The 57,671-nt window shown below is 36.9% G+C and carries 51 protein-coding genes (2 of these 51 running past the window's edge); 26 read left to right on the forward strand and 25 right to left on the reverse strand.

Features of this window, described 5'->3' with window-relative positions:
- Both ACPF63_RS14430 and ACPF63_RS14435 read right to left on the reverse strand, forming a co-directional pair.
- A protein-coding gene (locus ACPF63_RS14430; protein WP_426480385.1) for a T9SS type A sorting domain-containing protein crosses the window boundary here: on the reverse strand, window positions 1–1,350 show its 5' portion. The gene continues 255 nt to the left of window position 1, outside the view; 1,350 of the gene's 1,605 nt are visible here — the first part of the coding sequence; the start codon lies at window positions 1,348–1,350; the stop codon falls past the left edge of the window.
- Window positions 1,351–2,154: 804 nt separating this feature from the next.
- On the reverse strand, window positions 2,155–3,159 hold the full coding sequence (locus ACPF63_RS14435) for a glycosyltransferase (RefSeq protein WP_426480386.1): 1,005 nt from the start codon (window positions 3,157–3,159) through the stop codon (window positions 2,155–2,157).
- 207 nt (window positions 3,160–3,366) lie between these two features.
- On the opposite strand from ACPF63_RS14435, the gene ACPF63_RS14440 reads away from it, so the two are divergent.
- Window positions 3,367–4,380: an SDR family NAD(P)-dependent oxidoreductase gene (locus tag ACPF63_RS14440; protein ID WP_426480387.1), complete on the forward strand. Its 1,014-nt coding sequence runs from the start codon at window positions 3,367–3,369 to the stop codon at window positions 4,378–4,380.
- A 39-nt stretch (window positions 4,381–4,419) separates the two neighbouring features.
- Window positions 4,420–5,226: a helix-turn-helix domain-containing protein gene (locus ACPF63_RS14445; protein WP_426480388.1), complete on the forward strand. Its 807-nt coding sequence runs from the start codon at window positions 4,420–4,422 to the stop codon at window positions 5,224–5,226.
- A 70-nt stretch (window positions 5,227–5,296) separates the two neighbouring features.
- Here ACPF63_RS14445 and ACPF63_RS14450 read toward each other — a convergent pair whose 3' ends face one another.
- Genes ACPF63_RS14450 through ACPF63_RS14460 form a run of 3 tightly spaced genes read right to left on the reverse strand, consistent with a single transcriptional unit; the run spans window position 5,297 to window position 7,139 of the window.
- Window positions 5,297–5,464: a hypothetical protein gene (locus tag ACPF63_RS14450; RefSeq protein WP_426480389.1), complete on the reverse strand. Its 168-nt coding sequence runs from the start codon at window positions 5,462–5,464 to the stop codon at window positions 5,297–5,299.
- Window positions 5,465–5,508: 44 nt separating this feature from the next.
- Window positions 5,509–5,943: a branched-chain amino acid ABC transporter substrate-binding protein gene (locus ACPF63_RS14455; protein ID WP_426480390.1), complete on the reverse strand. Its 435-nt coding sequence runs from the start codon at window positions 5,941–5,943 to the stop codon at window positions 5,509–5,511.
- 29 nt (window positions 5,944–5,972) lie between these two features.
- The gene (locus ACPF63_RS14460; protein ID WP_426480391.1) at window positions 5,973–7,139 is read right to left on the reverse strand and encodes a THUMP domain-containing class I SAM-dependent RNA methyltransferase; all 1,167 of its coding nucleotides are present in this window, start codon (window positions 7,137–7,139) and stop codon (window positions 5,973–5,975) included.
- Window positions 7,140–7,276: 137 nt separating this feature from the next.
- Here ACPF63_RS14460 and ACPF63_RS14465 point away from each other — a divergent pair, with 137 nt between their 5' ends.
- Together ACPF63_RS14465 and ACPF63_RS14470 are read left to right on the forward strand one after the other, a co-directional pair.
- Entirely contained in the window at window positions 7,277–8,002 is a 726-nt protein-coding gene (locus ACPF63_RS14465; RefSeq protein ID WP_426480392.1) for a class I SAM-dependent DNA methyltransferase, read from the forward strand.
- A gap of 2 nt (window positions 8,003–8,004) precedes the next feature.
- Complete coding sequence (locus ACPF63_RS14470) at window positions 8,005–8,730, forward strand: ZIP family metal transporter (protein ID WP_426483223.1); 726 nt, start codon at window positions 8,005–8,007, stop codon at window positions 8,728–8,730.
- 58 nt (window positions 8,731–8,788) lie between these two features.
- Here ACPF63_RS14470 and ACPF63_RS14475 read toward each other — a convergent pair whose 3' ends face one another.
- Window positions 8,789–10,174: an OmpP1/FadL family transporter gene (locus ACPF63_RS14475; protein WP_426480393.1), complete on the reverse strand. Its 1,386-nt coding sequence runs from the start codon at window positions 10,172–10,174 to the stop codon at window positions 8,789–8,791.
- 53 nt (window positions 10,175–10,227) lie between these two features.
- Entirely contained in the window at window positions 10,228–11,331 is a 1,104-nt protein-coding gene (locus ACPF63_RS14480; protein WP_426480394.1) for a prolyl-tRNA synthetase, read from the reverse strand.
- A 144-nt stretch (window positions 11,332–11,475) separates the two neighbouring features.
- Between ACPF63_RS14480 and proS the strand changes: the two genes are divergently transcribed.
- The 6 genes from proS to ACPF63_RS14510 all read left to right on the forward strand — a co-directional run bounded on the left by proS (window position 11,476) and on the right by ACPF63_RS14510 (window position 18,590).
- Complete coding sequence (proS, locus tag ACPF63_RS14485; RefSeq protein WP_426480395.1) at window positions 11,476–12,951, forward strand: proline--tRNA ligase; 1,476 nt, start codon at window positions 11,476–11,478, stop codon at window positions 12,949–12,951.
- Window positions 12,952–13,069: 118 nt separating this feature from the next.
- A complete protein-coding gene (locus ACPF63_RS14490) occupies window positions 13,070–14,398 on the forward strand; it encodes a DUF937 domain-containing protein (RefSeq protein ID WP_426480396.1) in 1,329 nt (442 codons plus the stop codon).
- Window positions 14,399–14,511: 113 nt separating this feature from the next.
- Window positions 14,512–15,846 (forward strand): Nramp family divalent metal transporter, encoded by a 1,335-nt coding sequence (locus ACPF63_RS14495; RefSeq protein ID WP_180565463.1) that lies wholly within the window; start codon window positions 14,512–14,514, stop codon window positions 15,844–15,846.
- Window positions 15,847–16,051: 205 nt separating this feature from the next.
- Window positions 16,052–16,591 carry a nucleotide exchange factor GrpE gene (locus ACPF63_RS14500; RefSeq protein WP_394349733.1) on the forward strand — a complete coding sequence of 180 codons (540 nt, stop codon included), beginning with the start codon at window positions 16,052–16,054 and terminating at the stop codon, window positions 16,589–16,591.
- A gap of 101 nt (window positions 16,592–16,692) precedes the next feature.
- Window positions 16,693–17,811, forward strand: a complete 1,119-nt coding sequence (gene dnaJ / locus ACPF63_RS14505; protein ID WP_077415369.1) for a molecular chaperone DnaJ — start codon at window positions 16,693–16,695, stop codon at window positions 17,809–17,811.
- Between the two features lie 98 nt (window positions 17,812–17,909).
- Complete coding sequence (locus ACPF63_RS14510; protein ID WP_426480397.1) at window positions 17,910–18,590, forward strand: DUF4304 domain-containing protein; 681 nt, start codon at window positions 17,910–17,912, stop codon at window positions 18,588–18,590.
- A 297-nt stretch (window positions 18,591–18,887) separates the two neighbouring features.
- Here the strand turns inward: ACPF63_RS14510 and ACPF63_RS14515 are convergent, their stop codons facing one another.
- Window positions 18,888–19,772 (reverse strand): DUF808 family protein, encoded by an 885-nt coding sequence (locus ACPF63_RS14515; protein ID WP_180565460.1) that lies wholly within the window; start codon window positions 19,770–19,772, stop codon window positions 18,888–18,890.
- 155 nt (window positions 19,773–19,927) lie between these two features.
- On the opposite strand from ACPF63_RS14515, the gene ACPF63_RS14520 reads away from it, so the two are divergent.
- The 3 genes from ACPF63_RS14520 (at window position 19,928) to ACPF63_RS14530 (ending at window position 22,841) form a co-directional block, all read left to right on the forward strand.
- Entirely contained in the window at window positions 19,928–20,404 is a 477-nt protein-coding gene (locus tag ACPF63_RS14520; RefSeq protein WP_426480398.1) for a tetratricopeptide repeat protein, read from the forward strand.
- Between the two features lie 125 nt (window positions 20,405–20,529).
- Window positions 20,530–21,921, forward strand: a complete 1,392-nt coding sequence (locus tag ACPF63_RS14525; protein WP_426480399.1) for a serine hydrolase — start codon at window positions 20,530–20,532, stop codon at window positions 21,919–21,921.
- A gap of 50 nt (window positions 21,922–21,971) precedes the next feature.
- Window positions 21,972–22,841: an alpha/beta hydrolase gene (locus ACPF63_RS14530; protein WP_426480400.1), complete on the forward strand. Its 870-nt coding sequence runs from the start codon at window positions 21,972–21,974 to the stop codon at window positions 22,839–22,841.
- A gap of 299 nt (window positions 22,842–23,140) precedes the next feature.
- On the opposite strand, the gene ACPF63_RS14535 is transcribed toward ACPF63_RS14530, so the two are convergent.
- The 4 genes from ACPF63_RS14535 to ACPF63_RS14550 form a co-directional block, all read right to left on the reverse strand.
- Window positions 23,141–23,839: a DedA family protein gene (locus ACPF63_RS14535; protein ID WP_077415379.1), complete on the reverse strand. Its 699-nt coding sequence runs from the start codon at window positions 23,837–23,839 to the stop codon at window positions 23,141–23,143.
- A gap of 86 nt (window positions 23,840–23,925) precedes the next feature.
- Window positions 23,926–25,038 (reverse strand): peptide chain release factor 2, encoded by a 1,113-nt coding sequence (prfB, locus tag ACPF63_RS14540; RefSeq protein ID WP_426480401.1) that lies wholly within the window; start codon window positions 25,036–25,038, stop codon window positions 23,926–23,928.
- A gap of 112 nt (window positions 25,039–25,150) precedes the next feature.
- Entirely contained in the window at window positions 25,151–26,257 is a 1,107-nt protein-coding gene (locus ACPF63_RS14545) for an NAD(P)/FAD-dependent oxidoreductase (protein WP_426480402.1), read from the reverse strand.
- A 91-nt stretch (window positions 26,258–26,348) separates the two neighbouring features.
- A complete protein-coding gene (locus ACPF63_RS14550; RefSeq protein ID WP_077415383.1) occupies window positions 26,349–27,704 on the reverse strand; it encodes an ATP-binding protein in 1,356 nt (451 codons plus the stop codon).
- Between the two features lie 116 nt (window positions 27,705–27,820).
- On the opposite strand from ACPF63_RS14550, the gene ACPF63_RS14555 reads away from it, so the two are divergent.
- Complete coding sequence (locus tag ACPF63_RS14555) at window positions 27,821–28,723, forward strand: ABC transporter ATP-binding protein (protein ID WP_426480403.1); 903 nt, start codon at window positions 27,821–27,823, stop codon at window positions 28,721–28,723.
- Window positions 28,724–28,725: 2 nt separating this feature from the next.
- Window positions 28,726–29,571 carry an ABC transporter permease gene (locus tag ACPF63_RS14560; RefSeq protein WP_426480404.1) on the forward strand — a complete coding sequence of 282 codons (846 nt, stop codon included), beginning with the start codon at window positions 28,726–28,728 and terminating at the stop codon, window positions 29,569–29,571.
- Between the two features lie 218 nt (window positions 29,572–29,789).
- On the opposite strand, the gene msrB is transcribed toward ACPF63_RS14560, so the two are convergent.
- The 5 genes from msrB to ACPF63_RS14585 all read right to left on the reverse strand — a co-directional run bounded on the left by msrB (window position 29,790) and on the right by ACPF63_RS14585 (window position 33,277).
- Window positions 29,790–30,887 (reverse strand): peptide-methionine (R)-S-oxide reductase MsrB, encoded by a 1,098-nt coding sequence (gene msrB / locus ACPF63_RS14565; RefSeq protein ID WP_426480405.1) that lies wholly within the window; start codon window positions 30,885–30,887, stop codon window positions 29,790–29,792.
- Window positions 30,888–30,904: 17 nt separating this feature from the next.
- Entirely contained in the window at window positions 30,905–31,348 is a 444-nt protein-coding gene (locus tag ACPF63_RS14570; protein WP_180565454.1) for a DUF417 family protein, read from the reverse strand.
- A 79-nt stretch (window positions 31,349–31,427) separates the two neighbouring features.
- Window positions 31,428–31,697, reverse strand: a complete 270-nt coding sequence (locus tag ACPF63_RS14575; RefSeq protein WP_426480406.1) for a hypothetical protein — start codon at window positions 31,695–31,697, stop codon at window positions 31,428–31,430.
- A 6-nt stretch (window positions 31,698–31,703) separates the two neighbouring features.
- A complete protein-coding gene (locus ACPF63_RS14580) occupies window positions 31,704–32,258 on the reverse strand; it encodes a sigma-70 family RNA polymerase sigma factor (protein WP_426480407.1) in 555 nt (184 codons plus the stop codon).
- Between the two features lie 104 nt (window positions 32,259–32,362).
- Window positions 32,363–33,277 carry a DUF2268 domain-containing putative Zn-dependent protease gene (locus ACPF63_RS14585; RefSeq protein WP_426480408.1) on the reverse strand — a complete coding sequence of 305 codons (915 nt, stop codon included), beginning with the start codon at window positions 33,275–33,277 and terminating at the stop codon, window positions 32,363–32,365.
- Window positions 33,278–33,522: 245 nt separating this feature from the next.
- On the opposite strand from ACPF63_RS14585, the gene alaS reads away from it, so the two are divergent.
- The 6 genes from alaS (at window position 33,523) to ACPF63_RS14615 (ending at window position 44,334) form a co-directional block, all read left to right on the forward strand.
- Window positions 33,523–36,126 (forward strand): alanine--tRNA ligase, encoded by a 2,604-nt coding sequence (alaS, locus tag ACPF63_RS14590; protein ID WP_426480409.1) that lies wholly within the window; start codon window positions 33,523–33,525, stop codon window positions 36,124–36,126.
- Window positions 36,127–36,545: 419 nt separating this feature from the next.
- Entirely contained in the window at window positions 36,546–38,024 is a 1,479-nt protein-coding gene (locus tag ACPF63_RS14595; RefSeq protein WP_426480410.1) for a hypothetical protein, read from the forward strand.
- Window positions 38,025–38,089: 65 nt separating this feature from the next.
- A complete protein-coding gene (locus ACPF63_RS14600; RefSeq protein WP_426480411.1) occupies window positions 38,090–39,919 on the forward strand; it encodes a cytochrome-c peroxidase in 1,830 nt (609 codons plus the stop codon).
- A gap of 297 nt (window positions 39,920–40,216) precedes the next feature.
- The gene (locus tag ACPF63_RS14605) at window positions 40,217–42,544 is read left to right on the forward strand and encodes a DUF5686 family protein (protein ID WP_426480412.1); all 2,328 of its coding nucleotides are present in this window, start codon (window positions 40,217–40,219) and stop codon (window positions 42,542–42,544) included.
- A gap of 75 nt (window positions 42,545–42,619) precedes the next feature.
- Entirely contained in the window at window positions 42,620–42,856 is a 237-nt protein-coding gene (locus tag ACPF63_RS14610; protein WP_077415407.1) for a hypothetical protein, read from the forward strand.
- Window positions 42,857–42,864: 8 nt separating this feature from the next.
- Window positions 42,865–44,334 carry a M20/M25/M40 family metallo-hydrolase gene (locus ACPF63_RS14615; RefSeq protein WP_426480413.1) on the forward strand — a complete coding sequence of 490 codons (1,470 nt, stop codon included), beginning with the start codon at window positions 42,865–42,867 and terminating at the stop codon, window positions 44,332–44,334.
- Between the two features lie 231 nt (window positions 44,335–44,565).
- Here ACPF63_RS14615 and ilvA read toward each other — a convergent pair whose 3' ends face one another.
- From ilvA to folP, 7 genes are all read right to left on the reverse strand, one after another.
- Window positions 44,566–45,828, reverse strand: a complete 1,263-nt coding sequence (gene ilvA, locus ACPF63_RS14620; RefSeq protein WP_426483224.1) for a threonine ammonia-lyase — start codon at window positions 45,826–45,828, stop codon at window positions 44,566–44,568.
- Window positions 45,829–45,839: 11 nt separating this feature from the next.
- Window positions 45,840–46,886, reverse strand: coding sequence for a ketol-acid reductoisomerase (gene ilvC / locus ACPF63_RS14625; protein WP_426480414.1), 1,047 nt, complete (start codon window positions 46,884–46,886; stop codon window positions 45,840–45,842).
- A 45-nt stretch (window positions 46,887–46,931) separates the two neighbouring features.
- Window positions 46,932–47,213, reverse strand: coding sequence for a hypothetical protein (locus tag ACPF63_RS14630; protein ID WP_052184688.1), 282 nt, complete (start codon window positions 47,211–47,213; stop codon window positions 46,932–46,934).
- An 11-nt stretch (window positions 47,214–47,224) separates the two neighbouring features.
- Window positions 47,225–48,949 carry a biosynthetic-type acetolactate synthase large subunit gene (gene ilvB / locus ACPF63_RS14635; protein WP_426480415.1) on the reverse strand — a complete coding sequence of 575 codons (1,725 nt, stop codon included), beginning with the start codon at window positions 48,947–48,949 and terminating at the stop codon, window positions 47,225–47,227.
- A gap of 6 nt (window positions 48,950–48,955) precedes the next feature.
- Complete coding sequence (ilvD, locus tag ACPF63_RS14640) at window positions 48,956–50,638, reverse strand: dihydroxy-acid dehydratase (protein ID WP_426480416.1); 1,683 nt, start codon at window positions 50,636–50,638, stop codon at window positions 48,956–48,958.
- A gap of 180 nt (window positions 50,639–50,818) precedes the next feature.
- Window positions 50,819–51,691 carry a branched-chain-amino-acid transaminase gene (ilvE, locus tag ACPF63_RS14645; RefSeq protein WP_426480417.1) on the reverse strand — a complete coding sequence of 291 codons (873 nt, stop codon included), beginning with the start codon at window positions 51,689–51,691 and terminating at the stop codon, window positions 50,819–50,821.
- A gap of 369 nt (window positions 51,692–52,060) precedes the next feature.
- Window positions 52,061–52,831, reverse strand: coding sequence for a dihydropteroate synthase (gene folP, locus ACPF63_RS14650; protein ID WP_175627229.1), 771 nt, complete (start codon window positions 52,829–52,831; stop codon window positions 52,061–52,063).
- 302 nt (window positions 52,832–53,133) lie between these two features.
- On the opposite strand from folP, the gene ACPF63_RS14655 reads away from it, so the two are divergent.
- Genes ACPF63_RS14655 through tpiA form a run of 5 tightly spaced genes read left to right on the forward strand, consistent with a single transcriptional unit; the run spans window position 53,134 to window position 56,658 of the window.
- Window positions 53,134–53,700, forward strand: a complete 567-nt coding sequence (locus ACPF63_RS14655; RefSeq protein WP_219072377.1) for a DUF1599 domain-containing protein — start codon at window positions 53,134–53,136, stop codon at window positions 53,698–53,700.
- Window position 53,701: 1 nt separating this feature from the next.
- Window positions 53,702–54,811, forward strand: coding sequence for a BT_3928 family protein (locus ACPF63_RS14660; RefSeq protein ID WP_426480418.1), 1,110 nt, complete (start codon window positions 53,702–53,704; stop codon window positions 54,809–54,811).
- Between the two features lie 14 nt (window positions 54,812–54,825).
- Entirely contained in the window at window positions 54,826–55,506 is a 681-nt protein-coding gene (locus tag ACPF63_RS14665; RefSeq protein WP_426480419.1) for a DUF6058 family natural product biosynthesis protein, read from the forward strand.
- Window positions 55,507–55,509: 3 nt separating this feature from the next.
- Entirely contained in the window at window positions 55,510–55,857 is a 348-nt protein-coding gene (locus tag ACPF63_RS14670; protein ID WP_077415425.1) for a TerB family tellurite resistance protein, read from the forward strand.
- 42 nt (window positions 55,858–55,899) lie between these two features.
- Window positions 55,900–56,658, forward strand: coding sequence for a triose-phosphate isomerase (tpiA, locus tag ACPF63_RS14675; RefSeq protein WP_077415427.1), 759 nt, complete (start codon window positions 55,900–55,902; stop codon window positions 56,656–56,658).
- A gap of 96 nt (window positions 56,659–56,754) precedes the next feature.
- On the opposite strand, the gene ACPF63_RS14680 is transcribed toward tpiA, so the two are convergent.
- Window positions 56,755–57,671 carry the 3' portion of an esterase-like activity of phytase family protein gene (locus tag ACPF63_RS14680; RefSeq protein WP_426480420.1) on the reverse strand. It continues 352 nt past the right edge of the window, so the window shows 917 of its 1,269 coding nt (coding positions 353–1,269); the start codon falls outside the window, past its right edge; it ends in the stop codon at window positions 56,755–56,757.

A 57,671-nucleotide genomic window follows, 5' to 3' on the forward strand; every position in this document is an offset into this window, starting at 1 on the left:
AACCTGTTTGTCTCCCAGTTTCACGATCTTCCAGTTTTCTTTACCCAATTCTTCTGCACTTGTTCCTGCCAAAACAATTGAACCGTCTCTGTTGAGTTTCAAATCTGAAAGTCTTTCTTCCTTCTTTCTGGATTCTCCTTTTACATGTTTTCTCCACTGTTCATTGCCATTATGATCAAGATAGAGCATCCAGAAAGTTTCATCATCAGTCTGAATTCTTCCCTCAGCCTGAGTATAGCCCCCTAGTAAAATTCCTTTGGAAGACTTGTCATCTGCTGCATGAAGAACACTCATGCTCATCAAAATATCACGGTTTTTGAAATTAAAGGATTTCTGCCACTGTTCATCACCTCTTTCATTTAAACAAATCAGCCAAAGATCTGTCCCTTCTTCTATTCCTACCGTTCTGTTTCCTGACCTTTCTGATCTGGATTCTCCACCAATGATGAAGCCAGTTGATGTTAATGCCAATGTTCTGATATGATCATCTCCTTTTCCTCCAAAGTTCTTTTCCCATTCTACTTTTCCTGATTTATCAAGCTTGACAATCCAGTAATCACCTTCTCCAAAATTGTCTGTGGATTTTGCGATACGGGATAGGGGGTTCGGGGAGGTTTCGCTTGTCTTTTCTCCAGATCCCGAAACACGGACCTCAGAACTCCTGGAATAAATTCCCAATAAAGCTCCTCCATCCTTCGTTGGAATCATCCTCTCCATTTCATCTAAGCCTTTTCCACCTAAGATTAATTGGGATAACTCTTTTCCATCTTTATCAAGTCTTGTGATCCAGACATCTTTGGAACCGTAACCTTTTGCAGCGTTTTGTACATTGCCTGCAACAAAAAATCCTAAATCTGTAGTTTGGATAACAGTTTTAGCTTCCTCATCGGAAGAGCTTCCTAAGGTTTTTTGCCATAATTCATCACTAAATTCATTGATTCTGATCAGCCAGATATCTGAACCTCCTTTAGAATCCTCTTTTTTATCCAGACCCTTCCCTGAATACGATGTTCCGGCTAATAGAAATCCACCGTCCTGCGTGGTGACGGTAGCTGATAAATAATCATGATTGGAGCCCGAAAAGTATTTTTCCCAGACTTCATTTCCCTGTTGATTCAGTTTTACAAGGTGAAAATCGTAACCGTTATTCTGTTTACTTCCAGCCTCCAGTTTCCCGCTTCCTGACTGTATAGAGCTTCCCGTAATAAGATATTGCTGATCAATGGTTGTGGTAACCTGGCTTAGAAAATCCTGGGTAGAGGATTTGATGTCTTTTTGCCACACCACTTCCTGGGCAGAGATACCCAAGACCGTGCATAAGGTGAATGCACTGATGTAGAATTTTTTCATTCCCGTGTTGTTGTTTTCTGAGTTAGTAATTAGTTTTATTAAAACTGTGCGAATTTAACACTTTTTAAGGCACAAAAATTACTTTCATGTGGTATGCTGTAAATCATACTATTTATTGTTAAATCCTCTTTAAAGTATATTAAGATTTATCTTATTCTGATACAAAATTATCCATACACAACGACAAAACATGTCGCATAAAAAAATTACTGAGTATAATTACATGACTATGACAATTACCAGGTTACGCTTACAGATTATGCCTACACAGTCTATAAAGCAGAAACCGCATCACCTGGGTTTGAGGTAAAACAGAACGAACTGAAACAGCTTTTTGCCAAGAGTCTTAAAACAGATGAAACCCTTCCTAAGGAGAATAAGTAAAATAAGAAAGATCCGGAACATCATTCCGGATCTTTTTATTTCTGCTGAAGAAGTATATAACCTGTCTTTTGTGGTTGGGAAATTCTCCGCCAGGGGTCAGAGCCCTTCAGTATATGTCTTTAATATTGACGATGGGGTTGTCCAACCGGAAATTTGATATAACAGACCTTAACGGAAGGTGAAAAGACCACAAAATAGTATTCCGGAACCTCAAATTATAGGCTCATATCCCATTTTTTGTATTAATGATCAATAAAGTATATTGTTTCAGTAATTAATTGAGTAGCAAATGTTGTATAATCTTTTAGGTTTTGGCTAAAGCCATTGGAAGAGGTTATTACTTGACAAATGGGCTTCCTTCGACTACGCTCAGGATAACAGTCCATTTCTATTGAATTTTCTTTTGCAGACAATACCCTGTTATTTCTTATAATAATGATGCGGAAAAGCCTCCTCCGGTTTCATTCTGAAAACATTCAACAGAATCCAGGATTTCAGGAATCCATAACCGTAAGAAAACATCTGAATATAAGTGGAAATAACCGCCATACCGGCAATACTGATATTTTTAGTCAGTAATAAAGCGTGAAACAACACCAAAAAGGTGTACACTCCATAAAAAGAAAGAATTATCCCTCTATGCATAATAAAATACTCCAGAAAGCCCATTGCATATCCTAACATAAATAAAGTAGGAAATGCAAAAGAAATCTTTACATAATTGGGATGTCTCTGATTAAGGATTGGTCTTGCACAGCCAAACTGATAAACCTGTTTGGAGAATTTTCCAAAATCGACTCTACGCTTGTGATAAACAGCAATATTGTCAAAAAAAGCAGTAGTAAATCCATTTTCCCAAAGCGTCATAGACAGATCCGGATCCTCTCCTATTCTCATTTCTGAAAATCCACCTACCTTTTCAAAAACAGACTTTTTCACTCCCATGTTAAAACTTCTGGGCTGAAATTTAGAAACAGCTTTTTTACTTCCCCTGATTCCTCCGGTAGTAAAAACAGAGGTCATGGAATAGGAAATAGCCTTCTGCATCAGATTGAATCCTTTATGAGCCTTATCTGCACCTCCAAACGCATCACAGGGAATTGTAAGAATATCGTTTTTAATATGTTCAATATAATCTTTTTCAACGATGACATCACTGTCTACAAATACCAGCCATTCATTGGCTGCTCTTGCTGCTCCGTAATTTCTTGTCAATCCAGGTCCTGAATTATCTTTTCTGAAATATTTAATATCCAACCCCTGCTCAAAGTTTTCGATAGTAGGTTTCAGGTCGATCAGAGAACCGTCATCTACAATAATGATCTCAAACTCCTTATCCGTCTGTTGGGTAAGAGAAGTCAGCAGCTCAAAAAGTTCATCTTTTCGGTTGTAAATGGCAACGACAATGGAAATAGTAGGCTTCAAATTGAAAATTTTTCAAAATTACTTATTCGCAGAACAACCTACAAACAGTTTAACAGCTTATTCAGAGAAATTAACGAAGTTCCATTCATCCTTTTTACTGTATAGATTTTACAAATGAAATTCTGAGCCAACAAATTTGACATTTTAAACAAAATAAACACGGGGAATCTACTCTAATTTTGCTATAGAAATTTAAAACAATAAAAAATGGAATCAACTATCAATGCATTGCAACAGCCTGTTCAATCGGGGTTCAATGCGTATTCAACAGCTCAGGAAGTTATTAAAGGAATCGATCTTACCGGAAAAACGGTGATCATTACCGGCGGTTATGCAGGAATTGGTCTTGAAACTACAAAAGCACTTAGCTCAGCCGGAGCTCACATTATTATTCCTGCAAGAGATATTGAAAAGGCCCGAAAAAACCTTTCAGGAATTGAAAATTTTGAACTCGAGGAAATGGACCTGATGAACCCGGCTTCTATTGATGCTTTTGCAGAACGATTTACAGCATCAGGGAGAAGTCTGGATCTGCTTATTAACAATGCTGGAATCATGTGGGTTCCTCTTCGCAGAGACAGCAGAGGTCTTGAATCTCAGCTGGCGACCAATTACCTTGGGCAGTTTCACCTTACTGCAAAATTATGGCCGGCTCTGAAAAAAGCTAACGGCGCAAGGGTGATCAGTGTTTCTTCTTATGGACATCAGATGTCTCCTTTTGATTTTGAAGATCCTAATTTTGAGAAAAGAGACTATGATACCTTATCCGGATATGGACAATCCAAAACAGCCTGTAATTTGTTTGCCATAGAACTTGATGAAAGAGGAAAAGAATTTAATATCAGAGCCTATTCCCTTCATCCCGGTTCCGTATACGGGACTGATCTGGGCAGAGAAGAGCCTGTTGAACTTTTTAAACAACTTGGAACGCATGATGAAAACGGAAATATCAAACCGGAGGTTGAAGCCCGTTTAAAAACGGTTCCACAAGGGGCTGCTACGACAATCTGGTGTGCTGTAAGTCCTCAACTTAACGAAATAGGTGGAGTGTATTGTGAAAACTGTGATATCGCAGAGGTCGACAGAGGACAGATTGAGCACAGGTTTGATGAACCGGCTACCATCCGCGGAGTACAGCCCTATTCTATTGACAAAAAAAATGCAAAAGAATTATGGAAACTGAGTGAAGAAATGTTGGGATTCCGCTTTGATGCCAAATAATTGTTTTTTAAATACATTTGTAATGAAAAACTTCTGACAATGGACTTCCAGATACAATACCTCACACCGGATATCAAGCTTTCCAGCTATGATGATAAGCTGTTCAAAACAGAAACGGTTTTTGAATATCATATGCTGGTCTGGTTTATATCAGGAGAAACAAAAATTATTCAGGCAGATAAAACCTATATTTTCAAAGCGGGAGATCTATTTCTGATCCCAAGAAATCATCTGGCAACAATCATTAATTATCCCAAAGACGGGCTTCCTCATAAAGCAGTAGCCATGCATCTTACCACAGAACGTCTGAAAGATTTTTACAGTTCTGTTGATTTTCAGAGGAAGACCGGATATCGTGAATCCAGCATTCACAGTTTCAGCAGTCACCCTCTTCTGAACAGCTGTCTGTCTTCTCTTATTCCTTATTTTGAAATTGAAGGGCCTTTTCCTGAGAATATCGCTCATTTAAAGATTACTGAAGCCATCAGTATTCTAAGAGAAATTGATCCGGATATAGATCATATACTTGCCGATTTTGATGAACCGGGAAAAGTGGATCTTATTAATTTTATGGAAAAGAATTATATGTTTAATATGCCTTTGGAACGGTTCGGATATCTTACGGGAAGGAGCTTATCTACTTTCAACCGTGATTTCAGAAAGATTTTTCAAACGACACCGCAGCGATGGCTTACTCAAAAGCGTCTTGAACTCGCCTATTATCATTTGTCTGAAAAGAATAAAAAACCTTCTGACATTTTCCTGGAAGTAGGCTTTGAAGATCTGTCGCATTTTTCGCACGCCTTTAAAAAACAGTATGGGTTTGCACCTTCACTGGCACGATAAAATAAAACAGGTTGTACCATATAAGTACAACCTGTTTTTATTATTTAATTAAATTAATAATCTACTGATATTATTTTTCCTGTGAAATATCTGGATCTTTTAACTCTTTCTTTTGAGCTATTACGTTATGATTTAGAGCCTTTCTTTTAGGTTTTGAGCGTGGCGATTTTGATCCGGGACTAAACAGTCCAAACGCATCCAAAACCACATCAAATACATCTAAAAAATTCCAGGACATTTTAATCTCAAAGTTTATTAATTTTTAGTTTATAACCAATTGTGTTATATAAACCAACCAGATCTGAAATAGATATACATGACCACAGAAATAAAGAAAACAATTACCGAACAGCTGAACAGAAGCAGTTTAGAAATATTTTTAAAATAATAAAACTCTATCACATGCAGGATAAAAAATAGTATAAACGAAATTCCAACTCCTATTAAGGAAGTTACCACCAAAGTTTGTGTATAATTTTGCGCAGGTAAAGGATCTTTAAAAACAATAAAAAAAGAAAATGCAGCCAATATGATAAATACTGCACTTACTTTCTCTGTGAAATATTTGTATCTCTTTGAACTCTTTTTTTGTGGCTTCTCATCATAGTTCAGGCTTTTTCTATCAGAAGTTGAACGTGAACCAGAACCAGAACCAGAACCAAATAGTTCCAATACATCTACAATTATATCAAGTCCATCAAGAAAATTCCAAGCCATCAGTTTATTATTTTAAACGATACAAACTGTTACTTATTATCTTCCAGCTTATGTATCTTCTTCGTTCCCTCATACATTTCGTACTGTAAAAATCTCGTTTCCAGTTTTCCGTTGAAAAGTTTAATCTTTCTTGAAGGACGAAGACCAATTTTCTTTACCGCTTCAAGGTCTGAAGAGATCAGCCACGCTAAGGTATTCGGGTAATTGGTTTTAAAGGTATCTCCTATTTTCTTGTAGAAATCATCATCATTGATAGAAATTCTCTCATCATATGGTGGATTGAATACCATTAATAAAGGGAACAATTCTTTCTTAGAATCAAAGAAATCTTGTTTTTTAATCTCGATCACATCTTCCATTTCTGCTGCTTCTACATTCATTCTTGCAGCATTCAGCATTCTTGCGTCGATATCATACCCAACAATTTTTCCATCAAACTGTCTGACTCTGTTAATTCTGAATTCTTTGATTTTCGAAAACAATTCTGCATCATAGTTATTCCAGTTCTGGAAGCCGAATCTCTTTCTGAAGATCTGAGCCGGAAGATCCATCGCAATCATAGCCGCTTCAATCAATAATGTTCCTGAACCGCACATAGGATCAAGGAAATTTCCTTTTCCGTCCCAGCCTGCCAGCTGAAGCATTCCGCTTGCAAGAACCTCATTGATAGGCGCTTCTCCCTGCTCTCTTCTGTACCCTCTCTTAAATAAAGGATCACCGGAAGAGTCCATTGAAATCATCACCAATTCTCTGTCAATATGAAGATGGAATTTGATATCCGGATTTCTCGTTTCCACATTCGGACGTCTTTTGAATTTTTCCTGGAAATAATCCACGATCGCATCCTTCATTTTTAAAGTCACAAACTGAGAATGCTTGAATGTTTCAGAGTTTACTGTAGCATCAATAGAGAAAGACTGATCAACATTCATGAAGTTTTCCCATTCAAATTTGAACAATCTATCGTAGAACTGATGTTGATTAAAAGCTTTGAACTCATGAATCGGAACCAGTATTTTCAATGCTGTTCTCGCAGAGTAATTGATCTTGTAAAGAAAACCAAGATCTCCTTCACAATTTACTGCCCTGTTTTTAATTTCAACATTCCTACCACCCAATTTTTTGATTTCTTCTGCCAGAATCTGCTCCAATCCGAAGAATGTCTTTATCTGTATTTTAATATTTTCTGTATCCATAAGTATGAATTAAAAGATTTAAAGCTTTAATAATTAAAAGATTAGCCATCCAATTCCTTGTCCAATTGAAATTTTCAATCTCTTAATGTTGTAAAATACTTTGCTTTTAACCGCACAAATTTAGTTATTTTTGCATTATGGAATGGTTTGAATCTTGGTTTGATACCCCTTATTATCATTTGCTTTATAGCAACAGAGACTATACTGAAGCTGAAAACTTCATTAAAAAGCTCACGGCGGACCTTCAGTTGCCGCCTCAGTCGAAAATCATAGATCTTGCCTGCGGAAAGGGAAGACACTCTGTTTTTCTTAATAAATTAGGGTATGATGTTTTAGGTCTTGACCTTTCTAGACAAAGCATTGAGTCTGACAAACAGTATGAAAATCAAACCTTGATTTTTGAAGTTCATGATATGAGAAACCCAATTGATGCAGACCCTATGGATGCTGTATTCAATTTATTTACAAGTTTTGGGTATTTTGACAATGAAAATGATGATAAAAAGGTATTTCAGTCTGTTTACAATGCATTGAAGCCCGGAGGATATTTTGTTCTTGATTATCTGAATGAAGCGTATGTAAGAAATACGCTGATCCCTGAAACAACAGTAACACGCGGTGATATTGATTTCAGAATCCTGAAAAAAATCGAAGGCAGACATGTCATCAAAGATATCCGTTTTGAAGCTGACGGTAAGCCGTTTCATTTTTTTGAAAAGGTAAAGCTTCATACATTGGAAGCTATTCACAACTATGCTTCGGAATGTGGTTTTGAAAGAATAAAAATCTGGGGAGACTATCAGCTGAATGAATTTAATAAAGAAAATTCCCCACGTTGTATCAATTTATTTAAGAAAAAATAATGATAACAGTACTTTTACTGATTTTAAGTGTAATAACAGGAGTATTTCTGGGAAAGCACTTTGGTAAAAAAGAAAAACTGGCCAAAAATCTTTTGATATTGAGTGCCGGTTTTTTAATTACGATCTGTCTCAATGAAGTTTTCCCTCAGGTTTATACCTCTGCCGGAAGCAGTAATCTTGGGATATTCGTCATCGGAGGAGTTCTTCTTCAGATGATTCTGGAAGCTCTTACCAAAGGTTTTGAACATGGGCATTTCCATCATCATAGTGAACACAATATTCTTCCTGCTGCTTTAATGGTAGGATTGTTTATTCATGCTTTCATTGAAGGAATTCCTCTTGCCAATGAAGAACACGAGATGTCTCCTTATCTTTGGGGAATTGTGTTTCACAATCTCCCTATTTCATTTATTCTGGGAGCATTTTTATTTAACAGAAAAGGAGAATCAAAAAGTTCTTCATCGTACCCCTCTATTCTCATTGTAGCCTTATTTGCTCTGGCTTCTCCAATGGGAATGTTGCTAGGAAACTATTTCAATCCTGATCTTCAGCCCTATTTTCTGGCTATCGTAGGGGGAATTTTCCTTCACATTTCATCAGTGATCATTTTTGAAAGTAATAAAAATCACAATATTGACTGGGTAAAGATCGGACTGGTTGTTTTAGGAGTTTCACTTGCATTAATGATGCATCTCTTCCACCAACATCCTGCTGCCCATTCTCATTAAAAAATAAAAAAAGCTCCGGAATCCGGAGCTTTTTTATTGTATATAGCTTATGTAAAGCTTAGAACTTCCATCCTACTGTAAGGAAGAAATTATTTCTGTTATTTTTAACCTCACTTGCAGCATATGAATCACTTTCAAAGATGTTACTAGCAGAATAATAAGATGAATCAGAATTTCCGTCCATATATCCTCTCATAAAAGGGTTAGTATACTTAGATGAGATATTCTGATAAGATGCGTCTACATAGAAAGATTTGAAATCATACCCGATACCGAAAGAAAGCGTATTTCTATCGCTTAGCATCATGTTGCTGTATGATTGATCTCCTACGCTTCCGGCATCATTAAATCTACTGATCGTAAGTGCATCAAAAGGACTTGACTGGTAAGCATAACCTCCTCTCAGTCTGAACTGCTGTACTCTGTACTCAGCTCCTACTCTTACTTCAGAAAGGTTTTTGTAATTCTCTTTAAAGAAATCATTTAATGATCTTTCTGCACCGCCGTATACTTTATAATCAGGCTTTGTAAGTCCAAGGGTATAATCTACATTCAAAGAGAAGTTTTTACTTGCTACAAATGCAGCACTCACAGTTGCTTTAAGCGGTGAAGTAAACTTTCTGTTCTCAGCTCCCATATCATCTCCGTAAACAGGATCATTATAGAAATAATAATTTCTGTCTATTGTCCAGAATGTAGGTGTTTCAAGAGACGCTCCTACTCTGAAGTTAGGACTTAGTTTTCCGATCACCCCTAATGAAGCAGAAAAACCTGAAGATCTTTCTGTATAAGGAGTATCCTGCTTACTGAATCCTTCCGTAGAATTATTGGCAATGTTTCGGTAAAATAAAGTATCATATTGATCAACTGAAGCGTTGAAAAAATTGAAACCCGCCCCTAAATATAAATTATGATTATAATTGGCTCCTACCCCAAAGCTCATCTTTGACAGATTACCATATCTTTCATATATATGTCCCGCCAATGCAGCATCCTTGGTTATATCATCTTTATCAAAGGCGTAGACAACATTGTTATTACCCGGTGACTGGATTACATTATCAAGAGACTGATTGGAGAAATTAATACCGATATTAATAAACTTCCATCCGATTTCTGTCATTAGTGGGAAAGCAATGATCCCGCCTGCATTTCCAAGGTCTCCCTTAGTTTTGCTATAGTCTATGGTAGATCCAGCTAAAGAGCTGCTGTTTTTATTGCCTAAAATAGATAAAGTTCCTGAAACCTCTCCTGAAATAGCTACCCCTAAACCTGCCGGGTTGGTAAGCAAAGAGTTTGCATCACCACCTAGCGCACCATTAGATCCAGCCATTGCATTGAACTTAGCCGATCCCACCATAGGAGTACTTGAGTAAACATCCACGGTATTTCTTATCACAGAAACATCCTGAGCCTGTGCATAAAATGCAGCAGAAATACTCATTAATACTAAAGATTTTTTTAACATTATTTTTTAATAGTTTATTCGTTTGAAAATTATCTGAATCCACCTCTTCCGCCGCCGCCGGATCTCATTCCGCCACCGCCGCCAGAAGAACCGCCTCTGAAGCCACCGCCACCAGAGTTGAAGCCGCCGCTAGATCTGAAACCTCCTGAATCATTAGATCTGAAGCCTCCACTATTGTTGTTTCTAGGCTGTGGTTGCTGATAATTATAGTTAGGTCTTGTCTGTGGTGCTGTATTACGGAATCCACCATTGGACTGTGTATTTCTGAAACCGCCATTTGAGTTGGAATTTCTGAAGCCACCATTATCTGTGTTTCTAAATCCTCCATTACTATTTCTGAAACCGCCATTTGAATTAGAATCTCTGAAACCACCATTATTTCCGTTTCTGAAACCGCTATTAGTATTTCTGAAGCCTGAATTAGCCGTATTGGTTCTGTATACTGCGTTTGCTACACCTGTATTCTGGAATCCTCCTCCACTAGCACCGCTTCTTCTATACACTGGTCTGTTGTAGTAGCCACCACCCCAGTAACCGCCTCCGTATCCCCAGTAAGGATTTCCGTAGCCACCCCAGAATGGATCGTAATATCCACCATATCCCCAGTATGGGCTTCCCCATCCGTAAGAGCCTCCCCAGCCCCAGCCGAATGATCCGCCCCAACCCCAGGACATACTAGCACCCCAGCCCCAGCCACGGTTCATACCCCAACCCCAATACGGGCTGTAACCACCATACCATCCCCAAGGAGATCCCCAGGAGTTGTCATAATAGTTGGTTTGAGAACCTGCATAAAGTCCCCAGTCTGAATCTGTAGCGTTGGAGTTCCAATTCGGATTGGTATTGCTCCAGTCATTATATCTGTTTTGCTGTTCTCGGGAATTCGTCTGTGCATTTTGAATAACATTGGAATCCTGATAATAGTCATAGTATTCTCCTACTCTGTTTCCGCTATCATTGATGATAACTCCTTCAGGTAGCGTATCCTTATTGGGGTCGTAATACACCCCATCCGTCTCGCTATACCCTCCCATCTGAGCACCACAAGACACAAGTAATAATCCGCCTGATATAGCCAACACCCCTTTGGATCTTAGCAGACCAAGCAAATTTTTATGTATATTTCTTTTCATGATAACGTAAAAATTTTTAATTTAAATTATATTTGCAATCTGTACCAAAAATGTACCAAAATACTGGTAAAAAAATCTATCAAAAATAGATTTTTATTTTTAGATAACAATAATGTACAAAAGTTAAAAAAATTTAAAAAAATAATGGCAAAATTAACCTCAAGAAGCGAAGATTACAGCAAATGGTATAATGAGCTGGTTGTAAAAGCTGATTTAGCTGAAAACTCAGGCGTGCGTGGATGTATGGTGATCAAACCGTATGGCTATGCGATCTGGGAAAAAATGCGTGATGAAATGGATAGAAAATTCAAAGAAACAGGTCACGTTAACGCATACTTCCCGCTTTTTGTGCCCAAGAGCTTGTTTGAGGCTGAGGAAAAAAATGCAGAAGGTTTTGCAAAAGAATGTGCTGTTGTTACCCACTACAGATTAAAAACCGATCCGGACAATCCATCTAAACTGATTGTGGATCCGGATGCAAAATTGGAAGAAGAACTTATCGTTCGTCCTACTTCGGAAGCAATTATCTGGAATACCTACAAAAACTGGATTCAGTCTTACAGAGACTTACCGATATTGATCAACCAATGGGCGAATGTTGTTCGTTGGGAAATGAGAACACGTCTTTTCTTAAGAACTGCAGAATTCTTATGGCAGGAAGGCCACACCGCTCACGCTACGAAAGATGAAGCTGTTGAAGAAGCAGAAAAGATGAATAAAGTATATGCAGATTTTGCAGAAAACTTTATGGCAATGCCGGTAATTCAAGGGTTGAAAACTCCATCTGAAAGATTTGCAGGAGCTGATGAAACCTATTGTATTGAAGCTTTAATGCAGGATGGAAAAGCTTTACAGGCAGGAACATCTCACTTCTTAGGGCAGAATTTTGCAAAAGCATTTGACGTAAAATTCACTAATAAAGAAGGAAAAATAGAACATGCATGGGCTACATCATGGGGAACATCAACTCGTTTGATGGGAGCTTTGATTATGACGCACTCTGATGATTTCGGATTGGTATTGCCACCTACTCTGGCACCGATTCAGGTAGTGATTGTTCCGATCTTTAAAGGAGAAGAGCAGCTAGAGCAAATCAGTGAAGTAGCTTTGGATATTCAGGCTAAACTGAGAGCTAAAGGTATTTCTGTGAAATTTGATAATGATACTCAGAACAAACCAGGATGGAAATTTGCAGAATATGAATTGAAAGGAGTTCCTGTTAGAATCGCAATGGGACCAAGAGATCTGGAAAATAAATCTGTGGAAATCGCGAGAAGAGATAATCTGACGAAAGAAGTTCGTTCTATTGAAGGTCTGGATTCTTATATCGAAGAGTTATTAAAAACTATTCAGCAGGACCTTTATAATAAAGCATTTGAATTCAGAAAAAATAATATGACGAAAGTTGATACTTACGAAGAGTTCAAAAAAGTTCTGGAAGAGAAAGGAGGTTTCATCTATGCTCACTGGGATGGTACGGCTGAAGAAGAGGAACAGATCAAGGATGAAACAAAGGCAACAATCAGATGTATTCCTTTAGATGATGATATAGAAGAAGGAATTTCATTAATTTCCGGAAAACCTTCTAAGAGACGTGTATTATTCGCAAAAGCTTATTAATAATTTTAATGATTTAGAAAAAAATCGTTAATTTTCAAAGAAATATTCAAAAAAAAGTGACATTTGGACGGATTTTTGTTTAAATTTATCTCAACATTAATCAAAAAAATTTATTATTATGTCTTTAAATGTCATTGATTTAATTAAAGGACAATTAGGTCCCGCTTTAGTTTCACAGGCTGCTTCGCAGTTTGGAGAAAGTGAATCCGGTATTTCTAAAGCAATTGGTGGATTATTACCTGCTGTAGTAGGTGGATTAGCCAATAGTGCAGATAAGCCTGGCGTTGTGGAAGCTATTACACAAGCCTCTTCAAGTGGAATTTTAGGAAATCTATTAGGTGGTTCATCTAGCAACCCTATTATTTCTAACTTGTTGTCTTCAATTTTTGGAGATAAAATAAGCGGATTGGTCAATTCCATTGCCAGTTTTTCAGGAGTAAGCAATACCTCTGCAGGTTCTTTGTTAAACCTGGTGACTGGAGCTACGGTAGGCACGGTTGGAAAATATGCGGCAGACAATAATTTGGGTGCTTCAGGTATTTCCAGCTTGCTGAACGATCAGAAAGGCATTATTTCTTCCTTATTGCCAGCAGGTCTTTCTTTGGCTTCCTTTGGATTAGGAGCTGAAAATTGGTTTGGCCAGGCGAAGGAAACAGTTTCTTCGGTAACTTCTACTGCTAAAGATAACATCGCAGAAGGTGTTGCTACAGCAAGAGAAAATGTTTCTGAAGGAGCAAGAGAAATAAGAGAACAATTTAACGATAATAATAACAATAATCAAGGCGGAGGCTCCATCTGGAAATGGCTGCTTCCGCTTTTACTGTTATTGGCAGCCGGATATTTCTTATGGAAACAGTGCGAGAAAAAACAGACGACTACCACAACTACCAGTACGTCTGACTCAGCAACAACAAGTTCTACTGCAGATACAGCTACAACAGGAACTGCAACACCTGTTCCGGCTACTGCTAAAACCGATGAAAACATTGATCTTAATGGTGTGATGTTAAAAGGTTATAAAGGCGGTATGGAGGATCAGATGATTACTTTCCTGAAATCCGGAGCTTACAAAAATGCAGCTGATGATTCAGCATTGAAAGATAAATGGTACGATTTCGACCATGTTAATTTCAAAATGGGAAGTTCTACTGAACTTGAAGCAGGTTCACAAGGCCAGCTGGATAACCTGGTAGCTATCCTTAAAGCTTTCCCTGATGCAAAAATCAAAATCGGAGGTTATACAGATAAAACCGGAAACGAAGCTTCTAACGTAAAATTATCAAAGGCCAGAGCTGAATTTATCAAGGCCGCTCTAGGCAAAGCAGGAGTTGGAGCTCAGGTAATTGCTGCTGACGGATACGGAAGCCAATTTGCTAAAGTAGACGCTAAAGCTTCTGATGCGGAAAGAGCTGCTGATAGAAAAATGTCTGTAAGATTTGCAAAATAATCTTTAGATTCAATAAAAATTAGATCCCGGGAATGATTTCCCGGGATTTTTTCATGCAGTGATTTTTCTATTTACATTTATTTAATTAAATTTGTTAGTCATTTCTAACATTTATGAATTTCAATATAAAAAACGCCTGGCGAAAAGATAAAACATCTCATTCCTTATCAGAGGTTTATTCATCGATCAAAGTTCCTAAAAATGCAAATTTTTGGAGGAAATATCTTGCCTTTGCAGGACCGGGACTGATGATTGCCGTAGGATATATGGATCCGGGAAACTGGGCTACGGATATCGCCGGAGGAGCTCAGTTTGGATATACCCTGCTATCCGTAATTCTTATTTCCAACATTTTTGCGATGGTTCTACAGCATCTGTCCGTGAAACTCGGAGTTGTTGCTGAAAGAGATCTTGCACAGGCCTGCAGGGATCACTTCAGCCCTACCACCAATTTTATTCTCTGGGTATTTTGTGAAATAGCCATTGCGGCCTGTGATCTCGCCGAGGTCATTGGTTCCGCCATAGCATTAAACCTGTTATTTCATATTCCGCTGACCTGGGGAATTGTCATTACCACAGTGGATGTTTTAATTATTCTCTTACTTCAGGCCAAAGGTTTCCGATGGATTGAAAGTATTGTAGGAGGTCTTATATTCATTATCCTGGCATGTTTTGTCTATGAAATCGTTATTTCTAAGCCTGCTTTCAATGAAATTCTGGGAGGATTGGTTCCTCAAAAAGAAATCATTCAGAATCCCGCAATGCTTTATATTGCCATCGGGATCTTAGGAGCTACAGTAATGCCCCACAACCTGTATCTGCACAGCAGCATTGTACAGACCAGAGATTATACCCGGGATACAGAAGGAAAAAAAGAGGCCATAAAGTTTGCGACCCTGGACAGCACGGTTTCATTGATGCTGGCATTCTTCATTAATGCTGCAATCCTTATTCTGGCAGCAGCCACATTCCATACAACAGGAAACGAACATGTTGCAGATATCCATGATGCCTATAAAATGCTGACCCCTATTCTGGGAGCTTCCATGGCAAGTATTGCGTTTGCTATTGCTTTATTGGCATCCGGACAAAACTCAACATTAACCGGCACTCTTGCAGGGCAGATTGTAATGGAAGGTTTTTTAAATATCAGATTAAAACCGTGGCTAAGAAGGCTAATCACAAGACTTATTGCCGTCATTCCGGCTCTTATTGTTGCTATTCTTTATGGTGAACAGGGAACAACGGAGTTATTGGTTTTAAGCCAGGTAATTCTATCTATGCAGCTGAGTTTTGCTGTTGTCCCTTTGGTTATGTTTACCAATGATAAAGCGAAAATGGGAGAATTTGTCAACAAACCGTTTCTTAAAATCTGCGTTTGGGCCATTTCCATTATTATCATTGTTTTAAACCTGTACCTTTTGTATCAAACGTTTATGGGAGAATAAAAAATACAACGATAGTTTTTAAATTGACTATTGATCATAATTAAAGTGAATGGTCAATAGTCAATTTTTAATTTCACACTACAACAAATTCACAAGCGAAGCGGATTGATTTATTCACTATTCATCATCATGCATTTTTCTGCCTTAATGTCCAGATTTTGGATTTGGCAGGCTCTTTGTCAAACAATCAGTAAATAAATATTGAATTATGGAAAACCAGGATATTAACGAAGAAAGCATCAATAATCAGGAAGAAAACACTATTCAGAATGACGCAACATCTCAGGACAATGTGACAGCAGCACCTTCGCCGGAGGAACTTTTGGCAGAAGAAAAAGACCGTTACATCAGATTGTATGCTGAATTCGAAAACTATAAAAAAAGAACAAGCAAAGAGAAGATGGAATTCTTCCAATATGCTAATCAGGAGATGATGGTTTCAATGTTAGGGGTTTTAGATGATTTTGAAAGAGCATTAAAGGAAATCGCTAAAAACGGAAATCCGGCTGACCTTCAAGGGGTGGAACTGATCTATCAGAAATTCAAAAATAAACTTACCGAAAAAGGCTTACAAACAATGGAAGTAAGAGCTGGTGACAGCTTTAATGTTGATTTCCATGAAGCGATTACTCAGATCCCTGCTCCATCAGAAGATTTGAAAGGAAAAATCGTAGACGTTATTGAAACGGGATATACTTTAGGTGATAAAGTAATCCGTTTTGCAAAAGTAGTAACAGGAAATTAAAATTAATAAATGATAAATGGTGAGTGATAATTGATGAATGTTTCACTTATTAGCTTTACAATATCTTTTATCATTTATCAACAATCAATTATAAAATTGTCATGTCAAAAAGAGATTATTACGAGGTTCTTGAGATCAGCAAATCTGCATCAGCCGACGAAATAAAAAAAGCATACCGTAAAATGGCTATCAAATTTCACCCGGATAAAAATCCTGGTGATAAGGAGGCTGAAGAAAAATTTAAAGAAGCCGCTGAAGCTTACGAGGTTCTAAGCGACGATCAGAAACGTGCAAGATACGACCAGTTCGGTCATGCCGGAGTAGGAGGAAACGGCGGATTTGGAGGCGGAGGCTTCGGAGGCGGAATGAATATGGAAGATATTTTCAGCCAGTTTGGAGATATTTTCGGTGGTGGTTTCGGAGGATTCGGCGGCGGCGGTGGAGGTCGTCAGCAGGTGAAAGGTTCTAATTTAAGGATCAGAATCAAGCTGAACCTTGAGGAAATGGTAAACGGAACTCAGAAAACCATTAAAGTAAAAAAAATGAAGATGGCAGAAGGTGCCACTTCAAAAACATGTCCTACCTGTAACGGTTCCGGTGTTCAGCTTAAAGTAATGAATACCATGTTCGGTCAAATGCAGACTCAAACAACGTGTAGTACTTGCCAGGGAATTGGAAAAGTTGCTGACAAGATTCCTGCAGGAGCCAATGCACAAGGTCTTATCAAAGATGAAGAGGAAATCACGATCAATATCCCTGCAGGGGCGAGAGACGGTATCCAGCTTAATGTAAGAGGAAAAGGAAATGATGCACCATTTGGTGGAATTCCGGGAGACTTATTGGTAATTATTGAAGAGGAAGTAGATCAAATCATCAAAAGAGAAGGCGATAATCTTCACCAGGAACTGTATGTTTCTTTTGCTGAAGCTGCTTTAGGAACTAAAAAAGAAATTCCTACTGTTGGAGGAAAAGTAAAAATTACTGTTGATCCGGGAACTCAATCCGGAAAGATCTTAAGATTGGCTGGAAAAGGACTTCCAAGTATCGACAGCTACGGAAAAGGAGACATGTTTATCCACATCAATGTATGGACGCCACAAAAGCTTACTAAAGAACAGAAAGATTTCTTTGAAAAGCAGATGTCCAGCGGAGAAATGGTTGCAGAACCATCCGGAAAGGAAAAAACTTTTTTTGATAAAGTAAAAGATTTATTCAATTAATATATAAAAGAGACTTTTTTAAGTCTCTTTTTTTATGCTCTTTTATTTTTTTATTTTTGCTCCTCAATTGGATTTATTCAAAATACTATCAGAAACAAATGGATACAAGAACAATATTTTTAAATGCCTGCAATGAAATTGCCACTCAGCTGGATGGTTTCAAAACACTTGAAAAAGGACAAAGGCTTAAAAAAGTTTCCCTTGATAAAGATATCTATTTTGAGATTTATTTTCAGTCCAGTTTTAGGAATGATTCTTCATCCGTTCAGACCCTTCCCCATATTGCTATCTATTCTAAAATTTTAAAGAAATGGCAGATAGAGCAAACTAAAAATGAATATGCTCAGGGATTAATTTTTGGAAATCAGATAGGTTATTTAACTCCGTATAATAATTGGAAACAATGGAATTTAGCAGGGTTATCTTATGAAAAATCAATTATTGAAATTACAGAAAATATAGAAAAATACATCCTCCCAATTTTCAAAATTTTTAATTCTAAGGAAATTGCTGTGGAATTTCTAAAAAACAATGGAACAAAGTTTAATCAATGGTCAGAGAATTCTATTTCTCCTTTAGACTTCCTTTTAAGTTTTTCTGAAAAAGATACTGCTGAAGTTTTTCTAAATAATTTTGTAAACAATTGCCCATATAAAGGAAATATTCTTAAACTTTACGAGAAACTAAAAACAGAAAATGAAATTGATCTCAATTATTCTGAATTTCACGGCGCTGATACAATTAAATTAGCCTATATAAATGGATTGAAAATAAAATAAGCTTACAATAAATTAACCCAATTCAATAAAAATATTCTTATCAACCATTTTTTCAATCATCTGTATGATAAAAAAATAATATTCTGAAAATGATAAGAAAAACAGCAACTCTTATTCTGAAAAGTCTGTTCACCAATACATAACTTAATAAAGAATATGAATCTCCCGGGAATGCACATGACAAAAAATGCGGTATAACTTTAATATGTCAACTGATAAATTTTTCATGTTTATTAATAAAAAATCCTGCACTCTCTCAAGCACAGGATTTTTTGGTTATTTAATTCTAATTCTGTTTTATTTTTTTATTGCCAGAGAGTAAATCCCTTTTCCTAAAGTAAATATGGCAACCGCTGCTAACCCACCAACAAGTCCAAGCGTAAGTTCTTTCAAAACATCTGGCCAGGTTGGAAGTACGCCATGAAAAAATTCAATCCTATGTAGAAAAATTCCACCAGCAACCATTATTAAAGCAATTGTTCCTACGACTCCTAATATTTTAATAACAATAGGTAAAGCCTTCACTAATACATGCCCAAGTCTTCCGAAAAAACCTTTATCATTACTTTTCTTTATTAATTTAAACCCTGCATCATCCATTCTTACGATCAAAGCTACAATTCCATAAACTCCAACCGTCGCAATAAATGCAACCAGACTCGTTACTAAAATCTGCGTAATGAAAGGATGACTTTCTTCCAATACGGTTCCTAAAGCAATAATAACGATCTCGATTGATAAAATAAAATCCGTTGTAATTGCCGATTTTACTTTCTCTTTTTCTATTTCTTCAGAACTCTTTTCATCTTCTACAATTTCCTCTATAACTTCATGACCCTTTTTGTCACGGTGAAAAAGAAATTCTATTACTTTTTCAACGCCTTCAAAAGCCAGATATAATCCTCCAAGGATCAATACATAATTAATAGCCGGAGCATACAACCAATTGAGTAAAAAAACAATAGGCAGAATGATCAGTTTGTTAATAAAAGAACCTTTTGTAATTGCCCATAAAACTGGAAGTTCTCTTGAAGAAAGAAAGCCAGTGGCTTTTTCTGCATTTACAGCAAGGTCATCTCCTAAAATCCCTGCTGTCTTTTGGGTAGCAATCTTACTGGTAACTGCTACATCATCCATCAATGCTGCAATATCATCTAAAATTGCAAAAAAGCCTGATGCCATATTTTAATAATTTTTTAATCTTTGTTAAGTTCAGCAAAAATAAATATTTAATTCCGTTTTTGGATTCATAATCTGACAATAATTTTGAAAATTATAAGAATGATTAAGTAATGCTCGACTTTCAATATTTTATATCTTTGTTTAAAATCTATCCAATGGATGAAAACTGGGAAGCCCAATTACAAAGTATATGGCTAAAACTTGGAACAATAAGCAGTGAAGAGTTTATTCTCCAAATTAAAAATCATGTAGAATTACTAACGGATTTCCAGGCTATTGCTGATTTTGAAAGAGCCTGCGCTTTTGACTCCACCGGACATGAAAAGGAAGCGGAACCTTTATACAGATCTGCATTAGATAAAGGGCTCGACGGTTTACGAAGAAGAAGAGCAAGAATCCAGCTGGCAAGTACTCTAAGAAATAATGGAAAACTGGAAGAAAGTATTCATATTTTAAGGGAAGAAAAAGCTAATTATTCTGATGAACTGAATGATGCCGTAGACTCTTTTTTAGCGCTGTCCCTTTCTTCAGCAGGAGAGCCCAAAGAAGCACTGTCTATAGTATTGAAAGCAATTTCAAAACATTTGCCCAGATACAATAATTCTCTGAGCCGCTATGCTGAAAACTTATAACCCTAGACAATAGCCGAAATAATCTCTGACATTTCTGCGAGATATGATTTCAAACCCCTACAAACACAGAATTATACACTATCAATATTAAGCTTAATTTTAACCGTTTTTAAAACCTGATATCTATGCAACGTCAATTTCATATTTTAGCTTTAGGATGTTTGTTTTATCTGTTCAGTACATTCTGTTCCACTTCAGAAGCCCAGACACAAGCTCATCTAAGCGGTTTTAATCAGGAAAAGAAAAAAGAAGAAATAGACAGCATTATAAAAGCCTATGCTGCAATTAATAAATTTAATGGAACTGCGTTGATCCATTATCAGAATAAAAACATTTTCGAAAGATCTTACGGTTGGCAGGATGCAGAAAAAAAGATACTCAATCAGAAGCAAAGTGTTTATCAGATTGCTTCTTTAACCAAATCTTTCACTGCCTTAATCATTGTAAAACTAAGTGAAGAGGGCAAACTTTTTGTTAAAGATCCTGTTTCAAAGTTCATTCCCGATTATCCAAGAGGAAATGAAATCACCATTGAACATCTCCTTACCCACACCTCGGGAATTTATGAAGTATTGCGAAATAAAGAATATTTCAGCCTGCTTCACACCGGAAAATCTATAGCCAAAAATAAAGAGCTTTCTTTTTTTAAAAATGAGCCCTTGGATTTTGAACCCGGAACCCAATTCTCGTATACCAATTCAGGATATATTCTCCTTGGAATTATTATTGAGAAAATAACAGGGCTTTCTTATGAAGATGCAGTAAGAAAAATCATCTTGAATCCTCTAAAGATGAGTCACACAGGCTTTAATTATTTAGCTTTGAAAAGTCCATATAAAACGGTTCCCTATTCTTATATTTCAAAAACAAGACAGGAAAAAACCGAAGTATGGAATTCCACATTAACCGGTCCTGCAGGGCAGATCTACAGTACCGTTGAAGACCTGTACAATTACTATATGGGATTGAGAGATTATAAAATTGTTTCTAAAGAAGCATTTAAAAAAGCGACAACACCTTTTTTGAGCGGCTATGGCTACGGTTGGTTTATTGATGATCTTTATGGGAAAAAGCTCATTAACCATGGTGGAAATATAGAGGGTTCTACAAGTTATTTTGCTATGCTTCCTGAAGATGATCTATGCATTATTCTTTTGAACAATATCACAAGTAAAAAACTGGAGAAAGCAGGCAACACTATTTTAGCAGCTCTTTTAGAACAGCCTTACACTCTTCCACAACCAAAGAAGGAAGCTGTGTTAAGTGCTGATATAATTAAAAAATACGTTGGTGATTATCAGCTTGCCGATAACAGCGTGATTCATATTCTATACGAAAACGGTCAGCTTTTTATACAAAGCAATAAAGATCCTAAAGTAAAAATGCTGGCTGAAAAAGAGGATCTATTTTTCCTTCAGGATGATGATACCGAAATTTCTTTTATTTTAAAAAAGGGAGAAAAAGATGTTATTACAATTAAAAAAGGACTTTCGTCAAAAACAGCAGAAAAGTTATAATCACGCATTGATTGTGTCATAATCCATAGATTTTTTTTGTAAATTTAAGTATGAAAAAGCTCATTCTCAGGTATCATTTTTTTGTGATGGGATGCTTCGGTTTTCTGCTGCAGTCCTGCAATACAAGGTTCAGAGTCTGGGTAGGCCCGGGAGGCCAGCAGAAAATTTACAATTTGAAATATGGTGAACATAAAAGGCAGAAAATGGATGTCTTTCTTCCCAAAGATTATGCTGAAGATTCTCCTGTAGTTCTTATCATTCATGGCGGGGCCTGGACTTTAGGCAAAAAAGAGCATATGATACAGATTCAGAAAATGCTTTTTGAAAACAGAATTCCGAGTATCAGCATGAATTACAGATTGGTTTCTGAAAAGAAAAAAATCACTTACAAACAGCAGGTTGAAGATATTGGTCTGGTGATTGAAAAATTCAATTCTTTAACAGAAAAAGCAGAACTTCTGCCCAACAATTATATTCTTCTGGGAGAAAGTGCCGGCGGACATTTGGCGCTGCTTTACGGATATCAGCATTCTGATCAGATCAAAAAAATTATTTCTCTAAGCGGACCTACAGATTTCTACAGTTCTGGATATCTTAAATCTTTCTATTCCAAATATACTTCTCCAACTATTCAAAAGGTGGTAGGCAGTAAATTTGACCGGAAAAATGTGTCTGAAGCCTTTAAGGAAGCCAGCCCTATAGCCAATATTACCAATGTTCCTACCTTGTTGTTTCAGGGTAACAATGACTTCCTGGTCAATCAGCATCAGGGAATTGCGATGGACTCAGCTCTTACCCAAATGAATATTCCACACAAGTTTATCTTCATGAAAGGAGCAGGCCATGTACCAAGATTATTCAGTAAAAGAAAAAGAGACAGCATTATCTATCCCAACATTCTGGAATGGATCAAAAAATAATCTCTTTAATGCAAAGAATCTTTAAATACCCAGTACAAAAAATTAATCTTCGAATAGTAGATGTATTTAACAAATACGCTATGAATGCAAAGGAATCTTGAAGCTCATTATTTTATTGTTCGCAAAGACACTTCGTTCAGCGAGGCAGATTACTTAGCTAAGTGAAACACCCTTATGAGCGAAAAGTAGCAGAGCATGATAATAACATTGTGAGCTTTGCGTGTTAAAAAAACATTACTAGATACATAAAAGCCACCTCATTTCTGAGATGGCTTGATATTTTTTGATTGAATTATTTATTATTTAAAGTCCTGGTCCTCGTATTTTTTAGAAAGATCTTCTTTTTTTCCGAAAACAAACTTGAAGATTACCGGAAGTGTTGTTACCAATACAATTACGATGATGATATATTCCAGTTTTTCTTTTAAGTTGATTCCAAACTGTTCCATAAAAAGTTTATCCAGATAATGTCCGGCAAAGATCAAAATAAATGACCATAACACGGCACCAATAACATTATCTCTTAAAAATTCCTTTTTGTCCATCTTTACAATCCCTGCTACAATTGGGGTAAAAGTTCTTACAACAGGTAAGAATCTAGCCATAATAATTGCTAGTGCCCCATGTTTTTCAAAGAAATCATGAGCCTGGTAAAGGTATTTTTTCTTGAAAAGCATTGAATCCGGTCTTTTATATAAAGCAGGTCCTGCCTTCCTTCCAAAATAATATCCTACCTCATTTCCAATAATAGCGGCAAGAGCTACTCCTGAAGCCAATAATGTAGTATCTAAGAAATCACTGCCCGTAGAGCCAAAAGTCTCTTTGATGATTTCAACGGCATAAATCCCTGAAACGAACAAAAGTGAATCTCCTGGCAGGAAAAACCCTACAAAAAGTCCTGTTTCAGCAAATACAATAAACAAAATAAGCCAAAACCCTCCCATTTTAATATAAAACTCCGGGTTTAATAAATCCTTCCAGCTATTGAAATCTTCCATAAATATCGATGAACAACAAAAATAGGTCTAAAATGTCTGAAACAAAAATTAATTATAAGATTTTAACTAAAATTCAGACATGATTTTTATAAGTCGAGGTCATCATCTGAAACGGCAGTCCCATCGGCCATTAGAAATGCTTTTAAGAATGGGGTAAGATTCCCATTCATTACGGCATCCACATCTGAAGTTTCATGACCTGAGCGTACATCTTTCACGAGTTTGTAAGGATGCATTACGTAATTTCGGATCTGGCTTCCCCACTCGATTTTCATTTTGTTGGCTTCTATCTCATTTCTTGCCTTCATACGCTCTTCCAATTCCATCTCATAGAGTCTTGAACGAAGGAGCTGCATGGCTTTTTCTTTATTCTGAAGCTGGGAACGGGATTCTGAGTTTTCAATGATAATTCCGGTTGGTGCGTGACGAAGACGTACAGCGGTTTCTACCTTGTTTACGTTCTGCCCTCCTGCTCCGGAAGACCTCATCGTTTCAAAAGATATATCGGCAGGGTTAATATTAATTTCGATCGTATCATCTACTAAAGGATAAACATATACGGAAACAAAGCTGGTATGACGTTTCGCATTACTGTCAAAAGGCGAAATTCTTACCAAACGGTGTACTCCATTTTCACCTCTTAAGTATCCAAAAGCAAATTCCCCTTCAATTTCCAGGGTAACCGTCTTCACGCCGGCTACATCACCCTCCTGAAAGTTCAGCTCACGGATTTTATATCCTTGTTTTTCTGCCCACATCGTATACATTCTCATCAGCATAGCTGCCCAGTCGCAGCTTTCTGTACCTCCAGCTCCAGCTGTGATCTGAAGAACAGCAGAAAGCTCATCCCCTTCGTTGGAAAGCATATTTTTGAATTCAAGGTCCTCAATTTTTTCAACCAATTGCGGAAATGTCTCATCCAGTTCCTTTTCAGAATCCGGATCTTCCTTAGCAAAATCCACTAAGACCTGTATATCTTCAAATTGTGTCTGAATTTCATCATAACCTTCCACCCATTTTTTCTTGGAACGAAGCTGCTTTAAGAATGCTTCAGCAATTTTCGGGTTGTCCCAAAATTCAGGTGCTGCTGTTTTCTCATCATCATTGGCAATTTCTATCTTCTTTTTTTCAATCTGAAGGTATCTGTGTAAGTCTTCAATCCTGGATTGAACTTCTTTTATCTGGTCGTTGTTAATCACGAATTTTTCTTTTTGCAAAAATAAGGAATTCTTTTAGAGTGGAGCGTTTTGAGTTTAAAGTTCCGGGTTTCAAGTTTTGAGTTCGGATTGGAGATTGGTACACCTCTTTATTTTAAATAATATCAGCCATTATCTCACCAATCTTAGGAGCCAGGGCAACTCCCATTCCTGAAAGTCTTACTGCACAAAACTGTCTTTCTGAAAGCTGTTTTACAATAGGAGTCTTTTCCGAACCCATGGCCATGATTCCTGACCAGCGAAGTGCTATTTTAAAATCTGTATAAGGAAGTATGACTTCTTTTAAAAAGTTTTCCAAATGATTTTGCAGAAATTCTGTCGTTTCAAAAGCCGTTGTTTCTTCTGTCTTAAAATCCTGATTTCTTCCACCACCCAACAGAACCCGGTTTCCTACATTCCTGAAATAATAATACCCTTCATCATAGTGAAAAGTTCCTTTCAGCTTCAATCTTTCTATGGGCTCTGTCAGAAGAATTTGTCCACGGGCTGGAATGATATTTTCTTTTCCCAGGAATCTGGAGGTGAATGCATTGGTGCAATAGATCATTTTATCTGCTTTTACAGAAATATCACCGGAAAGACGAATCTCAACCTCAAGGGGGCTTTCTTCAATATTTTCAACCTCTTTTCCGAATAAGAATTCTACCTTCAGCTCATGACATTTTTCCAAAAGCTTCTGCAACAGCTTTCCCGAATGCAGACTTCCTTCACAAGGATTTTCAATCAGAAATGCAGATTTTCCCAACCCGAATTGCTGTATTTTATCCTGTTTCAGACTATATGTTTGATCCAGACCAGTTATTACTTTCAGCTTTTCATTGACGGAATCCATATGGGATAAAGGTTCTTCGCTATTTAAAACTTCATAGCCTCCATTACGTTCAAAATCAATTTCATCATTTTTGAAATAATGTTGAATTTTCTGAAGACCCTCAAATCTCATTTTAACAAGCTCCAGAGTTTTTTCCCAACCCATTTTCTGTGAATCTGCAATGACTTCGGTAAAGCTTCCGAAACAGGCAAACCCGGCATTCCTCGTTGAAGCACCCAGTGGAATAGCATTCCGTTCAATGATAAGAACAGATTTTTCAGGATACTTCTCCTTAATGGATATAGCTGTCCAGAGCCCGGAAAACCCGGAACCAATGATAATGATATCTCTTTTCCTGTAGAAAGTGTCCAGTTCCCAGATGCTGTTCATGAGTGATGAGTAATTTTTTGTAAAATGTAAAATATATTTATGAATGCAAAACTTTAAACTCTAAACCTTGAACCTTAAACTTTGAATTCCCTTACCCTTTGTCTTTCTCCTCGTCATTATGCTGAAATCCGATAGCTCTCTGTGGTTCTTCAACAACTCTGTAGGTTTCCAATTCGCTCTTCAATGCCTGAATCCTAAATTTAAAATCATCAAAATTATTGATAATGGCATCGGCTAAGAACCGGGCCACCTGATCAAGATATTCTTCAGTAAGCTTGGAACCTGCATCCCTTAACGCTCCACTCAAAAGATTCTGATCAATTTTCAGCTTCTCGTTTCTGGTTCTTTGATAAAGATTTTTAATTCTTTTCTTTAAACTTTGGGTAAAATCTATCAGCATCGTATTGCTGAAGGCTTTCATCTTTGATGATATTTCATGCCAGAAAGGGATTTTATCTGCTTTGTTGTTTTTAAGTATTTTATAAAGCAAAGAATCTTCTTCCAATCCTCTGGTCATGGCATATAAAATGATTTCTGACCGCTCTGAGGCATTGGGAGGAAAAATCGGGATCATGACATCAAATCTTCCCGGAGCAAGAATTTCTTCGTCAATTTCTGAAACTGAATTGGCAGAACCCACCATCAGAACACCTTCTTTTTCAAATTTTCCGATATAATGAAGGATAAGCTCCTGAGCTTCAAGATTACAGGAAGCAACATCTGTTTCTGCTCTTCTCTGCATCATAATTTCATCAAAATCATCCATAAAGAGCAGCATTTTGTTTTCCTTCATCATATTTAATAGAAAATCACTGAAGTTGATTTCATTTCCGTCAATCAGCGAAGTTCCCAAATAGTGTTTTTTGACTTCTTTAAACTGATAGCCAATAATTTCAGCAATCTTATTCGCCCAAAATATCTTACCGCTTCCCGGAGGGCCATACAAAATAATTCCTGCAGGCTTGTTGATTCCCCAGTCTTTGATCTGCTGTGGATTCAGGAAGGGTTCCAGAACAGTGGATGTATAAAAAAACAGATCTCTGTATCCTATGAAATCTCTTTGCTGAAGGCTGGTTTTACTCCCGAAATAATCATAGACAAACTTATAGTTTCCGCCTAATTTGTTATCAATTCCATAACTTGATATGGAAGATTTGAAAAAACCATTATCAAAAATATTGAGGTTGTTATCTTTAATCACCTTTTCTACCTTGTCTTTAGGCTGATTGATAACTTTGGCAATCTGCTCCAGCGTTTTATTTTTGTCCAGATCTTTTTCGTATAATCTTAAAAAGTCTACGTTTTCACGGGCAAATTTTTCAAAATCTTCTTTTACTTCAAAATTCGTACTGACACAGTCTACCAATTCAAGATCGAAATCCTGTATAAACTGTTTTATGGCTTCTGCAGAAACATTCAGTTCTTCTGCCAGTTCAATTAGCTTCATAAGTCTTGGTTAATTCTATCAAATTTAATGTATTTACCAATAAATTGACATTGATTTATGATAATTCTGTAACATTATCTAATTTATATAGACTACTACTATGTAAAACAAATTACATGGAAAAGATTTTATCAGTAAAAAATTTGACAAAAAAATTCAAAAGAGTTGTCGTCAACAATATTTCTTTTGATGTTGAAAAAGGAAATGTTTATGGGCTATTGGGACCGAATGGAAGTGGAAAATCCACCACTTTCGGAATGCTGCTTTCCACCATCAATCCTACCAGTGGAGACTGGTTCTGGTTCGGCAAAAAAGGAACAGATCCTGAAACTTTAAAAAAGATAGGAGCTATTATTGAGCAGCCTAACTTTTATCCTTATCTAAGTGCAGAAACCAATCTTAAAATTGTAGCAGAAATTAAAAATGCTCCCTATTCAAGGATTGATGAAGTTTTGAAAACCGTTAATCTGTATGAAAGGAGAAAAGATACCTTCAAAACCTTTTCTCTGGGAATGAAACAACGTCTTGCCATCGCTTCAGCTATGCTGAACAACCCTGAAGTAATGATATTGGATGAACCGACCAACGGACTGGATCCGGAAGGAATTATTCAGATCAGAGAGATCATCAGCGATATTGCCAAGCAGGGAATCACGATTATTATTGCCAGCCACCTTTTGGATGAAATTGAAAAAATCTGCAGCCATGTCATTGTATTGAAAGAAGGAAACTCCATCTACTGTGGAAGAGTAGATGAAATGACTTCCAACAACGGATATTTTGAACTGAAAGCTGATAATAACATATTACTTTTCAATACATTGAACGAATTACCGTGGTTTAGCTTCGTCAATCAGGACAGGGATTATATTAAAGCCCAGATCCGTGATGATGTGTCAATTTCAGCTTCAGCACTGAATCAGAAGCTGGCGGAAAAAGGGATTTTCTTATCTCATTTGGCCAAGAAAAAACTATCTCTTGAATCACAATTCCTTGAACTTGTAAAAAACACCAACTAGTCATGATAAAATTATTAAAACTGGAATACTATAAAAACCTGAATTACAAACCATTCAAGGTTTTCACAATACTTTATTTCGCCATTCTTATTGCTTTGCTCTTCATTGGATTGGTTGATTTTGATATTTTTGGGGGAACCATTAATTTAAAAGAGCAGGGAATTTATAATTTTCCGGAAATCTGGAACTTCACCACATGGATTGTCGCTTTACTGAAAATTTTTCTGGGACTGATTATTGTCTTCTCTATTTCACAGGAATTCAGCAACAGAATGTTCAAGCAGAATACGATTGATGGATTGAGCAGAAAAGAATTTATCACTTCAAAACTGCTGACGATAAGTATTTTCACCATTGTTTCTACGGTGATTGTATTGGGTATCACTATATTTCTTGGTTATCAATATTCAAATACAAAAGAATCAGCAAAAGTTTTTGCTGAGATCTTCTTCATTGGAAATTACTTTGTAAAACTGTTTACGTTCTTCTGTTTCTTAATGTTTCTTTCCATTTTACTGAGAAAATCGGTGTTTGTATTTCTTGCCCTTTTTGTCTTCTGGATTGGGGAAGGAATTTTAACAGCTGTTGAAGTTTTCTCTAAAGTAAGAGGAATGCAGGGGACGCAGAGAAATGAAGTTCTTCAGAATGACTTTTTTATAACGCATCTTTTGCCGTTGGAAAGCATGTCCAGCCTTATTCCTAATCCGATGATGAGATTAAATATGGTGAAAATGATGGGCGTAAAATATGAATTCCACTACCCTACTGAAAGCCTTATTGCTTGTCTGGTTTGGTCTGTCCTATTCATATTTGGATCGTACTGGATTTTGAGAAAAAGGGATTGGTAGATCTTAATGTTTAGAATTTAAAGATTGAATAATTAAAAATATTTAAAGATTATTTTTAAGTGGTTCGTTTTCGGATCACTTTTTTTGGCTTAATATTTTCATTCTGCTTTGTCAAAAGCAAACCATGCAGTTATCTATACTCAGCATCAAAGAAAGATTTCAATTACATCATTAATTCAAAAATAAAAAGGCTGCCATTTGGCAGCCTTCCTTTCACATTACTTTTTATCTAACAACGGAAGATATTTTCCGTATCCTTTTGTTTCCATTTCAGCTTTTGGAATAAATTTCAGAGAAGCACTGTTGATACAGTAACGAAGTCCTCCTTTATCCTGTGGTCCATCTGTAAAGACATGTCCCAAATGGGCATCACCGGTTTTACTTCTTACTTCTACTCTATCCATACCATGGGTACGATCCAGCTTTTCATCAATCAAAGCCTTTGTAATAGGTTTTGAGAAACTTGGCCATCCACAGCCGGATTCAAATTTATCTGTAGAGATAAACAAAGGTTCTCCTGTTGTAATATCTACATAAATTCCTTCACGGGTTTCGTTCCAGTATTCATTCTGAAAAGGTCTTTCTGTACCGTTTTCCTGGGTAACATTATACTGTTCTGCGGATAATTTTTCTTTTAAAACTTTTTTATCCTGTTTTTGATACATTGGCTTTGGAAGCGGATTGGCTTTTTTGGCCATTTCAAAAAGTCCCGGTTCAATGTGGCAGTAACCTCCCGGATTTTTATCCAGATAATCCTGGTGATAATCTTCTGCTCTGTAGAAGTTTTTTAGTGGAATAGTTTCTACCAATAAAGGTTTATTATAATTTTTTGCCAGTTTCTGAACTTCATCTTTTACAATAGCTTCATCTGTTTTGTTGGTGAAATAGATTCCTGTTCTGTACTGGTTTCCTCTGTCATTTCCCTGTTGATCTTTGCTGGTAGGGTCAATGGTTTTAAAATAAAGGTCAATTAACAGTTTCAGATCTACCTGCTCAGGGTCATACTTCACTTTCACTGTTTCAGCAAAACCTGTAGTATGGCTTACCACTTCTTCATAAGTAGGGTTTTGGGTATTTCCGTTGGCATATCCCACATCTGTTCCTACAACTCCACGAATCTGTTGAAAAAAATGCTCTGTTCCCCAGAAACATCCCCCTGCAAAATAAATCTCTTTAACGTTTTTACTATCCATAATTTTCTCATTTTCTTTTTTTACTTCCACTTCATTGGGCTTCTTGTTCTTAAAAAGCCCGGATCCTGCAGCAAAAACTGCTATACCCAGAATGATTCCGAGTACGATTAATATATTTTTCATTTTTACCTTTTTATTCATTACTTATTATTTTGAACGATCATTAATCCAAATCCTAAAAGCATAAGGTCTTTTAAAATAAAGAAATCCGTCACAGGCACTCCATCCACTATTTTCCAGATTCCCGGTGTTGTAAACAAATAGCTTAAGGTTACCAGAAAAGTGACAATCATTCCTATTCCTGCATACTTCTTCAGTACAGCAAATTTCGCACTAAATATCAGGAGTAATGCAATGATAATTTCTATCACTCCGATAAGATTTGACACTGCCTGGGCGCTCATAATCTTATATACGAAAAAAGTTAAGAAATGGTTTTCCACCAAAGGTTTTATGGCGGCTGCTTCTGTAGGGGTAAATTTGAAAATACCGATCCACAGCAAAATAAGAGCTGCTCCGAAGAGGGAGATATAATACCCGGCCCGGGTTAATTGATTTTTAGATTCCTGTACTGTTCCGACCATGTTTTAAGATTTTAATTGAATACTTTATTGTTTTCAATAGTATAGTCGGAGCCTTTTTACAATCCTGACAGAAATTTTCTTAGAAATTTAATTTATCGATCATTTTATTTTTAAAATCCTGAATTTCAGACTCATTAATTTCAGTTTCCTGTTCAGAAAATTTCTTTTTAAAAACTTTATCCAGAAGTGCCAGCTTTTCATTGTACATTCTGCACCATTTGCAGATCATCAGATGCATGCTGAGCATCCTGTTTTCTCTGGCAGAAATGGATTGGGCATTCCTTTTTTCCATCAGTAAAGTAGCTTCACTGCATGGTAAAAATAATATATGTAGTATTCTTCTTATCATTTTTTCTTATGATTTTGAAAACCAGTTAAACTCCAGACATTCTCTGAGCTGCATACGGCTTCTTTGCAAAATCTTCCAAAGATTAGTCGTAGAAACATTCAATTCCTGACTTACTTCCGGTGCTTTTTTTTCTTCGATATAATACATTTTAACCAGGATCTTCCATCTGGCGGGCAATTCTTCGATACATTCCTCCAATGTTTTATTAAAGTCTGCACTGTCTAAAAGTTCATCTCCGCCACCTGATATATTCCAGTCATTTAAAACATCATTTTGTTTCCATGAGCCTGTTTCATCAAAAAAATGATCAAGTCTGATATTAGGTTCAGATTTATACTTTTTCCGGTAAAAATCTGCAACTTTCCTGTTCAGAATTGCCATCAGCCAGGTGAGAGGATTGCTTTTTCCTTCAAAAGAATCATGGGCTGAATATGCCGCAAGAAAAACTTCCTGAACAACATCCTGTGCATCTTCTTTATTAGAAAGTACATACAGTGCCCGCTTCAAAAGCGGTCCGGAATATTGCTCTATCCAGCTTTTCAATTCTTCATCTTTTGTCATGGGAAGGATTTTTTGTCTTATCTCAGATCACAGCGAAGGTAATAAGTTAAGCGGGAAATTGCAAAATTTTCACATTTTCTCTATTGCCAACCTTATTTAGTATATTATTTCATATAACCTGCCTTTTTAAAAAATGCGTGATGCTCGTTTTTTGAATAATTGATGCTGATGATTTCCTTTAATGCTGCTTTTTTATCTGCAGCCTTTTCATAATAGCTCTTACAGATTGTGTAGCCTACAAAATAGGCAAGATCAGCGGGTTTATCCTTAGAAGAACTTCCATTGTACATCCATTGATCCGTATCATATTGGTACATATCCTTTTTAAATTCTGACCAAAGCTGTTCTTCATGATTCCTGCCATAATCTATGTATGCAATATGAGGAAGATTTCCCAAAAGCTTTTCAGCAATAAAGTCGCAGGAACCTTCCATTAAAGCCCAGCCTAATAAATCGAGATTACGATATTCTTCTTCATTATTCACTCCGTTGATATAATCCTGCTGTACATGAACCAGTTCATGAGCAATGTTATATTCTGTAGACTGCTTGATTTCCGGATCTGAAAGTGAGGTCAATGCGGTAACTTCTGTTCCTATTAAAATAAATTCACGGGTTGTCGTTCCACCTCTGTTAAAAGTGCCTATCACAAAGCTAATCTGAGGGCTGTGAAATGATGGATAAATCTTTTTAAAAGACGTGTACAGCTTTTCTATATCATAATCCTGCTGCGCTATCTCCAACGTTCGTGTACGTACTTTATTCCAACGCTTTGATATTTTATTAATGCTCTTGACATAATCTGAAACACTCATTGTGTCCATTTTTATCAATGCTTTAAGTGCCGGGCTTGCTTTCTCCAAATACTCTGAATTCATGATTTCCATCTGTTTCAGCGAGTCATTAGATTTCTGTGCCAGGTCATAGGCTTTCCAGAAGTTGGTGACATCCGTATTTGACACTCTTTTTTGGGAATAAACGAATGTGGTTAAGAATAAAAATATGATACTGTATTTCATAGGAGATTCTTTACTCCAAAATAAAACATTTAAATTGATTCCCAATAAGATATCTTATAAGAATCTTTTCTCTTAACTATACAAACCTTACAGCTTTACTCAGGGTCTGTAATAAAAGAAACAAATATCCGGCAAACTCAGTCGGGCACCATTCAAAACATAGCATAAAATTATTACAAATCGCTTAAAAATAGTAAATTTGCATCTTATCAAAATTTGATATTAAAAAAAGCAAAAGCAATACTATGACATCACAAGAGATACGTCAAAAATTTTTAGATTATTTTAAAAGTAAAGGGCATCTTATTGTTCCTTCAGCTCCTATTGTGCTGAAAGACGACCCTACCCTTATGTTTTCCAACTCCGGAATGACGCAGTTCAAGGATTTTTTCCTTGGCTACAAAACGCCTACCGCCCCTAGAATTGCCGATACACAAAAGTGTCTTAGAGTTTCAGGGAAGCACAATGACCTGGATGATGTAGGTAGAGATACTTACCACCACACCATGTTTGAGATGCTAGGAAACTGGTCTTTCGGGGATTACTTCAAAAAAGAGGCTATTGCTTTTGCCTGGGAATTACTGACTGAAGTATACGGAATTCCAAAAGAAAATTTATACGTAACGATTTTTGAAGGTGATGCTTCTGAAAATCTGGACAGAGACCAGGATGCTTATGATTTCTGGAAATCTCACATTTCAGAAGACCGAATCATCAACGGAAATAAAAAAGATAACTTCTGGGAAATGGGTGAAAGCGGACCATGCGGACCGTGTTCAGAAATCCATGTTGACTTGAGAACACCAGAGGAAAAAGCTAAGGTTTCAGGACTTGAACTGGTAAATAATGACCACCCTCAAGTTGTAGAAGTATGGAACCTGGTTTTCATGGAATTCAACAGAAAAGCAGATAAATCTTTAGAGAAGCTTCCTGCTCAGCACGTAGATACGGGAATGGGCTTTGAACGTCTTTGCATGGCGCTTCAAGGGAAATCTTCCAACTATGACACCGATGTTTTCACTCCGCTTATTGCTAAAGTTGAAGAACTTTCAGGTAAAAAATATACCGGAATTTTAGAAGACGAAAAAGATATTGCGATCCGTGTTGTAGTAGATCATATCAGAGCGGTTTCTTTTGCTATTGCAGACGGACAGCTTCCTTCAAATGGAGGTGCAGGTTATGTAATCAGAAGAATTTTAAGAAGAGGAATTTCTTATTCTTACAGATTCTTAGGAATGAAAGAACCTTTCCTTTACAAATTAGTTGCTGTTCTTCAGGAACAAATGGGACCTTTCTTCCCGGAACTTGAAAAACAAGGAAAACTGGTTGCTGAAGTAATCAAAAGTGAAGAAGATTCATTCTTAAAAACAATTGAAAATGGTTTGATCAGAGTTGAAAAACTGATTCAGCAGACCATTGCAGATAATCAGAAAGTATTACCAAGTGAAGAAGTTTTTGAGCTTTATGATACTTATGGTTTCCCGGATGATTTAACAAGAATCATTGCTGAAGAAAAAGGGTTGACTATTGATGAAGCTGGTTTCAAAGTTGAAATGGAGAAACAGAAACTTCGTTCAAAAGCAGATTCTGCTCAGAAAGTATATGACTGGGTAAATCTTGAATCAAAGCCTGAAACATTTGTAGGATACGATCAGACTGAATCTGAAACCTATATTACAAGATACAGAAAGGTAGAAAATAAAGACGGAGAATTTTATCAGGTAGTATTGAGTAACTCTCCTTTCTATCCTGAAGGAGGTGGACAGGTTGGAGACAAAGGTGTTCTTGAAAATGCTGTTGAAAGTTTTGAAGTGCTGGAAACTAAAAAAGAAAACGGATTGATTATTTCATTGATCAGTGGACTTCCGAAAGATGCCGGTGCTGTTTTCTATGCTAAAGTAAATGCTTCTGACAGAAAAAATTCTCAGGCAAACCACTCTGTGACTCACCTTCTGCATGAGGCTTTAAGAGATGTTTTAGGAACTCACGTAGAACAGAAAGGTTCTTATGTAGGTCCTGATTATCTTCGTTTCGACTTCTCTCATTTCAACAAAATGACTGAGGAAGAATTGGCATTAATTGAAGAAAAAGTAAACAAAAAGATCAAAGAAAGTATTGCGTTACAGGAATTCAGAAATATTCCGATTCAGGAAGCTTTGGAGAAAGGAGCAATGGCTTTATTTGGTGAAAAATATGGTGACAGTGTGAGAATGATTCAATTCGGAAGTTCAAAAGAACTTTGTGGAGGAACTCACGTGAAAAACACCAGCGAAATCGGTCATTTCAAAATCACTTCCGAAGGTTCTGCAGCAGCTGGAATCAGAAGAATTGAGGCTATTTCAGGAGATAAATCAGAAGAATATTTCAACAATCTTGAAAAACAGATCACTGAACTTTCTCAACTGCTAAAGTCCAAAGATGTTGTAAGATCTATCGAAAAACTCATCGAAGAAAATGCTTCATTGAAAGCTGAAGTAGATGCTCTTAAAAAGGAAAAAGCAAAAGGAGAAATCGGTGAATGGAAGAATGCTTATGAGCAAAAAGGCAACAAGCAGCTTTTAGTAAAGAAAACTTCTCTGGATGCAGGTTCTGTAAAAGACATCGTATTCCAGTTGAAGAGAGAAATTCCTACTTCGGTAACGATTATCCTTTCTGATGCAGACGGCAAACCAATGATCACAGTTGGAGTTTCTGATGATCTGGCTGCAGATTATCAGGCAGGAGCTATCGTAAAAGATCTTGCAAAAGAAATCCAAGGCGGTGGCGGCGGAAACCCGGGTTTTGCAACAGCAGGTGGTAAAAACCTTGAAGGTCTGGAAAATGCTTACCAGAAAGCTTTGAATATATAAGAATAGAATACCTATTATAAATTTTAGAACAGGCTGTTTCATTTTTGAGACAGCCTGTTTCTGTTTTAATCATTATTTTTTTAACGCTAAGGACCGCAAAAAGACTCATGCTATCATAAATATTTCCGATTGCAAAGGCCGTTACACTCAGCCATGAAATGATTGCGTTTTTTGCTAAATAGAATACCTTTGCAAACGAAAAAAGTAGGTATCTAAAAGTCTTAGCGTCTCTGCGTTATAATATTCCATTCCTTATTAATCAGATATTCATCAAAATCTCTCTATTTATACCCGTTCTAATTATTGACCTTACCTTAACAAATCATCACTTAATCTTAAACTATTTGTTTTGTCTTCTTAAAACTTAGTTAACACTAGACCTCTAGTTTTGTCGTAATCGAAATTCAAAAAATATAATTATGAAAATTAACAAAACTATTGGAGCTCTATTCCTTGCAGCTATTGTTTTTCAAGGCTGTAATGATGACAATAACGGGGATTCCAACACCCCAGCCAATGACAAAATAAAGATTGAAAATTTTTCTAAAGAGCCTGCTTTCGTTTATGGAATGCAAGGTTTTGAAAATTTAAATATTACCACCCTTATTTCCAGCTCTGATGTACTTCCAGGTTCTCCTGACTTTGTTTTTGGAGGTCAGCCGGATGGAATGGGAATTATGAAAGATCCCAACTCTGACGGCTACCTGATGATCACCAATCATGAGATCAAACAGTCTGTATCAAGAGTATATCTGGATAAAACATTTAAGCCTGTAAAAGGAGAGTATATTTTAAACGGAACCGGAGGAATGACGAGATTATGTTCCGCTACACTGGCAACTCCTGAAACTCATGGTTTCAGTGCCTTTCTTACTGCCGGAGAATCTGGTGAAGAAAGTATGGTTCATGCTTTAAACCCTCTGGCGCCGGTATCTCAGGCAGCAGATAAAACAAGAGTAAAACCAGCTTTAGGAAAAGCTTCAATGGAAAATGCAGTTCCACTTCCAAAAGATGTTTCTAATGGAAAATCTTATATCATCATCGGGGAAGACCAGTCTTATTCATCTTCTCATCAGTCTGCAGGACAATTGATCATGTATGTAGCCGATACTCAGGGTGATTTGGATAATGGTAAGCTGTATTCTTTAAAAAGAACAAACAACAACTATACTGAAACGGATATGACGAAAGGAAGCAGCTACGATGTAGAATTTGTAGAAATTCCTAACGCCAAAAATCTTACAGGCGCTCAGATAAATCAGAAAAACATTGATAATAACGCCATCCGTTTTTCAAGAGTGGAAGATGTGGATTATAGAAAAGGAGCTGGAAAAGGAAGAGAAATTTACTTTACCGCTACCGGAGAATCTTCTGACGGTGTGAATCCGAAAGCAGGATTAACAATGTGGGGGAGAGTTTACAAGCTTGTTCTGAACCCCAACAATATGATGACAGGAAAATTAGAAGTTGTTGCTGAAGGAGATTCTAACCCAGGAAATAATCTGATCAATCCTGATAACTTATGTGTTACTGAGAACTTTGTATACATCCAGGAAGACGGAGATTCTTACTATAAAAATGCAAACCACGATTCTTATATCTGGCAACTAAATATTGCTACAAAGCAATATAAACCATGGTTGAATATGAAACATAACAGAAGTGATTCTGCATGGCAGACTGCTTACAACCAATCAGGGGATCTGCAGAAATTCGGTTCTTGGGAATTCGGAGCAATGGTTGATATTTCTGATATCATCGGAGTTCCTAATACCTTCTCTGTCAATATCCACTCACACACATGGCAGCTGGACAAATTTAAAAACCCTGACGGTTCCGGAATCAACACCAATAAAGAAGGTGGACAGATTGTAATCATCAGAAACGTAGAAAAATAGTTTTAATTCCTTCATATCAAATTAAAGTATCAATAGAAAATTTCTGTTGATACTTTTTCATACCTATGAATAAACTTTCAAAATACCCGATTCTTCTTTTCTTATACTGTGCAGCAGCACTCTTTACACTCTATTACTGTAAGAATGATAAGCAGCAGCCTGTATACGAAGATCTTGGTTCTGTAAAAAACAGGATTATCAAAACCAACAATGATTTTGAAAAACAGATCAATGAACTGAAAACCCTTGTTGCTGCAAATTCTGATGAAAAACTTCTTCAGGAAAAATTTCTTCAGGAAAAATTTCAGGACATCAGAAAAGCATACAAAAAAATGGAATGGGCTGTAGAATACTTCCTACCCCACTCTGCCAGGTTTATCAACGGTCCTGCCCTTCCTGAAATAGAAATGGATGAGCATACAGAAATAGAACCCGAAGGACTGCAGGTTTTGGAAGAGATGTTTTATCCCTACGAAAAAGGAAATAAAGATGAAGTGATCAGAATGCTTAATAAACTTATCAATAAAAGCAATACGATAGCCACCAACTTTCAGGTAATTACCATCAGCAAAGACCAGGTTTTTGATGCGTTAAGACAGGAAGCTTTCAGGATTTCAAGCTTGGGAATTGCAGGTTTTGACACTCCTGTTTCCGGAATATTTTTACAGGAAATGCCTTCTTCGCTGGAAAGTATCAAGGAGACACTGGAACAAATTTCCACGGAACGCTCGAAAGACAAAGCATTAAAAAGTATCATTGCAGAAATCAATTCAGCCATTAGAGTACTGAAAAGAAACACAGACAAAAATACATTTGATTATGTCAATTTTATTCCTGACCATTTGAATAAGATCACTGCTCTGATGCTTGATTTTAAAAATCAGGAGAATATTCCGGATGTAGAAGTCACTACTGCTCTAAACAAGAACGCAGCTACTTTTTTCTCTAAAAATGCTTTTAATCCTAACGCCTTCACGCCAGGAAAAGAATATGCCTACTCTGAAGAAAAAGCAGCTCTTGGCCATCAGCTTTTTAATGATAAAATCCTTTCCAATAACAATAACCGAAGCTGTGCAACATGTCATATTCCTGAGAAAGCTTTTACTGACGGGCTTGCCAGATCTATATCTCTGGAAAATTCGGAGCTTGCAAGAAACGCTCCTTCTCTCAACTATGCTGGTTATCAGCATGGCCAGTTTTGGGATATGAGAAAGGATGATCTTGAAGGGCAGAGTTCAGATGTGATCTCCAATAAAGAAGAAATGCATGGTGACCTGAATGTGATTCTGGCAAAAATAAATCAGGATAAAAACTATCAGGCGGCCTTTAAAAAGATTTATCATTCTCCAAAAACAGAGGTATGGCAGCTTCAGAACGTACTGGCAAGTTATATTCGTTCTTTGTCAACCTTCAATTCTGCTTTTGATGATTATATGAAAGGCAATAAGTCAGCAATGACGGAAAGCCAGAAACGTGGTTTCAATCTTTTTGTTGGAAAAGCCCAATGTGCAATATGCCATTTTGTTCCTTTATTTAATGGTACAGTTCCTCCCAATTTCAAGAAAACCGAACAGGAGGTTTTAGGAGTAGCAATCAATGGAGAAAATAAAACATTTGACAATGATCCGGGAAGAGGAAAGTTTCATGAAACAGTACCTTCATTACAACATTCTTTCAAAATACCAACCCTTAGAAACATCAATAAAACAGCTCCTTATATGCACAACGGAGGATACAAAACATTGAAAGAAGTAATGAATTTCTATAACAAAGGCGGTGGAAAGGCTTTTGGATTCAAAGTAGAAAACCAAACACTTTCTGATACTCCGTTGCAGCTTACCGATAAGGAAATAAATGATATTATTGAATTTATGAAGACTTTAGATGATCAATAAGCCATCATAAAATAATAACTGATCAAAAAATTCTTGAACAAACCAGATTCAGGAGTTTTTTTATTGGAAATTTCCAGGAAATGCAGAAAGACTATCTAAGCGTCCTCATCATTTAATTTTATAAGGCGCAAAGTCCATAAAAACATTAGATTAAATCAATGTTATACTATGTTAAAAACTTTTCCAGAACAATAAATATCATTAATTTTGACCTAGTATTTTTACATGAAAAGGGCTTTACTGTTATTATTTTTTTTACTCAGCTTTTTGGGGTATTCACAATCAAAAATTAAGATTGTGGATGACGCCAGTCAAAAACCTGTTTTTAATGCAAAAGTGTCATGTGATAACACAATCATTGGATACACCAATCAACAGGGCGTTTTGGAATTTAAAACAGAATGCAAAAACATTGATATTGACGCCGATTCTTACCAGAAAGAAACGATATCAGTGGAGAGCAGTATGGAAATTTCCCTCATCAAAAAATCTTCAAAAACCACCAGGATTGAAGCTGTAGTTATTGAAGATAAAAGTGATCCCCGGGCTTTGGAAATTCTGAAAAAAGTGAACAAACTTTTTAACGAAAACTCTCCAAAAAGCTTAGGTTCCTATTCTTATAAATCCTATGAAAAAATATCTCTGGATATTGATGAGGACAGCCTTTCACAGTTTAATCAGTATTTCAATGATTTAAACATTTTCAAGAAAAAAAGGGAAAAAGACTCACTGAATAATATTTCCGCAAGAAAAGTATTTTCAAAAAGCAAACTCTTTCTCTGGGAAAGGGCACAGGAGTTTTTATATTCCAAAAAATATGGTGAAAAGATCAATATTCTGGACAACAGAATTTCCGGTCTGAAGCAGCCTATTTATGAAATGATTGCGCTCCAGCAGAGTAACAGGGATATTGTTCCTGAGCAGGTGAAGCCGGAGAACAGAGGATTGTACAGATTCTTTCTTTCGGATACCGTTACTCTTGACGGGAGAAAAAACTTTGTGATCCGTTTCCGTGAAGTCAATTACAAAAAGCCGGACAGAAAGCGAAAGTATAACGGTGCTATTTATGTAGATACGGAAACCTACGGAATCAAAAAGATAGAAAATTTCAGTAAAAATAAAAACGACGGGATCATCACCAGCACATGGATATTCTATAATAACAAATGGTTCCTTGCCCATGAAAAAACCAAGCTTAAAATGGGTAAAATGGCGATGGACGATAAAGAGCATGCTGACGATAAGAAAACAAAAAAAAGTTTTGGAACCTACGCTTTTCTTACCTCAAAATATTTTGATTTCGAAGCTCCTATCAAAGAGAATCCCAAAGATTTCAAAGGCTACACCTTCTCTGTAAAAAATATTGACGGCCATTCTCTGGACCGTTACAGAACAGAGCCTCTTACTGAAAGAGAACAAAATACCTATAAGACCATTGATAGTTTAGGTAAAAAATATAAAATTGACAGAAAGGCGCAGATCTTATCCGGATTACTGAACGGACAGATCAGAGTAGGCTCTGTAGATTTCGCGGTGGATGAAATTGTCAATTATAACTCTTATGAAGGCTTCAGATTAGGTTTAAAGGCCAAACTTAATGAAAATTTCAACCCTTATTTTTCACCAGACTATTATTTTGCATACGGTGTAAAAGACAGAAGGTGGAAATACGGAATGGGTCTTGATATGAAAACCTCGCTGGAAAAAAATTCAATTTTCCGATTTGAGGTATATGATGACGTAACAGCATCAGGAGAGTTCAACAGAAAGCTCTGGAATTTCAAAATGAGAACGATGAATTTTGGAAATAACCTGAATAATGATAAATATTTCCATTTCAAAGGAGCCTCTTTATCGTATATGAATGACGTGACCAACGGTCTTACCCTTGCTCTTGCTGTAAGACGAAATACGGAAGCGGCAGAATTTGATTACCAGTTCAGAGACAGAGGGACTTCATACAGGAATTTCAATACACTTTTTACCTTAAAATATTCTCCGAATTCTACCAATATTATGACTCCTCAGGGAAAATCTCTGATCGACCAGAAATATCCTGAGTTGTATTTTAATTATGAGCAGAGCTACAAACTGCTGCAGGGGAACTTTAATTATTCCCGTTTTGATGCTCTTTTTGTTCATAATTTTAAGACTCCCATCGGAACTACTGGTTTCAGACTGTACGGAGGTGCCGTTTTGGGTGAAGCGCCAATCTGGAAAAACTTTACGATGAACGGACTTGCTTCCCCTGGTAAAGATTTCAATTTCAACCTTACCTCTTACCTTGGATTTGCTACTTTGGAGGGAGGAAAATATTATAATGATAGGTTTATTGCATATTACTTCACTCACAAGCTTCCCTTGTATTTCAAGAGTTTCGGACACAATGTTTCCAGCTTTGATTTTGTTCTGAGAGGAACTATCGGAGATATGAAACATCCGGAATACCATCAGTTTAAGTTCAGAAAGCTGGATCATCTGTATCAGGAAGTAGGCCTGGAATGGAATAATTTCCTTTCCAGTTATTTTAATTTAGGTTTATTCTACAGAGTGGGTTATTATGCAACACCACATTTCAGAGAAAATTTTGCTATCCAGTTTAAACTGAAGTTTCTCGAGTTTTAATACCCCATAAAATACAAAATCTTTATTTTTGAACCAGAATTCAGAAATATTCAACGATAATATATAAAAAAGAGCATGCAGAAAATCGAAATCAAAGCAGAACAGTTTTTTGAATTATTAAAATTAAAAGACACTCCGATGTGGGAAATTTTCTCACAGATGATCGATGGGAATGAAAAGGAAATTATCTTTTTAGACAATGAAGACAAGATCCTTTTCACTTACATTTTAGCTTCTACAAAGGAAAAACTGGAAGAAGACAGAAAGGAATTTTCAAAACAGTTTTCAGAGAAATTAGCTAACTTTGATTAAAAGTTTCTATGAATAAAAATTATGTTTTTTCTCTGCTAAGTCTTTTCCTGTTTACCATTGGAAATGCTCAGAATTATAAAAAACCTTTGGTTTCCGCCATCAAAGAAGCTGATCTTCGTACCGATATGTATCAGCTTGCTGCAGATCAGTTCTGGGGTCGTGAAGCAGGAACGCTGGATGAATTAAAAGTTTCTATGTGGCTTGCTGACAAAGCAAAAGAAGCCGGAATGAAACCCGCAGGTGATAACGGAACTTTTTTCCAGTTTTTTGATATGTACAGACATCAGGTTATCCCTCAAAGCAGCCTGAAAATTGGAGACAACAGTTTGAAACTATGGAAAGATTTCCTTGTTGCTGAGCCTGTGAATGCTTCTATAGATGCCGAAATTGTATATGCCGGAAACGTAGAACCTGAAGATCTTGCTAAATTAAATATTCAAGGAAAAGTACTTGCTGTAAACGCTTCAGACAAAAATATCTCAAAAGATATGACTCTTTTTGTAAGAAGATATCCTGGATTTGTAAGAAATAAATACTACAATAAAGCTTCTGAATTGGGGGCGAAAGCCATTATCTTCATTACCGATGATACCTCAGAACAAAGCTGGGTGGAAGTACTTCCTCAAATGACAAGAGGAAGCTATGGTGTAGAAGGATTGAGAGAAAAGATCACGAATAATATTCCAGTTTTATGGATTAAAAGAGAAAATGCAGGATGGGTAAAAAACAATCCTAAAGCTTCTCTGAACCTGATCACTGAAACCTACAAATATCCATCAGTGAATATCATCGGAAAAATAGAAGGTACCGATCCGGTTCTTAAAAATGAATATGTTTTGCTAAGCGGACATCAGGATCATGACGGAATCAGGCATCCTGTAAAAAATGATACCATCTACAATGGTGCCGATGATAATGCAAGCACCTGTGTTGCAATGCTGGCGATGGCAAGAGCTTACAAAAAACAGCCGGGAAAAAGAAGTATCCTGTTTGTTTTCCATGGAGCTGAAGAAAGAGGATTGTTGGGCTCCAGATGGCACGCAGCACATCCAGTTGTTCCAAAAGAGAAAATTGTAGCTGTATTGAATGGTGATATGATTGGAAGAAATGATAATAATGAGGCAGCTTTATTAGGAGGAAATGCTCCTCATAAAAATTCTGAAGAGCTTGTAAAAATGGCTGAAGAAGCCAATAACGAGAGTACAAAATTCAAATACCTGAAAGATTGGGATTCTCCAAGCCACGCTGAATATTTCTATTTCAGAAGTGATCATCTTCCTTATGCTAAAATCGGCATTCCTGCTATATTTTTCACCAGTGTACTGCATGATCAGTATCATACGCCACAGGATGAATCAGAAAATATCAATTACAAAAAGCTTTATAAAATGACGGAATGGATGTACAGAACATCCTGGAAAGCAGCGAATGAAGCTGAACGTCCAAAAATAATTTCAAATTTTTCGCTTGAAAGATAAAAATAAAAAGCTTCACCGATTGTGAAGCTTTTTATTTTTCATCATTGTGTTTTTAGAATCTGATTGATTACGAAATAATTTAATATTGAATATGTATTTAACCATTAAGTAAAATTTAGATTGTAAGGAAAGTTAAGATTCAAATGAATTTGAACAAAGCAATCTGCTTACTAAATATCTGAAGATATTTTTTTCATTATTCTTAAAAGCTTTATCAATCTTAATGGTTCATTAAATAAGTAAATTCATCAGCGAAGGGTCATTGTTCAGATAGTTGACAAAAAAATCATATTGTTTCATCTTATCGATTAAAGGGTTGAAATCTTTGTTTTGTTTCAGAGCAATTCCTACCACTGCAATTCCTTTTTCTTTTGAGTTTTTCTGGGTGTACTCAAAATAGGTAATATCATCATCAGGTCCCAGCACATCCATTACAAAAGTTTTCAATGCTCCCGGACGCTGTGGAAACCTGACCAGGAAATAATGCTTTAACCCTGCATAAAGCAACGCTTTTTCCTTGATTTCTTCCATACGGGTAATATCGTTATTACTTCCGCTGATGATACAGACTACATTTTTACCTTTTATTTCATCCCTGTATTTTTCCAATGCGGCTACTGAAAGTGCTCCCGCAGGTTCTACAACAATAGCATCTTTATTATACAATGACAAAATGGTCTCGCATACAAGTCCCTCCTCCACCGTAGCCATATCATGCAGGATATTTTTGCAGCGTTCAAAAGTAATATCTCCCACTTGCTGTACTGCTGCTCCATCTACAAACCTGCTTATCTTTTCAAGAAGAACAGGTTTCCCTTTTTCCAGCGCTTTTTTCATACTTGCTGCCGCTGAAGGTTCTACTCCAATGATTTTTGTGTGTGGTGACAGATGTTGGAATACAGAACAGATTCCTGCTGCCAGCCCACCTCCTCCAATCGGAACAAAAAGATAATCAATAACACCCTCAGCCTGCTCCAGAATTTCCAGCGCTGTTGTTGCCTGCCCTTCAATAATTGCCGGATCGTCAAAAGGATGAATAAATACACTGTTATGGTCTTTACAAAACCTCATCGCAGCATCTTTTGCAGCATCGAAAGTATCTCCGTACAAAATAACGTCTATGTATTCTCCACCGAACATTTTCACCTGCTCAAGCTTTTGTCCGGGTGTTGGCAAAGGCATGAAAATAGTTCCTTTCACCTTCATTGTCTGACATGCAAACGCCACTCCCTGCGCATGATTTCCGGCACTGGCACACACCACTCCTTTTAAAAGTTCTTCCGGTGACATTGTTGCCATCTTATTGTATGCTCCTCTGATCTTATAAGATCTTACTCTTTGAAGGTCTTCTCTTTTGAAACGGACATTCGCCTCATAAATAGCTGACAGATTATTATTGACAGCTAAAGGTGTTTTTACCACTACATTTTTTAATCGTTCCTCCGCTTTATAGACATTCTCTAAAACGAAGGAACTTATTTCCTCTTTCATCATCTGTTTGATAATTAATTGTTTTCGGGTCTGAGGCTTCGTACAGTCTTGCCAGCTTTCCACATTTCGCTTTCTCTTAACTCTGTAAGTTCAACTTCCAGTTTTTCACGATAATCCGGCTTGCTGTTACTGTCAATCGAACGTTGTGCTTCATTTCCTTTGGCTACGTTGTCATACAATTCTTCAAATAAAGGCGAAGTAGCATCTCTGAAACGTTTCCACCAATCTAAAGCTCCTCTCTGAGCGGTTGTGCTGCAATTGGCATACATCCAGTCCATTCCGTTTTCTGCCACTAAAGGCATTAATGACTGCGTGAGTTCTTCCACTGTTTCATTAAAGGCTTCAGAAGGGCTGTGTCCGTTTTTTCTCAATACATCATACTGAGCAGCAAATATTCCCTGTACAGCTCCCATTAATGTTCCACGTTCTCCGGCAAGATCGCTGTATACTTCTTTTTTAAAATCGGTTTCAAACAGATATCCGCTTCCTATCGCGATACCCAATGCAGTTACTCTTTCTCTGGCTTTTCCTGTAGCATCCTGATAAACGGCAAAACTGCTGTTCAGACCTCTGTTCTGGAGAAACATTCTTCTCAACGAAGTTCCTGAGCCTTTTGGTGCTACCAGAAATACATCTACATCAGCTGGAGGAACAATTCCCGTACGTTCGCTGAAAGTAATTCCAAAACCATGAGAAAAATATAATGCTTTTCCTGGGGTAAGGTATTGTTTTACTTTTGGCCAGTATTCAATCTGTGCAGCATCGCTCAGAAGGTAGCAGATTATGGTTCCTTTTTCTAAAGCTTCTTCAATTTCAAATAAAGTTTCTCCCGGTACAAATCCGTCTGCAATTGCTTTATCCCATGATTTGGAGTTTTTCCTCTGTCCTACAATAACATTAATTCCGTTATCTTTCTGATTCAAAGCCTGTCCGGGTCCCTGTACTCCGTATCCAATTACCGCTACTACTTCATTCTTTAATACTTCCTGAGCTTTTTCCAACGGAAATTCATTTCTCGTTACTACGTTCTCTTCTACTCCTCCAAAATTCAATTTTGCCATTTTTTTTGATTTTATAATTATTGATTATGATGTTTAATTTTATGTTTAGCTTGCATATTCTACAGCTGTCAGGTATGGATTTCTGTGATAATGTACTTCCAGAACGTCTACCTGTTTTTCCATTTGTCTGCTGATTTTCTGAACAGAATCTTCTGTTTCTCTGATCACGATGACAAACTTTTTTACTTTTTCTATTTCTGAAGGACCTACATTGAAGGTCACCATAGAAATTCTTCTTCTTGAAAAAATAGCATTGATCCGGCCGATCAATCCTAAATAATCTTCTGTATACGCTGTAATGGTATATTCTTTATGATCTGTTTTCATCTTTTTTATTTTTAAAATTTATTATTCAGTACGATTTCTGAAACACTTTTCCCCTGAGGAATCATTGGAAATACATTATGTTCTTTTCCCGTCATGACCTCAAGAAGAAAAGCGCCGTTGTGATCAAGCATCTGGCGAAGTGCCCATTCCAGATCTTCTCTTTCAGACACTTTATTTCCCGGGATATTATATCCTTTTGCCACCTGAACGAAATCGGGACTCTGAATATCCACTGAGGAGTATCTTTCTTCGTGAAACAATTCCTGCCACTGCCTTACCATTCCCAGATAACAGTTATTAAGAATTAATATTTTGACCTCCGGATGATACTGCATAATGGTTCCTAATTCCTGAATATTCATTTGAGCACCTCCATCTCCCATGACAGCAATTACAGAACGGCCAGTCCCTGCATAAGATGCACCTATTGCGGCAGGAAGACAAAACCCCATGGTTCCCAATCCGCCACTCGTTACATTGGTACGGGAATTCTTAAATTTAGAATAACGGCATGTTGCCATCTGATGCTGTCCCACGTCTGTTACAATGACCGCCTCTCCTTCAGTCATCTCGTTCAGATAGCGGATGACTTCTCCCATAGTAATTTCTCCTTCTTCAGGATAAAGCTCTTTATTGATGAGACTGTTATTTTCAATTTCATGACAGTTTTTAAATCTTTCATACCATTCCGGGTATTCTCTTTTTGCAATCCACTTTGTAAGAAATGGAAGGGTATGTTTACAGTTTCCAAGAACCGGAATATCCACTTTTACATTTTTATTGATCTCTGCTTTATCTATATCCAGATGAATGATTTTTGCCTGTTTCGCATACTCATCCAGTCTTCCTGTTACACGGTCATCGAAGCGCATTCCGACAGCAATCAAAACATCACACTCATTGGTTAATATATTCGGTCCATAGTTTCCATGCATTCCTACCATTCCAACGGCTTGTGGATGATCGGTAGGAATGGCACTCATTCCTAAAACCGTCCATGCCACCGGAATTCCAGATTTTTCGGCAAACTCTAAAAACTCTTTTTCAGCATTCCCCAACATAATCCCCTGTCCTGCGATAATGAATGGTTTTTCTGCCTCATTGATCAGCAAAGCCGCTTTTTCAATACTTTCAAAACATGGATCAGGATTGGGTTTATAACTTCTCAATGAATAACATGGAGAATATCCTTTATAATCAACAGATTGCAGCTGGGCATTTTTGGTAACATCAATCAGTACAGGACCAGGACGACCTGATTTTGCTATGTAGAATGCTTTTGCCAATACTTCAGGAAGCTCATTGGCATCAGTCACCTGATAATTCCATTTGGTAACCGGACTTGTAACGTTCATCACATCTATTTCCTGAAAGGCATCGGTTCCGAGAAGGTGTTCAAAAACCTGCCCTGTAATGCATACCAGAGGAGTATTATCCAGTAGAGCATCAGCCAGTCCTGTTACAAGATTGGTTGCTCCGGGACCACTGGTTGCCAATACGACACCGACTTCTCCTGAAACTCTTGCCAGACCCTGCGCCGCATGTACGGCAGCCTGTTCGTGACGTACAAGCACATGTTTCAGGTTCTCCTGATAGTCGTAAAGGGCATCATAAATAGGAATAATAGCCCCTCCCGGATATCCGAAAACGGTTTTCACCCCTTCCTGAAGAAAAGCTTCAAGAATGATCCGGCTTCCGCTAAGTTGTATTTCTGTTGATAAATTCAGGTTTTCCATATACTTTTATTGAGTGATTTCGTCCGTTACACAGCCTTCTGCCGCTGATGATACTGTTAATGCATATTTATAAAGCAATCCTTTCTGTACTTTAAGAGGTGGTTTTTGCCATCCTTCCTTTCTTCTTTTTATTTCTTCTTCTGAAACTTTGAGCTGTATAGTGTTGTTTACAGCATCAATTTCAATCAGGTCATCATCGTTTACAAAAGCGATCAGGCCTCCTTCATGAGCTTCCGGAGTGATGTGTCCTACTACAAATCCATGGGTTCCTCCGCTAAATCTTCCGTCTGTAATCAAGGCGACACTGCTTCCCAGACCTGCACCAATCAGTGCACTCGTAGGTTTAAGCATTTCGGGCATTCCGGGAGCACCTTTCGGACCTTCATTTCGGATGACGATAACATCACCATGCTGTACGGTTCCATCCTGAATCCCTCTGATCAGGTTCTTTTCGCCATCAAATACGCGGGCTTTTCCTACAAAACGTTCTCCTTCTTTCCCTGTGATCTTTGCCACACTTCCTTTTTCAGCAAGATTTCCATACAGTATTCTCAAATGTCCGGTAGCTTTTACAGGTTCTGACAATGGTTTTATGATTTTCTGTGTATTGAAATCCAGATCCGGAACATTTTCTAAATTTTCGGCTAATGTTTTTCCGGTTACCGTTACACAATCACCGTGTAATAATCCTTGGTTTAAAAGGTATTTCATTACTGATGGTATTCCTCCGTGTTCATACAGATCCTGCATCAGATATTTTCCGCTTGGCTTTAGGTCTGCCAATACCGGAGTTACATCACTCATCTTCTGGAAATCATCCTGAGTAAGAGGCACTCCTACACTTTTTGCCATGGCTATGAAATGTAAAACCGCATTGGTACTTCCTCCAAGAATAACAATCATACGCAGAGCATTTTCAAAAGCTTTACGGGTCATGATATCTGATGGTTTGATGTCTTTTTCCAATAATACTTTCAGATATTTTCCTGCTTCATGACATTCTTCCTGTTTTTCTTTACTCAAAGCAGGATTAGAAGAGGAATACGGAAGACTCATTCCTAATGCTTCTATCGCTGAGGCCATTGTATTGGCGGTATACATTCCACCACATGCGCCTGCTCCCGGACAGGAATTCTTTACAACCCCATCAAAATCTTCTTCTGTGATTTCTCCTGCAATCTTTTTTCCCAAAGCCTCAAAAGCAGAAACAATGTTAAGCTGTTCACCTTTGTAGCAACCGGGCGCAATAGTTCCTCCGTAAACCATGATGGATGGTCTGTTCAGCCTTCCCATCGCAATAATAGTTCCCGGCATATTTTTGTCGCAGCCCGGCAATGCAATCAGTCCGTCATAGTACTGTGCTCCGCAGATGGCTTCTATACTGTCAGCAATTACATCACGGCTTACCAGAGAATAGCGCATTCCATCTGTTCCATTGCTCATCCCGTCACTCACTCCAATTGTGTTAAAAATTAATCCGGCTAACCCATGATTCCATGTTCCCTTTTTTACAACCTGAGCCAGATCATTCAAATGCATATTGCAGGTATTTCCGTCGTAACCCATACTGGCAATTCCGATCTGAGCCTTATGCATATCTTCTTCTGTAAATCCTATCCCGTACAACATTGCTTTGGCTGCGGGTTGTTCACTGTTCTGCGTGAATGTTTTCGAATATTTATTTAACATATCTTTCCTGCATTTTCTATTATTTTCCTTTCTTTAAAATGGAGTTCTTTACTAAATTTTGATCCAAAACTACATTTTGTAATATTCTTTTCATTTTCAATTTTTATAAAAATTACAATATTCAATCATTTAAAAAACAGATATATTCATCTGATAATCACATATTTAAATTCTTAAAATCTACAATGACAGAACTCTTACCAATTTCAAATATGCCTGCTGTACTCTTCCACTTGAAGTCTCTTCCCAATTTCTGGTGAAAGGAACATCATCAAGAGAATCCAGGGCAACAATTTCTGCTGCCGTACCACAGAAAAAACCAGCATCTGCACCACGCATTTCTTCCGGTTTAAAAAATGTTTCTTCTACAGGGATATCAAGCTCATTACAAATCTCCATAACGGTTTGTCTGGTGATTCCCGGAAGGATGCTTCCTTTGGCCGGAGTAAATAAAACCCCGTCTTTTTCGTAGAATACATTGGCACCGGAACTTTCGGCAACATTTCCGTTTTCATCCAATACCAGCGCTTCATCGTAACCTTTGTCTTTGGCATCCTGACAGGCCAATATTGAGTTTACATAATGTCCTCCTACTTTGGCTTCAACCTTGAAAGCTTTAGGATTAGGACGTTGAAAAGGGGAAGTCATAATTTTCATTTTATCTGCCAGATAGCCGTTATTCCATTCCCAGGCAAGAAGTGACAGATAAGATTTTTGTCCTTTTGAAAGGGACATATTGGGTGAACACGTGACCAACGGACGGATATAAGCATCAGTAAAACCATTACGATCCAGAAGTTCATAAGTAAGTTCTGTAAGCTGGTTCACAGAATAATCGAAGGGAATATGCATTAATTCAGCTGATCTTATTAGCCTTTCATAATGTTCTTGTGCTTTAAAAATCCTGGCTCCATGATCGGTGCTGTAAGATTTAATTCCTTCAAAAACTGAGTAACCATAGTGAAGTGATTGTCCATACAGATCTGTTCCGGCATCTTTCGCTTTCATAAATTTTCCGTCAAAGTAGATCGTCGTGTCGTCGTTATAATACATGTTATAGAGGTTTAAAAAATTAACAAAAGGGAATAAAAAAAGCCCTCTCACGCTGTGAGAGGGCTCAATATATGTACAGTCATACATCTTCCTTCTCACAGACGTAAGGGAATAATAATGACGATAATAATTACTGATAATAACTGATACATACTTTTTTATTGTAAAAAATTAAAACAAAAAAAACCGTTTCATAATTTGAAACGGTTCTATATATAATTTAAATTTAAATCTATCTAAAATGCCGTTTCCTTCCTGCTGTTAATGACAGCAGCAATAATAGAAATGACAATAATATTTTTCTGATTCGTAAAATTCATACTGCAAATGTATAAACTTTTTAATTACTCACAAGTTTTTTTACACTTTTTATTTTTTCCGTAAAAACTGGGTAAGCGTTTCCTTTGCTTCAGCCACATCATGAACCCTTACAATCTTTGCTCCCTGTTCTAGTACTTTCATATGAAGTTTTTGCGTTTCTTCATTGATATCCAAAGGTGATTTCCCAAGAGGTTTGTAGATAAATGACTTTCTGGAAATACCTATTAAAAGGGGAAATTTTCCAAATCCGAGATATTCAACTTCATGGATCATTTTCATCTGATCTTCTCCTGTTTTTCCGAAACCAAAACCAGGATCAAGAATGATGTCATTCACTCCTTTTTCTAAAAGTTCCTTTGTCTTTTTAGCAAAATATTGGTTCACTTCCAGTGTAATATCTTCAAACTTTATTTTATCGTGCATAGTTTTGTAGGAAGGATTTACATGCATCAAAATGTAGGGAAGTTTCGTTTCAGCAGCTGTATCAAACATTTCTACATCATACTGACCGCCTGAGATATCATTGATCAGATCAATTCCTTCATTGAAACCAAATTTTACTGTTGCTGCATAAAAAGTATCAAGAGAAATCAAGACTTCCGGAAATTCTTTTTTGATCAGAGAAATGATATTTCCGATTCGGTTTATTTCTTCTGCAGCACTTAAAAATTCTGCATTGGGGCGTGTAGACTGAGGTCCGATATCCAGTATTTCTGCGCCATCTTTCAACAGTTTTTCTGCATGTTTCAAAGCTGATTTTTCCTCATTGAATTTCCCGCCATCAGAAAATGAATCCGGAGTCAGATTGAGGATTCCCATGATTTTTGGAGTATCAAGCTGTACTAAACGACCATTACAATTGATTGAGTGGGTTGGAGCGTTGGAGGGCTGGAGAATTGGAGATTTAGAGAGCATGGATTTTATAATTGATCATTATTTTTGTACTGCAAAATTAGTGATTTATGATGTTTTAATAAGAGGTAGGAAGCTAGAAATTAGAAATTATTGTCTGGAAGCCAGAAGCTGGAGACACCCTCTCAAACCCTCTCACTCACAAACTCAGCTCATCAAATTCAAAAATCTAAAACCGAATTCGTATATTTGGAAGATTAAGAAAATTTATGTTAAAAACATCAGTACAGTTCGAGAAAGTTATCAGTCAGTGTCGTGATCTTTTCGGTAAAAAATTACAGGATTACGGTGCAGCATGGAGGGTTTTAAGACCAAGCTCTATTACGGATCAGATTTATATCAAAGTGAACAGAATCCGTACGCTGCAGATGACTGATAAAAAAATGGTGGATGAGAGTGAAGAAGATGAATTTATCGCAATTGTCAATTACTCTATCATTGGACTTATTCAGCTGGAGAAGGGTCTTTCCAATGATTTCAATGAAAATAAAGAAGAAATTTTAGGTCTGTATGACCAATATTCCAACGAAGCAAAAGCTTTAATGGAGAGAAAAAATCATGATTATGGTGAGGCATGGAGAGATATGAGAATCTCTTCGATCACAGATCTTATTTATCAGAAAGTATTAAGAACTAAACAGATTGAGGATAATCAGGGAAAAACGATCGTCTCAGAAGGGCTTGACGCCAACTATTTCGATATGCTGAATTATGCTGTCTTCTGCCTGATCAAGTTCTCAGAAAAAGAAAATCAATTCGAACCCAAAAATATTTAATATGCTCAAAGGTTTATTACGCTTTATTATTGCTGTTATTTTTATCCTTTCAGGCTTTGTGAAAGCCGTGGATCTGGTAGGTTTTTCTTTCAAAATGGAAGAATATTTTGCTCCTCCTGTTTTCAACATGCCGTTTTTAGAAAAGTTTGCTCTGCTTTTTTCCATTATCGTAGTGGTACTGGAGCTTTTCTTAGGATTTATGTTACTGCTTAAATTAAAGCTTAAATTTACCTTATCCATATTAATTGCGCTTTGTATTTTCTTTGGATTCCTTACGTTTTATTCAGCCTATTTCAATGTGGTAACAGACTGTGGATGTTTTGGAGATGCCGTCAAATTTACACCTTGGCAGAGCTTTCTTAAGGATATTGTGCTTCTGGTAGGATTGATCATATTATTTGTCTTGTACAGAAAAGATTTCCGTAAAAAAGATGAGTATGGAGTGACCAAGAAAGAGTCTTCCAATACATTTAAATATATCCTTTTAACAGTTTTTTCACTGGGAATGATTTATGTGATGGCACAAGGGATTATGCATGAACCGATCATTGATTTCCGTGATTATAAAATAGGAACGGACATTAAAGGTGAAAAAGGAAAAATTGAAAAAAATCCTTCTGAATATAAGACTTTTTATTCTCTGAAAAACCAGAAAACAGGGGCTGTTATAAAGGTAAATCAGGATGCTTATATCAAAAAAACAGAATACTGGGCAGAAGGTTCTCCCTGGAAAATTGAGGAAGGAAAAAATGAATCTGTACTGATCAAAGAAGGTTACAAATCTGAAATTGTGAAATTTAAGATTGAAGATCCTACAGGAATGGAGGTTACGAACGAGATCATCAACGCTCCAAAAGCCGTTTTGGTATTCTCTTATCATCCAAAAGATGTTTCTGCTGATCTGCTTCAGAAGGTGGAAGCTAAAGTAAATACACAAAAAGGAGCTCTTATCTATGGAGTTTCTACCTATCCAAATACTTTTAAAACCATTAAAAACGCAATGATGGACGGAACTGCCATCAAAACCATAGCAAGAAGCAACCCGTTTGTACTGATTCTTGAGAATGGAAAAATTATAGACAAACAACCCGCAAAAGATTATATCAACTAATTACTTCAATAGTGATGGAACAAAATTTCGCTTATATCAATGAAAATTATATTACGGAAGATGAATTGTGTACTGTAACGGATATCAGTAAAGATGATCTGGCTGCGTTTATTCAAAATGAATTAATTCCACAGCCTTCTTATACAGTTTCCAGAAGTATCAGAATTACTTCTCCTCTTAATGATGAATTTGAAAGTGAGATTATAGAAAAATATTTCAGTAAAAACTGTATTTCACTGGTTAAGAAGAATAAAGAATTGAACGATATTCACCAATATAAGACAAAATTTAAAGAAAATTTCATCCAACATCTGATCAATCATCCTGATAAAGGTTTTGCTTATGACGGTAAATTCAATACTCCTTTTCCGGAACAGGAGAAGCTAGATGAAATATTTGAAAGTGAATGGGCTGCCTATTGTAACGGAATCTATGGGATTTGTACATTACATTCTACGGAGGAGGAAATTGTAAAAAAGGAAATTGCAGTAAAAAAACTGATTCATTTCAACACAGAATTTTCTGATAAAAAACTTACTGTAAGTGAATCAGAAGAACTGATAAAATTGAGTGAAGAATTCAACGAAGTAACACAGAAATTTGCTCCTTATCAAAGAAAATTAAGCAGCAGAGGTAAGTATCTTGATAAAATTTTAGAAGAAAATAACTTAGACGATCTAGTAAAAAAATATTAAAACATGCAAAAATCAAATAAATCAATCGCCGGATATCACTTATTAATGATCCTTTCTTCTGTAGACGGAGAGTTTGCTCCTGAAGAAGGAATGCTGGTACAACAATATATGGCGGATGAATTTCCGTTCAGAATGAATCTTGACAACGAATTGGAAACACTGGCTCTTTTACAGCCCGAAGAATGGAAAGATCATTTTGAATTTCATGCAAGATGTTTCCATGATGATTCTACAGAAGATGAACGTGTAAAGTTTGTTCAGTTTGCAAAATCACTGATCAAAGCGGATAATAAAGTAACTGAAGAGGAGCATACTTTCTACGTTCTGCTGAAAAACCTTTGGGGATTATAATCACGAAATAAATAAATGAAGTAAATAAATATAATAAATGTTATGAGAAGAAAAATAGTTGCAGGCAACTGGAAAATGAACAAAAATGTAATTGATGCACAACAATTGATGATTCAGTTACTAAGCTATAAAAACAACAATGCTACCCACTGTGAGGTTTGGATCGCTCCGCCAGCATTATATTTGATGATGGCAAAAGACATCTTTGAAAAGGATGAAATCGGAGTATTTTCTCAGGATATGAGCGAGTATGAAAGCGGAGCTTACACAGGAGAAATTTCTGCAGATATGCTGGAATCTATCGATGCTACCGGTTCATTGATCGGACACTCTGAAAGAAGACAGTATCACGGAGAAACAGATTCTCACTGTAACAGAAAAATCAAATTAGCACTTGACAAAGGTCTTATTCCTGTTTACTGTAACGGAGAAACTCTTGAACAGAGAAAAGCAGGACAACATCTGGAAGTGGTAAAAAATCAGACTGAAGTCGCTCTTTTTACACTTTCTGCTGAAGAAATCAAGAAGGTAGTGATTGCTTACGAACCGGTTTGGGCTATCGGAACAGGAGAAACGGCAAGTCCGGAGCAGGCTCAGGAAATTCATGCACACATCAGAAGTATCATCGCTGCAAAATACGGACAGGAAGTTGCTGATGAAATTTCAATCCTTTATGGAGGATCTGTAAAGCCAGACAATGCAAAAGAAATTTTCTCTCAGCCGGATATCGACGGAGGTCTTATTGGAGGAGCTGCTTTGAAATTAGAGGATTTCTCTAAGATTATTGAGGGTTTTAACTAATATTCAAAAAAATAGGTTCCGGATAAAGTCCACTCCTATTGATAAATAAAAACGGCGGCATCTTCGATGCCGCCGTTTTCCGTTAAAAAAATCTAATTATTGAATATCGACTACATACATAGTTCCTTTATCTACCTTCCCTGTTTTAGGAAGAATCTTAGCTTTCGGGTTACCATTTCCATCATCCACTACTCCAAAATCATCATCATTGAAAACAGCCAGTTTATTATTTCCTAAATAAACAATTCCCTCAAACTTATCATGTTCATAGCCCAGTTTTGCAACCAGATCTACAGCTAATGTTTTGGTAACAGTTTTTATCCCGGCATTCGTAATTTCATCCCATGAGCATTGCTCTAAGGCTTTTCCATTCACTTTCATACCATCTACGGCAGCAATATCAGTTCCGTTCACATCGGAAGCATTGCTCAGGTTAATTCTGTATACTTTTTTAATTCCTCCCTGAGATCCGAAATTCCCATCTCTTTCAATCACCAGGAATTCATTGTTACTTAATGCAGTAATATCACATACTGAATCTGAAGCGCCTCCATCCTGTTTATACAAAAACTGTTTGGTCTGCCCTGTAATAATATCAAAGGTGACAATTCTCGTTAAAGTGGTATTGGTTGCCAATGCTTTGCTGGGTACAAGCATCATCGACTGTATCGTTCCTACCAGCGTTCTTCCGTCTGGAGTAATACACAGGCCTTCCATTCCTCTGTTGGCTCTTCTCTTTGCTAACACAGCAGGTAATTTTCTTGTTCCGGTATTTACACCTATCGGGCTTATTCTTTCCATTTCTACTCCGTCTGCACTGTAATGCACAATATGCGGTCCGTATTCATCAGAAACCCAGAATGTACCGTCTGCTGCTGCTACAATACTTTCACTGTCCAGTCCATACTGATCAGTACCTAAAACATTTCCGGAAGCATCATAAGCAATTTCCCCCGTACTTCCCATCCCTACCGGATTTGGTAATCCCGTAATAGGTTGCCCGGATGGATTTT

Origin of the sequence: Chryseobacterium sp. R2ACT005, from assembly GCF_049949215.1 — a bacterium.
GTDB lineage: Bacteria > Bacteroidota > Bacteroidia > Flavobacteriales > Weeksellaceae > Chryseobacterium.

Coding starts and splice junctions, on each gene's coding strand:
- ACPF63_RS14670 (WP_077415425.1), top strand. CDS start 55,510: ATGCAAAAATCAAATAAATCAATCGCCGGATATCACTTATTAATGATC.
- ACPF63_RS14550 (WP_077415383.1), bottom strand. CDS start 27,704: ATGAAGCTAATTGAACTGGCAGAAGAACTGAATGTTTCTGCAGAAGCC.
- ilvA (WP_426483224.1), bottom strand. CDS start 45,828: ATGATGAAAGAGGAAATAAGTTCCTTCGTTTTAGAGAATGTCTATAAA.
- msrB (WP_426480405.1), bottom strand. CDS start 30,887: ATGAAAAATATATTAATCGTACTCGGAATCATTCTGGGTATAGCAGTT.
- ACPF63_RS14630 (WP_052184688.1), bottom strand. CDS start 47,213: ATGAAAACAGATCATAAAGAATATACCATTACAGCGTATACAGAAGAT.
- ACPF63_RS14615 (WP_426480413.1), top strand. CDS start 42,865: ATGAATAAAAATTATGTTTTTTCTCTGCTAAGTCTTTTCCTGTTTACC.
- ilvE (WP_426480417.1), bottom strand. CDS start 51,691: ATGTATTATAACGACGACACGACGATCTACTTTGACGGAAAATTTATG.
- ACPF63_RS14495 (WP_180565463.1), top strand. CDS start 14,512: ATGAATTTCAATATAAAAAACGCCTGGCGAAAAGATAAAACATCTCAT.
- ACPF63_RS14535 (WP_077415379.1), bottom strand. CDS start 23,839: ATGGAAGATTTCAATAGCTGGAAGGATTTATTAAACCCGGAGTTTTAT.
- ACPF63_RS14575 (WP_426480406.1), bottom strand. CDS start 31,697: ATGATAAGAAGAATACTACATATATTATTTTTACCATGCAGTGAAGCT.
- ACPF63_RS14545 (WP_426480402.1), bottom strand. CDS start 26,257: ATGAACAGCATCTGGGAACTGGACACTTTCTACAGGAAAAGAGATATC.
- ilvB (WP_426480415.1), bottom strand. CDS start 48,949: ATGGAAAACCTGAATTTATCAACAGAAATACAACTTAGCGGAAGCCGG.
- ACPF63_RS14490 (WP_426480396.1), top strand. CDS start 13,070: ATGTCTTTAAATGTCATTGATTTAATTAAAGGACAATTAGGTCCCGCT.
- ACPF63_RS14455 (WP_426480390.1), bottom strand. CDS start 5,943: ATGGCTTGGAATTTTCTTGATGGACTTGATATAATTGTAGATGTATTG.
- ACPF63_RS14580 (WP_426480407.1), bottom strand. CDS start 32,258: ATGACAAAAGATGAAGAATTGAAAAGCTGGATAGAGCAATATTCCGGA.
- alaS (WP_426480409.1), top strand. CDS start 33,523: ATGACATCACAAGAGATACGTCAAAAATTTTTAGATTATTTTAAAAGT.
- ACPF63_RS14560 (WP_426480404.1), top strand. CDS start 28,726: ATGATAAAATTATTAAAACTGGAATACTATAAAAACCTGAATTACAAA.
- ACPF63_RS14515 (WP_180565460.1), bottom strand. CDS start 19,772: ATGGCATCAGGCTTTTTTGCAATTTTAGATGATATTGCAGCATTGATG.
- ACPF63_RS14450 (WP_426480389.1), bottom strand. CDS start 5,464: ATGTCCTGGAATTTTTTAGATGTATTTGATGTGGTTTTGGATGCGTTT.
- proS (WP_426480395.1), top strand. CDS start 11,476: ATGGCAAAATTAACCTCAAGAAGCGAAGATTACAGCAAATGGTATAAT.
- ACPF63_RS14585 (WP_426480408.1), bottom strand. CDS start 33,277: ATGAAATACAGTATCATATTTTTATTCTTAACCACATTCGTTTATTCC.
- folP (WP_175627229.1), bottom strand. CDS start 52,831: ATGGGAATCCTCAATCTGACTCCGGATTCATTTTCTGATGGCGGGAAA.
- ACPF63_RS14595 (WP_426480410.1), top strand. CDS start 36,546: ATGAAAATTAACAAAACTATTGGAGCTCTATTCCTTGCAGCTATTGTT.
- ACPF63_RS14570 (WP_180565454.1), bottom strand. CDS start 31,348: ATGGTCGGAACAGTACAGGAATCTAAAAATCAATTAACCCGGGCCGGG.
- ACPF63_RS14475 (WP_426480393.1), bottom strand. CDS start 10,174: ATGAGTATTTCTGCTGCATTTTATGCACAGGCTCAGGATGTTTCTGTG.
- ACPF63_RS14440 (WP_426480387.1), top strand. CDS start 3,367: ATGGAATCAACTATCAATGCATTGCAACAGCCTGTTCAATCGGGGTTC.
- dnaJ (WP_077415369.1), top strand. CDS start 16,693: ATGTCAAAAAGAGATTATTACGAGGTTCTTGAGATCAGCAAATCTGCA.
- ACPF63_RS14480 (WP_426480394.1), bottom strand. CDS start 11,331: ATGAAAAGAAATATACATAAAAATTTGCTTGGTCTGCTAAGATCCAAA.
- ACPF63_RS14655 (WP_219072377.1), top strand. CDS start 53,134: ATGTTAAAAACATCAGTACAGTTCGAGAAAGTTATCAGTCAGTGTCGT.
- ACPF63_RS14530 (WP_426480400.1), top strand. CDS start 21,972: ATGAAAAAGCTCATTCTCAGGTATCATTTTTTTGTGATGGGATGCTTC.
- ilvC (WP_426480414.1), bottom strand. CDS start 46,886: ATGGCAAAATTGAATTTTGGAGGAGTAGAAGAGAACGTAGTAACGAGA.
- tpiA (WP_077415427.1), top strand. CDS start 55,900: ATGAGAAGAAAAATAGTTGCAGGCAACTGGAAAATGAACAAAAATGTA.
- ACPF63_RS14465 (WP_426480392.1), top strand. CDS start 7,277: ATGGAATGGTTTGAATCTTGGTTTGATACCCCTTATTATCATTTGCTT.
- ACPF63_RS14525 (WP_426480399.1), top strand. CDS start 20,530: ATGCAACGTCAATTTCATATTTTAGCTTTAGGATGTTTGTTTTATCTG.
- ACPF63_RS14460 (WP_426480391.1), bottom strand. CDS start 7,139: ATGGATACAGAAAATATTAAAATACAGATAAAGACATTCTTCGGATTG.
- ACPF63_RS14665 (WP_426480419.1), top strand. CDS start 54,826: ATGGAACAAAATTTCGCTTATATCAATGAAAATTATATTACGGAAGAT.
- ACPF63_RS14555 (WP_426480403.1), top strand. CDS start 27,821: ATGGAAAAGATTTTATCAGTAAAAAATTTGACAAAAAAATTCAAAAGA.
- ACPF63_RS14445 (WP_426480388.1), top strand. CDS start 4,420: ATGGACTTCCAGATACAATACCTCACACCGGATATCAAGCTTTCCAGC.
- ACPF63_RS14660 (WP_426480418.1), top strand. CDS start 53,702: ATGCTCAAAGGTTTATTACGCTTTATTATTGCTGTTATTTTTATCCTT.
- ilvD (WP_426480416.1), bottom strand. CDS start 50,638: ATGTTAAATAAATATTCGAAAACATTCACGCAGAACAGTGAACAACCC.
- ACPF63_RS14520 (WP_426480398.1), top strand. CDS start 19,928: ATGGATGAAAACTGGGAAGCCCAATTACAAAGTATATGGCTAAAACTT.
- ACPF63_RS14610 (WP_077415407.1), top strand. CDS start 42,620: ATGCAGAAAATCGAAATCAAAGCAGAACAGTTTTTTGAATTATTAAAA.
- ACPF63_RS14600 (WP_426480411.1), top strand. CDS start 38,090: ATGAATAAACTTTCAAAATACCCGATTCTTCTTTTCTTATACTGTGCA.
- ACPF63_RS14510 (WP_426480397.1), top strand. CDS start 17,910: ATGGATACAAGAACAATATTTTTAAATGCCTGCAATGAAATTGCCACT.